55 protein-coding genes (2 of these 55 only partly in view) are annotated in these 57,032 nt (G+C 60.1%); 18 read left to right on the top strand and 37 right to left on the bottom strand.

The genetic code is table 11. The annotated features are described in order from the left end of the window. From bamA to rpsB, 9 genes are all read right to left on the bottom strand, one after another. Nucleotides 1-1,808, bottom strand: partial view of an outer membrane protein assembly factor BamA gene (gene bamA / locus ERD78_RS07370; RefSeq protein ID WP_129968636.1) — the 5' portion only. 532 nt of this gene lie to the left of the window's left edge; the window shows 1,808 of its 2,340 coding nt (coding positions 1-1,808); it begins with the start codon at nucleotides 1,806-1,808; its stop codon lies off the left edge, out of view. 49 nt (nucleotides 1,809-1,857) lie between these two features. After that, nucleotides 1,858-3,195 (bottom strand): RIP metalloprotease RseP, encoded by a 1,338-nt coding sequence (gene rseP, locus ERD78_RS07365; RefSeq protein ID WP_129968635.1) that lies wholly within the window; start codon nucleotides 3,193-3,195, stop codon nucleotides 1,858-1,860. 22 nt (nucleotides 3,196-3,217) lie between these two features. Beyond that, nucleotides 3,218-4,417 carry a 1-deoxy-D-xylulose-5-phosphate reductoisomerase gene (locus ERD78_RS07360; RefSeq protein WP_129968634.1) on the bottom strand — a complete coding sequence of 400 codons (1,200 nt, stop codon included), beginning with the start codon at nucleotides 4,415-4,417 and terminating at the stop codon, nucleotides 3,218-3,220. Further along, on the bottom strand, nucleotides 4,414-5,277 hold the full coding sequence (locus tag ERD78_RS07355) for a phosphatidate cytidylyltransferase (protein WP_129968633.1): 864 nt from the start codon (nucleotides 5,275-5,277) through the stop codon (nucleotides 4,414-4,416). The genes ERD78_RS07360 and ERD78_RS07355 overlap by 4 nt, the downstream gene beginning before the upstream one ends. Before the next feature lie 9 nt (nucleotides 5,278-5,286). Continuing rightward, nucleotides 5,287-6,048 (bottom strand): polyprenyl diphosphate synthase, encoded by a 762-nt coding sequence (uppS, locus tag ERD78_RS07350; protein ID WP_129968632.1) that lies wholly within the window; start codon nucleotides 6,046-6,048, stop codon nucleotides 5,287-5,289. 28 nt (nucleotides 6,049-6,076) lie between these two features. Next, on the bottom strand, nucleotides 6,077-6,637 hold the full coding sequence (gene frr, locus ERD78_RS07345) for a ribosome recycling factor (protein WP_129968631.1): 561 nt from the start codon (nucleotides 6,635-6,637) through the stop codon (nucleotides 6,077-6,079). A gap of 13 nt (nucleotides 6,638-6,650) precedes the next feature. Further along, the gene (pyrH, locus tag ERD78_RS07340) at nucleotides 6,651-7,367 is read right to left on the bottom strand and encodes a UMP kinase (protein WP_129968630.1); all 717 of its coding nucleotides are present in this window, start codon (nucleotides 7,365-7,367) and stop codon (nucleotides 6,651-6,653) included. A gap of 122 nt (nucleotides 7,368-7,489) precedes the next feature. Next, nucleotides 7,490-8,365 (bottom strand): translation elongation factor Ts, encoded by an 876-nt coding sequence (gene tsf / locus ERD78_RS07335; RefSeq protein ID WP_129968629.1) that lies wholly within the window; start codon nucleotides 8,363-8,365, stop codon nucleotides 7,490-7,492. A gap of 122 nt (nucleotides 8,366-8,487) precedes the next feature. After that, nucleotides 8,488-9,234 (bottom strand): 30S ribosomal protein S2, encoded by a 747-nt coding sequence (rpsB, locus tag ERD78_RS07330; protein WP_129968628.1) that lies wholly within the window; start codon nucleotides 9,232-9,234, stop codon nucleotides 8,488-8,490. Nucleotides 9,235-9,442: 208 nt separating this feature from the next. On the opposite strand from rpsB, the gene map reads away from it, so the two are divergent. From map to ERD78_RS07315, 3 genes are all read left to right on the top strand, one after another. Continuing rightward, entirely contained in the window at nucleotides 9,443-10,249 is an 807-nt protein-coding gene (gene map, locus ERD78_RS07325; protein WP_129968627.1) for a type I methionyl aminopeptidase, read from the top strand. A gap of 4 nt (nucleotides 10,250-10,253) precedes the next feature. Next, nucleotides 10,254-12,848, top strand: a complete 2,595-nt coding sequence (locus tag ERD78_RS07320; RefSeq protein WP_129968626.1) for a [protein-PII] uridylyltransferase — start codon at nucleotides 10,254-10,256, stop codon at nucleotides 12,846-12,848. Nucleotides 12,849-12,937: 89 nt separating this feature from the next. After that, nucleotides 12,938-13,441 (top strand): disulfide bond formation protein B, encoded by a 504-nt coding sequence (locus ERD78_RS07315; RefSeq protein ID WP_129969086.1) that lies wholly within the window; start codon nucleotides 12,938-12,940, stop codon nucleotides 13,439-13,441. 50 nt (nucleotides 13,442-13,491) lie between these two features. On the opposite strand, the gene purF is transcribed toward ERD78_RS07315, so the two are convergent. The 7 genes from purF to aceE form a co-directional block, all read right to left on the bottom strand. After that, entirely contained in the window at nucleotides 13,492-14,991 is a 1,500-nt protein-coding gene (purF, locus tag ERD78_RS07310; RefSeq protein ID WP_129968625.1) for an amidophosphoribosyltransferase, read from the bottom strand. A 36-nt stretch (nucleotides 14,992-15,027) separates the two neighbouring features. Beyond that, on the bottom strand, nucleotides 15,028-15,516 hold the full coding sequence (locus ERD78_RS07305; RefSeq protein WP_129968624.1) for a CvpA family protein: 489 nt from the start codon (nucleotides 15,514-15,516) through the stop codon (nucleotides 15,028-15,030). Beyond that, complete coding sequence (locus ERD78_RS07300) at nucleotides 15,513-16,427, bottom strand: SPOR domain-containing protein (protein WP_425331532.1); 915 nt, start codon at nucleotides 16,425-16,427, stop codon at nucleotides 15,513-15,515. The genes ERD78_RS07305 and ERD78_RS07300 overlap by 4 nt, the downstream gene beginning before the upstream one ends. Then, nucleotides 16,424-17,851, bottom strand: a complete 1,428-nt coding sequence (folC, locus tag ERD78_RS07295) for a bifunctional tetrahydrofolate synthase/dihydrofolate synthase (protein ID WP_129968623.1) — start codon at nucleotides 17,849-17,851, stop codon at nucleotides 16,424-16,426. Before folC ends, ERD78_RS07300 begins: the two co-directional genes overlap by 4 nt. A gap of 75 nt (nucleotides 17,852-17,926) precedes the next feature. Next, nucleotides 17,927-19,735 (bottom strand): dihydrolipoyl dehydrogenase, encoded by a 1,809-nt coding sequence (lpdA, locus tag ERD78_RS07290; protein WP_129968622.1) that lies wholly within the window; start codon nucleotides 19,733-19,735, stop codon nucleotides 17,927-17,929. A gap of 8 nt (nucleotides 19,736-19,743) precedes the next feature. Next, nucleotides 19,744-21,519 carry a dihydrolipoyllysine-residue acetyltransferase gene (gene aceF / locus ERD78_RS07285; RefSeq protein ID WP_129968621.1) on the bottom strand — a complete coding sequence of 592 codons (1,776 nt, stop codon included), beginning with the start codon at nucleotides 21,517-21,519 and terminating at the stop codon, nucleotides 19,744-19,746. Between the two features lie 12 nt (nucleotides 21,520-21,531). Beyond that, nucleotides 21,532-24,240: a pyruvate dehydrogenase (acetyl-transferring), homodimeric type gene (gene aceE / locus ERD78_RS07280; protein WP_129968620.1), complete on the bottom strand. Its 2,709-nt coding sequence runs from the start codon at nucleotides 24,238-24,240 to the stop codon at nucleotides 21,532-21,534. 256 nt (nucleotides 24,241-24,496) lie between these two features. On the opposite strand from aceE, the gene ERD78_RS07275 reads away from it, so the two are divergent. The 5 genes from ERD78_RS07275 (at nucleotide 24,497) to ERD78_RS07255 (ending at nucleotide 30,555) form a co-directional block, all read left to right on the top strand. Continuing rightward, on the top strand, nucleotides 24,497-26,254 hold the full coding sequence (locus ERD78_RS07275) for a PAS domain-containing sensor histidine kinase (RefSeq protein ID WP_129968619.1): 1,758 nt from the start codon (nucleotides 24,497-24,499) through the stop codon (nucleotides 26,252-26,254). Further along, nucleotides 26,251-26,877, top strand: a complete 627-nt coding sequence (locus tag ERD78_RS07270) for a response regulator transcription factor (protein WP_129968618.1) — start codon at nucleotides 26,251-26,253, stop codon at nucleotides 26,875-26,877. The genes ERD78_RS07275 and ERD78_RS07270 overlap by 4 nt, the downstream gene beginning before the upstream one ends. Then, entirely contained in the window at nucleotides 26,874-27,737 is an 864-nt protein-coding gene (gene folD, locus ERD78_RS07265; RefSeq protein ID WP_129968617.1) for a bifunctional methylenetetrahydrofolate dehydrogenase/methenyltetrahydrofolate cyclohydrolase FolD, read from the top strand. The genes ERD78_RS07270 and folD overlap by 4 nt, the downstream gene beginning before the upstream one ends. Before the next feature lie 80 nt (nucleotides 27,738-27,817). Continuing rightward, entirely contained in the window at nucleotides 27,818-29,890 is a 2,073-nt protein-coding gene (locus ERD78_RS07260; RefSeq protein WP_129968616.1) for a M3 family metallopeptidase, read from the top strand. A gap of 62 nt (nucleotides 29,891-29,952) precedes the next feature. Beyond that, a complete protein-coding gene (locus ERD78_RS07255) occupies nucleotides 29,953-30,555 on the top strand; it encodes an SCO family protein (protein ID WP_129968615.1) in 603 nt (200 codons plus the stop codon). A gap of 101 nt (nucleotides 30,556-30,656) precedes the next feature. Here ERD78_RS07255 and ERD78_RS07250 read toward each other — a convergent pair whose 3' ends face one another. The 6 genes from ERD78_RS07250 to ERD78_RS07225 all read right to left on the bottom strand — a co-directional run bounded on the left by ERD78_RS07250 (nucleotide 30,657) and on the right by ERD78_RS07225 (nucleotide 39,713). Further along, a complete protein-coding gene (locus ERD78_RS07250; protein ID WP_129968614.1) occupies nucleotides 30,657-32,096 on the bottom strand; it encodes a dihydrolipoyl dehydrogenase in 1,440 nt (479 codons plus the stop codon). Between the two features lie 47 nt (nucleotides 32,097-32,143). Further along, on the bottom strand, nucleotides 32,144-32,719 hold the full coding sequence (locus ERD78_RS07245) for a nitroreductase family protein (RefSeq protein WP_129968613.1): 576 nt from the start codon (nucleotides 32,717-32,719) through the stop codon (nucleotides 32,144-32,146). Nucleotides 32,720-32,721: 2 nt separating this feature from the next. Then, complete coding sequence (locus ERD78_RS07240; RefSeq protein WP_129968612.1) at nucleotides 32,722-33,441, bottom strand: pyridoxine 5'-phosphate synthase; 720 nt, start codon at nucleotides 33,439-33,441, stop codon at nucleotides 32,722-32,724. A 112-nt stretch (nucleotides 33,442-33,553) separates the two neighbouring features. Next, the gene (locus ERD78_RS07235; RefSeq protein WP_371734569.1) at nucleotides 33,554-35,113 is read right to left on the bottom strand and encodes an efflux transporter outer membrane subunit; all 1,560 of its coding nucleotides are present in this window, start codon (nucleotides 35,111-35,113) and stop codon (nucleotides 33,554-33,556) included. Beyond that, a complete protein-coding gene (locus tag ERD78_RS07230; RefSeq protein ID WP_129968611.1) occupies nucleotides 35,110-38,340 on the bottom strand; it encodes an efflux RND transporter permease subunit in 3,231 nt (1,076 codons plus the stop codon). The genes ERD78_RS07235 and ERD78_RS07230 overlap by 4 nt, the downstream gene beginning before the upstream one ends. A gap of 62 nt (nucleotides 38,341-38,402) precedes the next feature. Beyond that, nucleotides 38,403-39,713 carry an efflux RND transporter periplasmic adaptor subunit gene (locus ERD78_RS07225; protein ID WP_129968610.1) on the bottom strand — a complete coding sequence of 437 codons (1,311 nt, stop codon included), beginning with the start codon at nucleotides 39,711-39,713 and terminating at the stop codon, nucleotides 38,403-38,405. A 216-nt stretch (nucleotides 39,714-39,929) separates the two neighbouring features. Between ERD78_RS07225 and ERD78_RS07220 the strand changes: the two genes are divergently transcribed. Further along, a complete protein-coding gene (locus ERD78_RS07220) occupies nucleotides 39,930-40,262 on the top strand; it encodes a BON domain-containing protein (protein ID WP_167668875.1) in 333 nt (110 codons plus the stop codon). Nucleotides 40,263-40,334: 72 nt separating this feature from the next. Here the strand turns inward: ERD78_RS07220 and ERD78_RS07215 are convergent, their stop codons facing one another. The 12 genes from ERD78_RS07215 to ERD78_RS07170 form a co-directional block, all read right to left on the bottom strand. After that, nucleotides 40,335-40,913, bottom strand: coding sequence for a hypothetical protein (locus ERD78_RS07215; RefSeq protein WP_129968608.1), 579 nt, complete (start codon nucleotides 40,911-40,913; stop codon nucleotides 40,335-40,337). 69 nt (nucleotides 40,914-40,982) lie between these two features. Further along, entirely contained in the window at nucleotides 40,983-41,996 is a 1,014-nt protein-coding gene (locus ERD78_RS07210; RefSeq protein WP_167668874.1) for a putative bifunctional lysylphosphatidylglycerol flippase/synthetase, read from the bottom strand. Beyond that, on the bottom strand, nucleotides 41,986-43,374 hold the full coding sequence (clsB, locus tag ERD78_RS07205) for a cardiolipin synthase ClsB (RefSeq protein WP_129968606.1): 1,389 nt from the start codon (nucleotides 43,372-43,374) through the stop codon (nucleotides 41,986-41,988). The genes ERD78_RS07210 and clsB overlap by 11 nt, the downstream gene beginning before the upstream one ends. After that, nucleotides 43,371-44,153, bottom strand: coding sequence for an endonuclease/exonuclease/phosphatase family protein (locus tag ERD78_RS07200; protein ID WP_129968605.1), 783 nt, complete (start codon nucleotides 44,151-44,153; stop codon nucleotides 43,371-43,373). The genes clsB and ERD78_RS07200 overlap by 4 nt, the downstream gene beginning before the upstream one ends. A 69-nt stretch (nucleotides 44,154-44,222) precedes the next feature. Next, entirely contained in the window at nucleotides 44,223-45,017 is a 795-nt protein-coding gene (locus ERD78_RS07195; protein ID WP_129968604.1) for an ABC transporter ATP-binding protein, read from the bottom strand. A 1-nt stretch (nucleotide 45,018) separates the two neighbouring features. After that, nucleotides 45,019-45,915 (bottom strand): ABC transporter permease, encoded by an 897-nt coding sequence (locus ERD78_RS07190; RefSeq protein ID WP_129968603.1) that lies wholly within the window; start codon nucleotides 45,913-45,915, stop codon nucleotides 45,019-45,021. 89 nt (nucleotides 45,916-46,004) lie between these two features. Continuing rightward, nucleotides 46,005-46,973: an ABC transporter substrate-binding protein gene (locus ERD78_RS07185; protein ID WP_129968602.1), complete on the bottom strand. Its 969-nt coding sequence runs from the start codon at nucleotides 46,971-46,973 to the stop codon at nucleotides 46,005-46,007. A 134-nt stretch (nucleotides 46,974-47,107) separates the two neighbouring features. Next, nucleotides 47,108-47,854, bottom strand: coding sequence for a class I SAM-dependent methyltransferase (locus ERD78_RS07180; RefSeq protein ID WP_167668893.1), 747 nt, complete (start codon nucleotides 47,852-47,854; stop codon nucleotides 47,108-47,110). 70 nt (nucleotides 47,855-47,924) lie between these two features. Continuing rightward, on the bottom strand, nucleotides 47,925-49,106 hold the full coding sequence (locus ERD78_RS07175; RefSeq protein WP_129968601.1) for an acetyl-CoA C-acyltransferase family protein: 1,182 nt from the start codon (nucleotides 49,104-49,106) through the stop codon (nucleotides 47,925-47,927). 207 nt (nucleotides 49,107-49,313) lie between these two features. Further along, entirely contained in the window at nucleotides 49,314-49,454 is a 141-nt protein-coding gene (locus ERD78_RS19735; protein WP_167668873.1) for a hypothetical protein, read from the bottom strand. 216 nt (nucleotides 49,455-49,670) lie between these two features. Beyond that, on the bottom strand, nucleotides 49,671-49,799 hold the full coding sequence (locus ERD78_RS20110; RefSeq protein ID WP_257216502.1) for a hypothetical protein: 129 nt from the start codon (nucleotides 49,797-49,799) through the stop codon (nucleotides 49,671-49,673). Between the two features lie 120 nt (nucleotides 49,800-49,919). Continuing rightward, entirely contained in the window at nucleotides 49,920-50,132 is a 213-nt protein-coding gene (locus ERD78_RS07170) for a hypothetical protein (protein WP_129968600.1), read from the bottom strand. A 147-nt stretch (nucleotides 50,133-50,279) separates the two neighbouring features. Here ERD78_RS07170 and ERD78_RS07165 point away from each other — a divergent pair, with 147 nt between their 5' ends. The 7 genes from ERD78_RS07165 (at nucleotide 50,280) to ERD78_RS07130 (ending at nucleotide 54,835) form a co-directional block, all read left to right on the top strand. Then, on the top strand, nucleotides 50,280-50,528 hold the full coding sequence (locus ERD78_RS07165) for a hypothetical protein (protein ID WP_167668872.1): 249 nt from the start codon (nucleotides 50,280-50,282) through the stop codon (nucleotides 50,526-50,528). A 307-nt stretch (nucleotides 50,529-50,835) separates the two neighbouring features. Beyond that, nucleotides 50,836-51,219 (top strand): helix-turn-helix transcriptional regulator, encoded by a 384-nt coding sequence (locus tag ERD78_RS20215; RefSeq protein ID WP_129968598.1) that lies wholly within the window; start codon nucleotides 50,836-50,838, stop codon nucleotides 51,217-51,219. A 150-nt stretch (nucleotides 51,220-51,369) separates the two neighbouring features. Next, nucleotides 51,370-51,714: a hypothetical protein gene (locus tag ERD78_RS07150; protein WP_129968597.1), complete on the top strand. Its 345-nt coding sequence runs from the start codon at nucleotides 51,370-51,372 to the stop codon at nucleotides 51,712-51,714. Between the two features lie 10 nt (nucleotides 51,715-51,724). Next, entirely contained in the window at nucleotides 51,725-52,036 is a 312-nt protein-coding gene (locus ERD78_RS07145; protein ID WP_129968596.1) for a hypothetical protein, read from the top strand. A gap of 36 nt (nucleotides 52,037-52,072) precedes the next feature. After that, entirely contained in the window at nucleotides 52,073-52,408 is a 336-nt protein-coding gene (locus ERD78_RS20210; protein WP_129968595.1) for a Rap1a/Tai family immunity protein, read from the top strand. 677 nt (nucleotides 52,409-53,085) lie between these two features. After that, nucleotides 53,086-53,982 (top strand): hypothetical protein, encoded by an 897-nt coding sequence (locus ERD78_RS07135; protein WP_129968594.1) that lies wholly within the window; start codon nucleotides 53,086-53,088, stop codon nucleotides 53,980-53,982. Continuing rightward, entirely contained in the window at nucleotides 53,975-54,835 is an 861-nt protein-coding gene (locus ERD78_RS07130) for a hypothetical protein (protein ID WP_129968593.1), read from the top strand. The genes ERD78_RS07135 and ERD78_RS07130 overlap by 8 nt, the downstream gene beginning before the upstream one ends. 394 nt (nucleotides 54,836-55,229) lie before the next feature. Here the strand turns inward: ERD78_RS07130 and ERD78_RS07125 are convergent, their stop codons facing one another. Genes ERD78_RS07125 through ERD78_RS07115 form a run of 3 tightly spaced genes read right to left on the bottom strand, consistent with a single transcriptional unit; the run spans nucleotide 55,230 to nucleotide 56,046 of the window. Continuing rightward, nucleotides 55,230-55,454, bottom strand: coding sequence for a hypothetical protein (locus ERD78_RS07125; RefSeq protein WP_129968592.1), 225 nt, complete (start codon nucleotides 55,452-55,454; stop codon nucleotides 55,230-55,232). Between the two features lie 44 nt (nucleotides 55,455-55,498). Continuing rightward, on the bottom strand, nucleotides 55,499-55,792 hold the full coding sequence (locus tag ERD78_RS07120; protein WP_129968591.1) for a HigA family addiction module antitoxin: 294 nt from the start codon (nucleotides 55,790-55,792) through the stop codon (nucleotides 55,499-55,501). An 11-nt stretch (nucleotides 55,793-55,803) separates the two neighbouring features. Further along, on the bottom strand, nucleotides 55,804-56,046 hold the full coding sequence (locus ERD78_RS07115; RefSeq protein ID WP_129968590.1) for a type II toxin-antitoxin system RelE/ParE family toxin: 243 nt from the start codon (nucleotides 56,044-56,046) through the stop codon (nucleotides 55,804-55,806). Nucleotides 56,047-56,120: 74 nt separating this feature from the next. On the opposite strand from ERD78_RS07115, the gene ERD78_RS07110 reads away from it, so the two are divergent. Next, entirely contained in the window at nucleotides 56,121-56,357 is a 237-nt protein-coding gene (locus tag ERD78_RS07110) for a helix-turn-helix transcriptional regulator (RefSeq protein WP_129968589.1), read from the top strand. Between the two features lie 138 nt (nucleotides 56,358-56,495). After that, nucleotides 56,496-57,032: the 5' portion of an exodeoxyribonuclease III gene (gene xth, locus ERD78_RS07105; RefSeq protein ID WP_129968588.1), read on the top strand. The gene runs 255 nt beyond the window's last position; only the first 537 of its 792 coding nucleotides appear in the window; its start codon is at nucleotides 56,496-56,498; the stop codon falls past the right edge of the window.

Genomic DNA, 57,032 nt, shown 5'->3' with positions numbered 1-57,032 from the left:
GAGTAATCGGCCGACAGACGCGTATAACTGCCCTCGGTGGGTGCCAGCGCACTGTCGCGCGTATCCTTGGACCAGCCCAGGTTGAAGATCAGGGAGTTCGTGGATTCGCCGTACTGATCGACAAAGTCATGATAAGCCTGCGGCGTGTAGTTGGCGCTCAGGTCCGACAGCTTGTTGTGCTCGTAGCTGACGCCGGCGAAAATGCGATCATTCTCGGAGATGGGCACACCGAAATTGAAGCCACCGCCGTATGACGTGACGCGGTAGTCGCCGATGCCGCGGTCGCTGTCATAGGGTGTGGTGCGGCGATAATACAGCGACGTGGTCTTGCTGATGCCGTCCTTGGTCCAGTATGGGTCAGTATGCGACAGCACAAGCGCGCGGTTGTATTCGCTGGTGTTCACGTTCAGCGAAAGGGTGTTGCCGCTGCCAAAAATGTTGTCCTGGCTGATGCCGGCGGACAGAATCACGCCGTCCGTGGAGCCATAGCCCACCCCCAGGTTGATCAGGCCCGTGGGCTTTTCCTTGACATCGACGTTGATATCGATCTGGTCGGTCGAGCCTGGCACCGGCTCCGACGACACATTGACCTCGTTGAAGTAACCCAGGCGGTCGATGCGGTCACGAGAATTCTTGATAGCGTTGCCGTCGTACCATGCCGCTTCCTGCTGGCGCATTTCCCGCCGGATGACTTCGTCCCGCGTGCGCGTGTTGCCGCCGATCTGGATACGCCGCACATAAACGCGCTTGCCAGGGTCGACGTAGAAGGTCAAGTCGGTTTCGTGATTGTCGCGGTCCAGCACCGGGTTGGGATTGACGTTGGCGAAGGCATACCCCAGCGTACCCAGATATTCAGTGATCGCCTTGGCCGTTTCATTGGTCTTGGCCGCCGAGAATGTTTCCCCTGCCTTGACGGCAATCAGATCCCGGATGTTCTTGTCGAGCCCCAGCAGATTGCCGGCCAGCTTTACGCTGCGCACCTTGTAGGGCTCGCCCTCATGCACGGTGTAGGTGATAAAGATGTGTTCGCGGTCAGGAGAAATCGTGACTTGGGGCGCTTCGGCAGAGTATTCAAGATAGCCGCGATCCAGGTAGAAGGATCGCAGGCGCTCGACATCGCCCTCGAGCTTCTCGCGCGAATACTTGTCGGTTCCGGTGTACCACGTCATCATGCCGGACGTGGTCAAGTCCATTGCATCGCGCAGGTCGTCATCGGAAAAGGCCTTGTTCCCAACGACATCGATCTCACTGATGTGGGCGCGCTCGCCTTCGAATATCTCGAAGCTGACGCCAACCCGATTGCGGGGCAGCGGCGTGATGATGGGGTTGATCTCGACGCCGTACTTGCCCTTGGAAAGATATTGCTGTTCGATCTCGAAACGCGCGCGTTCCAGCATGGAGCGGTCGAACACCCTGCCCTCGCCGAAGCCAACCTGCTTGAGCGACTGCGTGATGCCCTTGACGTCGAACTCGCGCATGCCGTTGAAGCTGACCGACGCGATGGTGGGGCGTTCTTGGACTGTAACCACCAGCACATCGTTGGCGGTGTCGATGCGGACGTCGCTGAAGAAGCCGGTGGCATAAAGACGCTGGATAGCCTCGCTGGCTTCGGCTTCAGTGAACTCTTCGCCCACTTTCACGGGAAGGTAGCTGAACACGGTGCCGGCATCCACTCGCTGTATGCCATTTACCTTGATGTCACGCACCACAAATGGCGTGAATGCATGGGCCAGCGCTGGAAGACACAGCGCCACCAGCAAGGCGGGCAAACCGCGCCTGAGGAAAGGGGTTTTCCGGCTAAACGACATCCTGGACGGTCCTTGGACTAAATGGTGGAAGATTGTAAGTTAGAAAGCATCAACTGAAAAGGCGCGAAAAATCATTGAAAAACGCCAATCCCATCAGGGCCGCAAGCAGACCCAGCCCCACTCGCTGGCCGTTTTCGAACCAGCTTTCGGGCACGGGTTTACCGCGTACGGCTTCAAATAAGTAATACATAAGGTGGCCGCCATCAAGCATGGGGATGGGTAGCAAATTTAACACGCCTATGCTTACGCTGATCAGTGCCAGAAACCCTATGTAAGCGGCGAACCCCATGCGCGCAGTCTGCCCGGCATAGTCCGCGATGGTGACCGGGCCACTGACATTACGCAGCGACACGTCGCCCACGACCATGCGCCCCATCATCTTGAGCGAATACCAGACCGTATCCACAGTGCGGCTGACACCTCGTGTCACGCTCTCGAACAAACCGTAGCGTACCGTAACCATGGGAAAATCAGGCCCGAGCACGACGCCGATGCGTCCGATGTCACGTCCATCGCTCGCGGTTTCCCTTTGAGGCGTGATGCGCAGCGTAAGGGCCGTGCCGTCGCGCATGAGCGTCAGAGGCAGGGTCTGCCCGGGGTGGGCCTGGATTTCGCGCACCAGCGCATTGGCATCGGGCGTCTGCAAATTGCCCGCAGCCACGATGATGTCTCCCTTCCGAAGGCCAGACTGCGCGCCAGCGCCATCGGGCAAGACCTGGGTGATCAGCGGCCGCGGCGCAGCCAGCCTCAGGCCCGCCTGCACCATGGGATCGGCGTCTTCAGGCGATTGGGATGCGGCGGGTGGCACGACGAGCGTACGCTCGCGCTCGTTGCCAGCTGATGACTCGACATCGAGCGTGACTTGCCCACCGCTTGACAGCACGTCGAGCAGCTGCCAGCGCACCTGACTCCAGGACTGAACGGCGTGGCCGCCGACGCCTGTGATGCGGTCGCCTTCGGTGAGCCCCGCCTGCGCGGCGGCGGTGCCGGCCGGTGGCGAAGCCAGTATGGCCGCGGGTTCGCGCGTTCCCGCAAAATTCAACAGGCTGTAAAGAATAGCCGCCAAAAGGAGATTGGCCATGGGGCCGGCGAGGACGATGGCGCTGCGCTGCGCCAGCGGCTTGTTGTTGAAGGCAGATGCCGCCTGGGCGGCCGAAGCGTCCGCTGGCGCATCGTCGAGCATCTTCACATACCCGCCCAGCGGTATGGCGGACAAGGCCCATTCGGTGCCTTGCCTGTCAACGCGGCGCATAAGCACTTTGCCAAAACCGATGGAAAAGCGCAGGACGCGCACACCGCATCGGCGTGCAACCCAATAATGGCCCAACTCATGGAATGTGATCAGCACACCCAGGGCGACCGCGAAAGCAATAAGTGTATACAGCATGGCGCTCGAGAATAACGGCCGGTCAGGATCCGGATATGCAAAGCTCGCTGGCCAGGCCGCGGGCCTGCGCGTCGAGGTCCAGAACCTCGTCCAGTGTATCTGGCCTTGGCATGGCCTTTGCAGACATCCGCTCCAGGCAGGACTCTATGATACAGGCGATACGAGTATAGCCAATTTGATGCTTGAGAAACCGGTCTACAGCGACCTCGTTCGCGGCATTCAGCGCAACGCAGGCGGCCTGCCCGGCACGCAAGGCCTCGAAGGACAGACGCAGGCAGGGAAAGCGCTCCAGATCGGGCAGTTCGAAGTCCAGCCGGCCCATGGCGGCGAGATCGAACAACCCCACCCCGCTATCTATGCGCTCCGGAAAGCCCAGCGCGTAAGCGATGGGTGTGCGCATGTCCGGCTGTCCAAGCTGGGCCAGTACGGATCCGTCCTCGTACTCGACCATGGAATGCACCATACTCTGAGGATGCACCACCACCTGTATGCGCTCTTCAGGCATGGCAAAGAGCCAATGCGCTTCGATGACCTCCAGCCCCTTGTTGAGCATGGTTGCCGAGTCCACGGAAATCTTCCGGCCCATGCGCCAATTGGGATGCGCGCATGCCTGGTCGGGGGTTACATGGTCCAGCTGTTCGCGTGCCATGGCGCGAAAAGGCCCCCCCGACGCCGTCAGGAGCAGGCGCCGCACGCCTGGTGCGGGCTGGGTGGGCGCCTGTGCCCTGCCTCCGTGCGGCATGCACTGGAAAATGGCATTGTGCTCGCTGTCTATGGGAAGCAGTTCGGCGCCGCACTCTCGGACGGTGCGCATAAAGAGGCCACCCGCAGCCACCAGTGCTTCCTTGTTGGCCAGCAGCACACGCTTTCCGGCCCGCGCAGCCGCCAGCGCAGAAGGCAGGCCGGCAGCACCCACGATAGCCGCCATGACGGAAGTGACCTCCGGGTCGGCCGCAGTGTCGGCCAGCGCCTGGGCGCCGACACGGATTTCAGGCATCGCGCCACCCGGCCAGGCATTCAGGAATCGCTGGCGGGCGCCGTCGTCGGCCACTACGACGACCCGGGCGCTCGTGGCCGCCGCCTGCGCAGCAAGGCGCTCGATACGGCTGTGCGCGCTGAGCGCGTAGACCGCCAGCCGCTCAGGATGTCTGGCAATGACATCCAGCGTGTTTTGTCCTATGGAGCCGGTTGAGCCCAGCACACATACCTGTTGCATAATCATGACATGGAATGTCCGGTAATCAGCATGAATGCCACCGGTGCCACTGGCAACAATGCGTCGATGCGATCATAGACCCCACCATGCCCGGGCAGCAACTGGCTGGAGTCCTTGACACCCGCCCTGCGCTTGAGCAGGGATTCAAACAGATCGCCCACGATGGACAGCGCAGCGAGCAGGGCCGCAAGGCACGGCACGCTCCAGGCTGGCCAGTGCTGGGCGAGCTCATGGCCGAAACTGCCTGGCCACATCATGGTCAAGGATACCCAGAGCGTGGCGGCGGCAACACCGCCTATGGCACCCTCCCAGGTCTTGCCTGGGCTGACGCGCGGGGCAAGCTTGCGCCGTCCGAAGGCGCGGCCCGTGAAATACGCCGCAATGTCCGCGAACCAGATCAGCGCCAGCAACGTGACCAGAAACCATGCTCCGTGTATGCGAAACAGCTGCAGCAGGGCAGCCCATGCAGCCACCACTGCCAAGAGGCCGAAAAGACTGAGCAGGCGTCCATGCGCCGCATGCGTGGCCTGCCCCTGGACAACCAGGGTTGTAGCGCCCAGCACCCATGCAAGCGCCATGCAAGGGATGGCCCAGTCGTTGAGGGCAAGGAGAAGCGTCCAGGTCCAGGGGGACGCGGGCTGAGACAGCCATCCGGTCACAAAGCACAGCATGACGATGCCTGTGATGGCGGCGACGCCGGCAGGAAGATGGCTGCCGGTGCGCTGCGTGAGCCTGAGCCATTCCCAGAGCGCGCATGCGGCCATGAGCGTGAGCAATACAGCCAGCGGCCAAGGCGTCGGCGCAAGCAGCGCCGCCAGCAGGACAACCAGCAGGACGATTGCCGTCAGAACACGCTGCTTGAGCATCGGATCTCCTCAGTTCTTGTCGGCGAGTTGGGCGCTTGTGCGCCCAAAGCGCCGCTCTCTGTCCTTGTACCACGCAAAGGCGTCGTCAATGTCCCGGGGGCCGAAATCAGGCCAGTAGGCGGGAGAAAAATAAAGCTCGGTGTAGGCGAGCTGCCAGATAAGGAAATTGGAAATGCGCTGTTCACCGCCGGTGCGAATGAACAGATCGGGCTCGGGCGCGTAGGCCATGGACAGATAACCGGCCAGTGCGGCCTCGTCGATGCGCTCGGGATGCGCCGCATATTCGGGATGCTGGGCCAGAAGGCGTTGCGTGGCCTGGAGGATGTCCCATCGGCCGCCGTAATTTGCGGCAATGGTGAGATTGAGCGTACTGTTGTGTACCGTACTTTCCTCTGCGTCACGGATGAGTTCCTGTAGCCGCGGTTCGAAACGCCCGATGTCGCCCACAATGCGCAGGCGGACACCCTGCTCCTGGAGCTTTCCGACTTCCTTTTCGAGCGTCTGGATGAATAGACGCATAAGCAGGGATACTTCTTCCTGCGGCCTGCGCCAGTTTTCCGAACTAAAGGCAAACAGCGTGAGGAATTCGACGCCGCGACGGCCGCAGGACTCGACAACCCTGCGAACCGCCTGCACCCCGCGCATATGACCCGCGGTGCGCGGAAGAAAACGATCGGTGGCCCAGCGTCCATTGCCATCCATGATGATCGCCAAGTGGCGAGGCACGGAGGAATGCTCGGGAATATCGAGAGTCGAGGAACTGACTGGCATGGGCTCGGGAACAGGCGGCGCGCAGACGCTACACAGTCATGATTTCCGCTTCTTTCTGGGAAACCAGCTTGTCGACTTCGGCGACATGCCGATCAGTAAGCTTCTGGATGTCATCCTGCATGCGGCGCTCGTCGTCCTCGGAAATTTCTTTTTCCTTGACCATTTTCTTGAGCGCGTCATTGGCGTCGCGACGCAGATTGCGGATGGCAATCTTGGCATCCTCGCCCTCGGTCCGCACCACCTTGGTCAGGTCGCGGCGACGCTCTTCGGTGAGCGCAGGCATGGGAACACGGATATTCTCGCCCATGGCAATGGGATTGAGCCCCAGGTCCGAATCGCGGATGGCTTTTTCCACTGGGCCGGCCATGCTTTTTTCCCACACCTGCACGCTGATGGTGCGCGCGTCGATGAGATTGATATTGGCCACCTGGCTGACAGGCACGGGCGAGCCGTAATATTCGACCAGAACGTGGTCCAGCAGGCCCGCATGGGCGCGCCCGGTCCGGATTTTGGCCAGGCCTGATTTGAGCGACTCGATCGACTTGCCCATGCGGGTTTCAGCCGATTTTCTGACCTCGATGAGACTCATTGCTTTTCCTTTCTTAAACGTGCACCAGCGTGCCTTCGTCCTCGCCGGCCACCGCGCGCTTGAGCGCGCCAGGTTTGTTGATGGAAAATACCTTGATGGGCAGTTTCTGGTCTCGGCACAAGGCGAATGCGGTCGCATCCATGACCTCCAGCCTACGGACAATAGCCTCGTCGAAGCTGATGCGGGCATAACGCGTGGCGTCAGGATCCTTGTTCGGATCGGCGCTGTAGATGCCGTCCACCTTTGTGGCCTTCAGCACGATTTCAGCGCCGATCTCGGCGCCCCGCAGCGCGGCGGCGGTATCAGTGGTGAAGAACGGGTTGCCGGTGCCCGCCGCGAAGATGACAACCTTGCCTTCCTCGAGGTAGCGCAGCGCCTTGGGACGGATATAAGGCTCGACCACCTGGTCAAGATTGAGCGCGGACTGGACGCGTGCGTCGACGCCTCTGTTTTTCAGGGCATCCTGCAGTGCAAGCGCATTCATGACCGTGGCCATCATGCCCATGTAGTCGGCCGTCGCGCGATCCATGCCCTGCGCGCCCGGCGCAACGCCCCGGAAAATATTGCCGCCGCCTATGACGATGGCGAGCTCCACGCCGAGCGCCACGACCTCGGCAATTTCCTCAGTCATGCGCAGTATCGTGGAACGGTTGATCCCAAACGCATCTTCGCCCATCAGCGCTTCGCCGGACAATTTGAGCAGGACGCGCTTATAAGATCGAGAGGTCATCGGTAGTTCTTCCCAGAAAACAATCCAACGAAAGTGTAAGCCAGACTCGAACCTGCGTCATGACGCAGGCCCGGATTTTTTTCGAGACACGCCACGCCGGGCTATGTCCCGCACAGTCTGACTCAGCTCGCGCTGGCCGCTGCGGCGACTTCAGCCGCGAAGTCCTCGGACTTCTTCTCGATACCTTCGCCGACCACGTACAGGGCGAAGCGGGCAATGCCGGCGCCCTTTTCCTTGAGCATTTGCTCAACGGACTGCTTGTCGTTCTTGACGAAAGGCTGGGACAACAGCGTGACTTCCTTGAGGAACTTCTGAACGGAACCCTCGACCATCTTGGTGACGATCTCGGCCGGCTTGCCCGACTCGGCCGCCTTCTGTTCGGCAACCGAGCGTTCAGTTGCGATGTCTTCCGCGGGAACGCCGGCGGCATCGAGCGCCTTGGGCTTGGTGGCCGCAATATGCATGGCCAGATCCTTGCCGACATCCTCGGAGCCCGAGAAATCGACCAGAACACCGATGCGGCCGCCATGCACGTAGCTGGCCAGTTGGTTTTCGGTTTCGAAGCGCTGGAAGCGGCGCACGGACATGTTTTCACCGATCTTGCCCACCAAGGCAGAGCGGGTGGATTCCACGGTACCGTCGCCCATTGCCTGTTCATTCAGCGCGGCGACATCAGCGGGATTCTTTTCGGCCACGATCTGGGCCAACTGGTTCACAAAAGCGATGAAATCGTCGTTCTTGGCGACGAAATCGGTTTCGCAATTGACCTCGATGATGGCGCCGACCTGCTTGCCCGAGGCAATATGCAGACCGATCAGACCTTCAGCGGTGATGCGGGCGGCAGCCTTGCTGGCCTTGTTGCCCAGCTTGACTCGAAGAATTTCCTCGGCGCGAGCCATATCGCCCTCGGCTTCGGTGAGCGCCTTCTTGCACTCCATCATGGGCGCATCAGTCTTCTCGCGCAGTTCTTTAACCATGGATGCGGTGATTTGAGCCACAATTCTCTCCAATTATCTAAAACACGCCCCGGTCGGGCCGGGGCAGGTGCGAAGCGACGGCGCCGCGCCCCAGGCCAGCGGCGCACGTGCTCAGGAGCGCCCCTCCGGGCGCCGGGCGGAACTTACTCGCGCTCTTCCTCGACCTCGACGAACTCCTCGCCCTCGGTGATTTCCTCGACCAGGCCGTTCAGGTTCTGTTCGCGGCCTTCGAGTACCGCATCGGCAATGCCGCGGGCATAAAGAACGATGGCCTTGGCGGAATCATCGTTGCCGGGGATGACGTGTTCGACGCCATCGGGGGAATGGTTGGTATCAACTACGCCGACCACGGGAATGCCCAGGGTGCCGGCCTCGGCGACGGCGATCTTGTGATAGCCCACATCGATGACGAACAGCGCATCCGGCAGCGTGTTCATGTCCTTGATGCCGCCGATGGACTTGTTAAGCTTGGCCAGCTCGCGTTCGAACATGAGCGCTTCCTTCTTGCTCATGGACTCGGTGACGCCTTCGGCCTGCTGGGCTTCCATTTCCTTGAGGCGCTTGACCGAGGTCTTGACCGTCTTGAAATTGGTCATCATGCCGCCCAGCCAGCGGCTATCGACATAGGGCATACCGCAGCGGGCCGCTTCGGCGGCAATGGTTTCGCGCGCTGCGCGCTTGGTGCCGACGAACAGGATTGTGCCTCCGCGCGCAGCCAGTTGGCGAACGAACTTCTGGGCATCAATGAATTTGTCAACCGTACGCTCGAGGTTGACGATATGGATTTTGTTGCGCTGGCCGAAGATGTACTGGGCCATTTTGGGGTTCCAGAAACGGGTCTGGTGGCCAAAATGCACACCGGCTTCCAGCATTTCACGCATCAAAGACATGATATTCTCCAAGGGTTGGGTCTTGTGCCGGGACATGCATCCGCAAAGCGCCTGCGCCATGCGCACAAGTTAATCGGAACTCCGACAACCTGGCACAGGCAAGGCCTGAATTGGACACCCTCTGGTTGCCCGGCACGCGATTTACAAAGGGCAAAACTTCAGGAAAGCCTATAATTCTATCATTTTTTCAGGCAAATATTCATTCGTCATGAGCAGTCTCGTCACCGATCCCGCCGACCTGGCAAAAATGCGCGCCGCCTGCCGGGACGCAGCATCCATTCTTGATTACCTGACCCCCCATGTGCAGCCAGGCATTACCACCGGCGAACTGGACAGGCTATGCATGGAATACCTGACCAATGTGCTCGGTGTGAAGTCGGCCACCGTGGGCTATGCGCCACCGGGCTACACCCCCTTCCCCGCGTCCATCTGCACTTCCGTCAATCATGTCATCTGCCACGGCATTCCCGGCGACAAGGTGCTCAAGAACGGCGACATCATGAACATTGATGTCACCATCATCAAGGACGGCTGGTTTGGGGATACAAGCCGCATGTATTACATCGGCGAACCGTCCATTCTGGCTCGCCGCTTGGTCAACACCACATTCGACTGCATGTGGCTGGGCATCCAGCAGGTGCGTCCGGGCGCCACGCTTGGCGATGTCGGGCACGCCATCCAGAAGCATGCGGAGAAACAAGGATTTTCCGTGGTGCGCGAGTACTGCGGCCATGGCGTCGGACGCAAGTTCCACCAGGATCCGCAGGTTCTTCATTACGGCAAGCCCGGCACGGGCGTACGGCTCGAGCCCGGCATGATATTCACCATCGAGCCCATGCTGAACGCAGGCCGAAAGGAAATACGCACACTGGCCGATGGCTGGACTGTCGTTACCCGAGACCACAGCCTTTCCGCCCAGTGGGAGCACAGCATACTGGTTACTGACACTGGCTACGAAGTCCTGACGGTTTCAGAAGGCATGCAGGCGCCGCCCGATTTCATCCAGGCTGCCTGACATCATGCACCGCGCCGCCAGCATTGCGCCCGCACTGGACGCGTTGCGCGAACGGCACGCCGACCGCCGAAAGGCCGCCATTGCAGCCTTTCGCGAACACTTGCGCCCCGATACCCTGCTTACCTCCCTACGCCGCAATGCCGATCAGACGCTACGCGATCTGGTGAAACTGCACCCGCTTCCCGCGCACGCCACCCTGGCGGCGGTCGGTGGCTATGGACGCGGCGAGCTCTTCCCCTATTCCGACGTCGACGTGCTGGTGCTGTTGCGAGGCACGGCAAGCGAGGACGACTCAGCGCGTATCGCCGCCCTGATCGCGGCCATGTGGGACCTGGGCCTGGAGCCCGGACACAGCGTGCGCACCGTGGCCGATTGTCAGCAGGAGGCGGCAAGCGATATCACGGTCGAAACCGCGCTGCTCGAGGCGAGATGGCTGGCCGGCAGCAAGGATCTATTCAAGCACCTGCGCAGCACCATGCAGGAGCAACTGGATGTGCAGATGTTCTTCCAGGCGAAACGGGCTGAAATGCAGCAGCGTCATGCGCGCCATCAGGACACGCCTTACGCTCTGGAGCCCAACTGCAAGGAATCGCCCGGCGGGTTGCGCGATCTCCAGGTCCTGCTGTGGCTGGCTCAGGCAGCCGGCCTTGGTCGCAGCTGGCGCGAAATCGCGCGCAGCGATTGGCTCATGCCTTCGGAGTATCGATCCCTGCGGCGCGCCGAACAGGCATTCAAACGCCTGCGCATCGAGCTGCACCTGCTGGCCGGCCGCCGCGAGGACCGCGTGCTGTTTGACCTGCAGCCCGGCCTGGCCAGGATATACGGCTTCGAGCCCGCGCGTGGCCGCCGGCCCAGCGAAATACTGATGCAGCGCTATTACTGGGCGGCGCGAGTGGTAAGCCAGCTCAATGTCATCCTTATGCAAAGCATGGAGGAGCGCCTGTTTCCGCTGGGCGAGGACCAGACACGCCGTATCGACGACGATTTCTGCATCGTGCGCGGCCGGCTCGGCACCTATCGCGAGGATGCGTTCGAGCGCAATCCGGCGCTGTTGTTCCGCGCCTTTCTGGTCATGCAGGAACACCCGGAAATCGAGGGCACGACGGCGCGGACCCAACGGGCGATGTGGCATGCGCGGCACCGCATCGATGCGCAATTCCGGCGCAATCCGATCAACCGGCGACAATTTCTTCAGATTCTGCAGCAACCACGGGGGATCGTGCATGCGCTGCGCCGCATGACCATGCTGAACATTCTGCCCCGCTACCTGCCAGTGTTCCGGCGCATCGTGGGACAGATGCAGCACGACCTTTTCCATATCTACACGGTCGACCAGCATATCCTCATGGTCGTGCGCAATCTGCGCCGCTTCACCATGCCCGAGCACGCTCAGGAGTACCCGTTTGCCAGCCAATTGATGGCCAGTTTCGACAGCCCCTGGCTGTTGTATGTTGCGGCGCTGTTCCACGATATCGCGAAAGGGCGTGGTGGGGATCATTCCGAACTGGGCGCGCGCGAGGTGCGTCGGTTTTGCAATGACCATGGCATAGAACGGCGGGACAAGGAGCTGCTCGTGTTTCTGGTGCGTCAGCACCTGACCATGTCCATGGTTGCTCAAAAGCGGGACCTGAGCGATCCCGACGTGGTGCGCCATTTTGTTCAGGTGGTGGGCAACGAACGGCGCCTGACCGCGCTATATCTCCTGACCGTAGCGGATATCCGGGGCACAAGCCCCAAAGTCTGGAATGCCTGGAAAGGCAAGCTGCTCGAGGATTTATATCGCCTCACACTGGTCATGCTGGGCGGACCGCAGCCTGACCGGAGCACGGTGTTGGAGCAGCGCAAGCAGGCCGCCGCGACCGAAATTCGCAAAATGGGACTGCGCGACGAAAGCCGCGATGCTTTCTGGCGCGAGCTGGATGTGGCTTACTTTTTGCGGCACGATGCCAGCGAAATTGCCTGGCATACCCGCCATCTGTATTATCGTGTCGCCTCGGAAGAGCCGGTGGTGAAGGCGCGTGTCGTGGGCCTGAATGAAGCGTTGCAGATCATGGTTTACACGCGGGATCGCCGCGATCTATTCGTAACCATGTGCCGGTATTTCGAGCGTCGCGTGCTGAGCGTACTGGACGCTCGCGTACATACGACGCGGCACGGCTGGGCACTGGACAGCTTTATTGTGCTGCTGCCCGCGCATGACAAAGACTATCGTTCCAATGCATCGCTGGTCGAGCACGAACTGGCGCAGGCGCTGATCAGCGACGAGCAGTCCGGCGTGGATGTGAACGAGGCATCAATGCCCAGGCGCCCCGGATCGCGGCGGGCGCGCGTGTTCCCGATTGTTCCCAATGTCAGCCTGCAGCCCGACGAGCGCAGCGCATCCTGGCGGCTTTCCGTCACGGCCTCCGACCGCCCGGGATTGCTGCATGGCATGGCTCGCGTTTTCGCGCGCAACCGCATCGAACTCAAAATGGCCAAGATCATGACGCTAGGCGATCGGGTCGAGGACATCTTCATTGTGGAAGGCGATATCCTTGGCCACCCGCGCGAGCAGTTGCGCTTTGAACGTGACCTGCTCGCCATGCTGGATACCAGATGAACGCAACGCCCGTCTTGCGGTCCATACCTGTTTGTACGGCCTTGTGTGCCCGTACCGTCAAATCTTCCTGAACAGAGAATCTCATGAGCATGTTACGCCGTCCTACCGCCCTTCTCCATCTGGTCGCACTGCTGTGCGTAACGGCGGTGGGTATTGCGCTAGTATCCCAGCATGTCTTCGATATGATGCCTTGTGCATGGTGCGTGTTGCAGCGGCTTGTTTTCCTGGTGATTGCTGTTGTGTGCTGGCTGGGAATCTGGCTGTCGCGCGCCAGCCCCCTGGGACTGCGGCTGGCTGCCGTGCTGGCGGCGGCGCTGAGCGTGTGCGGCGTGGCGGCGGCCTGGTATCAATACACCGTGGCGTCGAATCTGTTTTCTTGCGATTTGACCTTCGCGGATCGTTTTATTGCCGGCTCGGGATTGGATGCCGCATTGCCCTGGCTCTTCGGCATTTACGCAACATGCGCGGATGCGCGGGTAGCATTGATGGGCGTGGAATATTCGCTTTGGGGAATGGGGTTGTTTGTGGCCACCGGCGTGCTTGGCGTGGTGGCGCTGCTGGTTTCCTTGCGCGAAACGCAGGGTGCGGCTTGAGTAAAAACAAGAGGGGGCGACCGGTCTGGCGCCGGCCGCTGCGGGAAAGATTAGTCGTCTTTCTCAGATGTTGACATCTCGCCTGCGGGTTGAGCGTGCCCTCGGGTCTGCTCCAGGCGCTGGAGGTAAGCCTCGTCGATGTCGCCCGTGACGTAATCACCCGTGAAGCATGATGATTCGAAGCCGCGGATAGCCGGATTGAGATCACGGATGGATTGCTCGAGATCCTCTATGTTCTGGTAAACGAGCCCATTGGCGCCGATTTCGCGGGCAATGTCGGCGGTATCCCTGCCTACTGCAATCAGCTCGCTGCGGGTGGGCATGTCGATACCGTAGACGTTGGGAAACCGCACGGGCGGCGCGGCGGAAGCGAAGAACACTTTATTCGCACCGGCGGCACGGGCCATATCGACAATTTCCCGGCTGGTGGTGCCGCGAACAATGGAATCGTCAACGAGCAGCACGTTCTTGCCTCTGAACTCCATGTCGATGGCACTGAGCTTCTGGCGCACGGATTTCTTGCGGACGGCTTGGCCAGGCATGATGAAGGTGCGGCCGACGTAGCGGTTCTTGATAAAGCCCTCCCGATAATCCAGGCCCAGATGCGATGCCAGCTGCATGGCAGACGGGCGCGACGAATCGGGGATGGGCATGACCACATCTATCTCCCCCAGACGCAATGCCTTGGCGACATTGTCGGCGAGGTATTCACCCATGCGCAGACGGGCATGATAAATGGAAACAGTGTCCATGACCGAGTCGGGGCGTGCAAAGTAAACATACTCAAAGACACAGGGCGTGAGCTCAGGCGCCTCAGCACACTGGCGGCTGGCAAGCTTACCGTCGATATCGATGAATATGGCCTCGCCGGGCTGAACGTCACGCACAAGGTTGTAACCGCATCCGGTCAGGGCGACAGATTCGGAGGCAACCATCCATTCCGTACCATCATCGGTTTCGCGCGACCCCAGACACAGTGGCCTGATGCCATGCGGATCCCGAAAGGCCACAATGCCGTAGCTGGCGATCTGGGCAATGACGGCATATGCGCCGCGAGCGCGCCGATGCACGGCGGCAACGGCCTTGAATATGGCATCTTCGTTCAGTGTTCCGCCGCTGGATGCCATCTGCAGCTCATGCGCGAAAACATTGAGCAGAACCTCCGAGTCGGAGTTCGTGTTGATGTGACGCCGATCGATCTTGAAGAGCGCTTCACGCAGTTCACGCCAATTGGTGAGATTGCCATTATGAACAAATGTGATGCCGAACGGCGCATTGACATAAAACGGCTGCGCTTCGTCGACACTGTCGCTGGAGCCGGCAGTGGGATAGCGCACCTGGCCAAGCCCGCTGTTGCCAGGCAAGGAGCGCATGTTGCGGGTTCGGAAGACGTCGCGCACCAGTCCATGCGCCTTGTACATATTGAAGAACTGCTCATGTGAGGTCGAGATGCCGGCGGCATCCTGCCCTCTGTGCTGCAGCAGCAACAGGCTGTCATAGATCAATTGGTTGACGGGGCTGGCGCCTGCAACCCCTACGATTCCACACATGCTGGATTCCTGTGAAGGTAAATGTAATCTGCCTGCTTAGTAAGGCAGCCACTCCGCCAGCGACGGCGGAAGAAGCTGCTTGATATGTTGTATGCCGCGCACCGCCGTCCCCGACAGCCTAGCCTGCTGCCACCACGGCTCCTTGGGCAGTTCGGTATAGCCCGCAAGGCCAACAAGCACAAGAACGAAAACCATGCCGCGAAGCAGGCCGAACAAGGCGCCCAGGCCGTGGTCGGCGGGCGTCAGGCCTGTTTTGGAGATTAGCGTGCCAAGTAGTACGTTGACGAGCCCTACGAGCAGCAGCACGACGATGAATACCAGCCCATAAGCCGCAGCGGCGCGCACCAACGGATTCACCAGCCACGCACCCATCCATTCGGCGGCGCGAGGCCCCCACCAGATAGCGGCCATGAATGCCACCACATAGGCCAGCAATGACAGCACCTCTTTGACCAGGCCGCGCAGCAATCCGAGAAATGCGGAAAGTGCCAGGATGCCCAGGACGAGATAGTCGAAAGTGGTCACTGACTTGATATGAAGCCGTTGTCATAGCCCAATGCCCGCAATCTGGCCTGCGCCGCTTGGGCCGCATCATGGGTGGGGAATGGCCCCACGCGCAGACGATATGTCGGCTTGCCGTGCGAGGTGGCTTTCTGCACGTAGGCATTGGTTACCCCAGCGCTGGCCAGTTTGTCGCGGCGCGACTGTGCATCAGCCTCGGTGGAATACGCGGCGATCTGCAGCACATAGTTGCCGCGCTCAGGCGCCGAGGCAGCGGGCTTGGGCGGAACCTTGCCCTGAAGTATGGCCAGCGCCCTGGATCCGTCGTCGGTACGTTGCGTATCGCCGGCTGCCGGCTTGGGCTCAGATTTGGGCTTGGGCTCGGGCTTGGATTCCGGCTTGGGCTTGGGCTCAGGCTTGGGTTCGGGTTTGGCGGCGGGCTCGGGGCTGGTTTCTGGCGCCTGTATTGCATCGTCGGTGCGCTCAGCGTCTTCCGTGGCGCCGGCATCCGCCGCTTGCCCGCTGGCATTGCTGTCCGGCTCAACCATGCCAGAATTGGCATCGGGTTGGGCTGGTGTGGGCACTTGGCCTTGATCAGCCGGTGTGTTGGCAGCCAGCGAGCCCGGATCGGTGGATGGCGGCTGAATGGACGGAACAACGACCGGCGTGGCAGGCTGTTCGGGCTCTGTGGGTGAATCGAACAGCATTGGCACAATGACCACCGCAGCCAGAACCAGTACCAGGGCGCCGATAAGGCGGCTACGGGCGCGGCTGCGCAATTCGTTGGCCTGTGCCTCGCTGGACAATGCGGAACGGGAGGCCGGACGGCGCTCCGGCCGGGAAGCAGACTCGTTGCGGGAGAACAGACCCATGAGCAGAAACCTATGCTGAATGCGGGCAGCGGCCAGGCAGCCCGGATGTGCCTGGAAAGTCAAGCATCTATACGGCCCAGCGCGTCAAGCACCGGGCCAACTGTGGCAAAAGAACCGAACACGAGAATTCTATCATTCCCGGAGGCATTGCCTTGCGCCGCAGTAAAGGCCTGTACCGGATTTACAAAACTTGACACAGTGGCCTGATCGGCGGACACCGCGGCGGGCGCATGGGCGCGCACCCCGGGGGATGAGGAAGCGGGCGGTGTTTCGTCTTGCACGGACGGGCTGCCTGCGCCTTGCTCCCGCTGGGCGCCATCCGCGGCAACGAGCGCCGACCGGGCCGCCAGAACACTGCGAACATGGCCGGCGAGCGCCTCGCCTGACGTGGCACGCGGGCCTTCGAGCGAGGCGCAATACCAGTGATCGACACGGCTGGCCAACTTGCCGATGACGCCGTCGATATCCTTGTCGGACAGCATACCGATCACGGCATGAGTACGCGCGAAATGCCCCATGTTATCCAGATTCTGGCCGAGCGCCGCCGCAGCGTGAGGGTTGTGAGCGACGTCGAGCACGACCACCGGCGTGCCGGGCAGTATCTGCAGCCGACCGGGCAGCGCCACCTGCGCCAGCCCTTCGCGCACAGACTGCTGCGGCACGGCGAGCTTGGGGCGCAAGGCTTCGAGCGCCGCCAGCGCGGCACTGGCATTGAGCAGCTGGTTGGCACCGCGCAATGCCGGATAGGCCAGCGCGTTGCGCCGTTGCGCTCTGCCGCCGTACGCCCATTGCTGCCTGTCGCCGGAGTAGTTGAAGTCCTTGCCGAACAACCACAGATCGGCGCCGATCTCGCCGGCATAGTCGATAATGCTGGAGGGCGGAACCGGATCCGCGCAGATGGCAGGCTTGCCCGGCCGGAAGATGTGTGCCTTCTCCCAGCCAATTTTTTCGCGTGTGTTGCCCAGGTACTGGGCATGGTCGATGTCTACACTGGTGACGATGGCGCAATCGGTGTCGATCAGATTGACGGCATCCAGGCGGCCGCCAAGGCCGACCTCGAGGATGGCGACATCCACCGCCTCCTGCTCGAAGAGCATGAGCGCAGCCAGGGTGGTGTATTCGAAATAGCTGAGGGTAACATCGCCCCGCCCTGCTTCGATACGCTGGAACTGCGCAATGATGGACGCATCGCCCGCGTTGACCCCGTTGACACGGATACGCTCGTTGAAGGAAATGAGATGTGGCGATGTGTACTGGCCCGTTTTGTATCCCGCCGCCTGAAGTATGGCTTCAAGCATGGCACAGGTGGAACCTTTGCCATTGGTGCCTCCCACGGTAATCTTCACGCAGGGCAAGGTGATGCCGATGCGGCGTGCCACAGTACGGATGCGATCCAGGCCAAGGTCTATGGAAACACGGTGCAGGGACTCAAGGTAGCTCAGCCAGTCCTGCAGGCTGGCGGCTTCACTTGGAACAGGAAGGGACATGGTGAATGCAGATGGAAATGGAAATGGGGCAGATGCCGATATTAGCACCTGCCACATATGGCGCCCGGTTGAGCTTTACTTGCGCCTTGCTGGGGGAATGTCGGTGCAGCTGCCTTCCGCCACCTCCGCCGCCATGCCTATGGACTCGCCCAAGGTGGGATGCGGATGTATGGTCTTGCCGATATCCACCGCATCCGCGCCCATTTCAATTGCCAGGACGACCTCGCTGATAAGATCTCCGGCGTGGGTGCCCACAATGCCGCCGCCGACGATGCGGTGTGTGTCCGCGTCGAACAGCAGTTTGGTAAAGCCTTCATCCCGGCCGTTTGCAATGGCACGCCCGGAAGCGGCCCAGGGAAACAGCCCCTTCTCGATCTTGATCCCGCGGTCACGCGCCTGCTCTTCGGTGAGCCCCACCCAGGCCACTTCCGGATCGGTGTAAGCCACCGACGGAATGACGCGCGCATCGAAGAAGCTTTTCTGCCCCGCAATGGCTTCTGCGGCAACGTGTCCTTCGTGCACAGCCTTGTGCGCGAGCATGGGCTGGCCCACGATATCGCCGATGGCGTAGATATGCGATACGTTGGTGCGCATCTGGGTGTCAACGTCGATAAAGCCGCGATCCGTCACCGCGATGCCAGCCTTGTCCGCGCCTATGCGCTTGCCGTTGGGAGCCCGCCCAACCGCTTGCAGCACCAGATCGTAGCGCTGAGGCCCTTCAGGCGCGCCCTCTCCCTCGAACTCGACCCAGATGCCGTCGTCTTTCGCCGCGGCGTTCACAGTGCGGGTATTGAGCATGACGCGGTCGAAGCGTCTTTTGTTCATCTTTTCCCATACTTTGACCAGGTCGCGGTCGGCACCCAGCATGAGGGCATTCTGCATCTCGACCACATCCAGGCGAGTTCCCAGAGCCGAGTAGACAGTGCCCATCTCCTGCCCTATGATGCCACCGCCGATGACCAGCATTTTTTCGGGAATGGATGCCAGCTGCAGTGCGCCTGTTGAGTCGACGACGCGCGAATCATCGGGCAGGAATGGCAGTTTCACCGACTGGCTGCCCGCCGCAATGATGGCCGATGCAAACCGGATGGTCTGCGTTGCGCCGTCGGCGGACTTGACAGTCAGGTGATGCGGGTCGGCAAACGCCCCCACACCGGTCACCACCTTGACCTTGCGAGCCTTCGCCATGCCCGCGAGGCCGCCGGTAAGCTTGCCTACCACGCCGTCCTTGTAAGCACGCAGGCCATCAAGATCGATGGCGGGTTTCTCGAAGCTGATGCCATGCTTGACCAATGACTGCGCCTCTTCCATGACTGCCGCCGTGTGCAGAAGCGCCTTGGATGGAATGCAGCCTACATTCAAGCATACGCCGCCCAGCGTGCTGTAGCGCTCGACAAGCACCACCGACAGCCCAAGGTCGGCGGCGCGGAACGCTGCGGAATAACCGCCAGGGCCTGCGCCCAGCACCAGGACATCGCACTGCGCGTCTGCGCTGCCCTCGAATGCCGCAGCGGCCGGAGCCTGCGCTGGCGTGGAATCGCCCGCGGCCGGTCGGTCCTTATCCGCCGCCTTCGACGGCTGCTTGTCGCGCTCCGCCGGCTGCTTGCTTGCATCGGGCTCGTCCCGTGCCGGCGCCGGCTGCTCCTCGGTGGCCTCCAGGCGCACCATGGGTGAACCTTCGGCAACCTTGTCGCCGACCTTGACCAGCACCTCCTTGACCACCCCGCCCTGTGCTGCGGGAATTTCCATGGAGGCCTTGTCGGACTCGACCGTGATCAGGCTTTGTTCCGCCTCGACCGTGTCGCCTTCGGCGACCAGTACCTCGATGACTTCCACCTCGGCAAAGTCGCCGATATCCGGTACATTCAGCTCCTTGATGCTCATGGCGGCTCCTATAGCGCGATACGGCGGAAGTCGGCCAGCAGGCCGCACAGGTAGGCGTTGAAGCGTGCCGCGGCGGCACCGTCGATGACGCGATGGTCATAGGACAGCGACAGCGGCACCATGAGCCTGGGAACAAAGGCCGAACCGTCCCAGACAGGTTCGAAGGACGAGCGGGACACCCCCAATATTGCCACTTCCGGCGCATTGATGATGGGTGTGAATGAGGTGCCCCCTATGCCGCCGAGCGACGAAATGGAGAAGCACCCGCCCTGCATCTGTCCAGGTGAGAGTTTGCCTTCGCGCGCAAGGCCCGCCAGTTCGGCCGTTTCCTGCGCCAGATCCAGCACGCCCTTCTTGTCGGCATCGCGTATAACAGGCACGACAAGGCCATTGGGCGTATCGGCGGCAAAACCGATATGGAAGTACTGTTTGAGGACCAGGTTGTCGCCATCGATGGAGGCGTTGAATTCGGGAAATTTCTTCAATGCCGCAACCACGGCCTTGATGATGAAGGCAAGCATGGTGACTTTGATGCCCGACTTCTTGTTTTCTTCGTTCAAGGTCTTGCGCAAGGCTTCGAGCTCGGTGATATCCGCGCGATCGTTATTGGTGACATGGGGAATCATCACCCAGTTGCGGTGCAGATTGGCTCCCGAGATTTTCTTGATACGGGACAAAGGCTTGGTTTCGATCTCGCCGAACTTGGTGAAATCCACTTTGGGCCAGCCCAGTACGCTGAGGCCGCCTGCGCCCGCTCCAGCCTGGGCCGTCGGCACGCTGCCTGAGTTGGACAATGATCGTTTGACGAACTGACGCACATCGTCCTGAGTGATTCGATTTTTCGCACCGGAGCCACGCACCAGCTTGAGATCCACACCCAGCTCGCGCGCAAACTTGCGCACTGAAGGTGAGGCATGCGGCAAATTGCGCAGCGGGACATCCGCCTGTGCAAACGACTCGGTGGGCGAATGCCGCTCGGGCGGTGTGGAGGCAAGGCCGCCCTCGCCATCTCCACCGGACAGCACGGCAGCGTGCTGCGGCGACGAGGGCCGGGATGATTCCTGCTCCTGAGCCGGCACGTCGTCTCGCGTGGCTTCTCCCGGGGTCGGGGCCGAGTCCGAGGATTCGGCGGCCTTGGCCGGCGCGGCATCGCCTGCGGCCTTCAGCTCGACGATATCGCTGCCTTGGCTGACTTTGTCGCCAAGTTTGACCTTGATGGCCGTGACCGTGCCTGCGTGAGATGACGGTACCTCCATGGAGGCCTTATCGGATTCGACCGTAATCAGGCTTTGGTCTACCTCGACGGTATCGCCCACCTTCACCAGAATTTCGATGACATCGACATCGGTGGCATCGCCGATATCGGGCACCGATACCGTGACGGCGCTGCCTTCGCCCGCCGTGCCTTCGGCGGGCTTGGCTGCCTGTCGGGCGGCCTTGTCGCCGTCCCGCGGTGCCTTGTCCACAGGCGCATTCTTGACCTCCGGCGCCGGCGCGGGCTCTTTCTCCGGCTGCTTGGCCTCACCCTTGCTCTCTGCGGGCGCGCTGGCTTCCAACTCCAGGATGACCGAGCCCTGGCGAACCTTATCGCCCACCTTCACTTTCAGGGATTTGATGACGCCGCCCTGCGATGCCGGAATTTCCATGGAGGCCTTGTCCGACTCGACTGTGATCAGGCTTTGCTCCGCCTCGACCGTATCGCCTTCGGCGACCAGCACCTCGATAACCTCGACTTCGTCGAAATCACCGATATCCGGCACCTGAATCTCAGTGGTGTTGCTCATGTCCCTTCCCCCTTATGCATACTGCGGATTGGCTTTTTCAGGATTAATGCCATATTGCTTGATGGCCTGCGCCACCTTGGCAAGCGGCATCTTGCCTTCGTCCGCAAGGCTGCGCAGCGCAGCCAGCACCACGAAATGGCGGTCGATCTCAAAATGCTCGCGCAGCTTGGCGCGATAGTCGGAACGACCGAACCCGTCGGTTCCAAGGACATGCAGGTTGCGGCCCTTGGGCATGAAGGGACGGATCTGGTCGCCGTAGGACTTTATGTAGTCGGTGGAAATGATGACTGGCCCGGGATTGTCCTGCAGTTGCTGGGTGACATACGGCACGCGCGGCGTCTTGGCCTCAGGATGAAGCATGTTGTAGCGCTCGCAATCGAGCCCATCACGGCGCAATTCGGTGAAGCTGGTGGCGCTCCAGACGTCGGAGGCAACGCCCCAGTCGTTCTGCAGCAGCGTCTGGGCGGCCAGGACCTCGCGCAGAATGGTGCCTGAACCCATAAGCTGGACCCGCGGCTGCTTGGCATCGCCGGCCGACTTGAACTTGTACATGCCCCGAATGATGCCTTCCTCGTCGCCCGCCTTCAGGCCAGGCTGAGCGTAGTTCTCGTTCATCACCGTGATGTAGTAGAAGACATTTTCCTGGTTCTGGACCATGCGCTCCAGGCCATTGTGAACGATGACGGCGAGTTCATGGGCGAATGCGGGATCGTAGGACACGCAATTCGGGATGACGCCCGACAGTATGTGGCTGTGGCCGTCCTCGTGCTGCAGGCCTTCGCCGTTGAGCGTGGTGCGCCCGGCGGTGCCGCCCAGCAGGAAGCCGCGGCACTGCATGTCGCCGGCCGCCCAGGCCAGATCGCCCACGCGCTGGAAACCGAACATGGAGTAATAGATAAAGAACGGAATCATGATGCGGTTGTTGCTTGAGTACGAGGTGGCTGCGGCCATCCACGAACTGAACGCGCCCGCCTCGTTGATGCCTTCCTGCAGCAACTGGCCATTTTCCGTTTCACGGTAGTACATCACCTGGTCTTTGTCGACCGGTACATACTTCTGCCCTTCCGGCGCGTAGATGCCGATCTGGCGGAACAGACCCTCCATCCCGAAAGTGCGGGACTCGTCGGACAATATGGGCACGACGCGGGAGCTGAGCGTCTTGTCGCGCAGAATCTGGTTGAGCACGCGCACAAAAGCCTGGGTGGTGGAGATCTCACGGCCTTCCGCGGTCGGATCAAGGACGGCCTTGAAGACGTCGAGGCCCGGCACCGGCAGGTGCTCATCGGCCTTCTGGCGCCGGCGCGGCAGGTAGCCGCCCAGCGCTGCACGCCGATCATGCAGGTATTTCATCTCGGGCGAGTCGTCAGACGGCTTGAAATACGGCAGATCCTCAAGCTTGTCGTCCGGCACGGGGATATTGAAACGGTCGCGGAACTCTCGCACCGAGTCCATATCCAGCTTCTTCTGCTGGTGGGTGGGGTTTTTCGCCTGGCCGACCTGGCCCATGCCATAGCCCTTGATGGTCTTGGCCAGGATGACGGTGGGCTGGCCCTCGTGGTCGGACGCAGCCTTGAATGCCGCATAGACCTTGTAGGGATCATGGCCTCCGCGATTCAAGCGCCAGACATCATCGTCGCTCATACGGCTGACCATTTCGAGCAGCTTGGGGTGCTTGCCGAAGAAGTGCTCGCGCACAAACTTGCCGTCATGCGCCTTGTAGGCCTGGTATTCGCCGTCTACCGACTCTTCCATGATGCGGCGCAAAATGCCTTCCTTGTCGCGCGCCAGCAGCGGATCCCAGTAGCCACCCCAGATCAGCTTGATCACGTTCCATCCGCTGCCTCGGAAATCGCCTTCCAGTTCCTGGATGATCTTGCCATTGCCGCGCACCGGGCCATCCAGGCGCTGCAGATTGCAGTTGATGACAAAGATGAGGTTGTCGAGCTTCTCGCGGGAAGCCAGGCTGATGGCGCCCAGGGATTCGGGCTCGTCCATTTCGCCGTCTCCGCAGAACACCCAGACTTTGCGCTTGCTGGTATCGGCAATGCCGCGCGCATGCAGGTATTTCAGGAAACGCGCCTGGTAAATGGCCATGAGCGGCCCGAGGCCCATGGAAACGGTCGGAAACTGCCAGAAGTCTGGCATGAGCTTGGGATGGGGATACGAAGGCAGGCCCTTGCCATCGACCTCCTGGCGGAAATGATCCAGTTGCTCCTCGGTGAGTCGCCCTTCAAGGTAGGCGCGGCCATACATGCCGGGCGAGGAATGCCCCTGGAAATAAACGAGATCGCCACCGTGGTCCTCGGTTTCCGCATGCCAGAAATGATTCTGGCCGCAGCCTATCATGGTCGCCAGCGAGGCGAAGGACGCAATATGGCCGCCAAGGCCGCCGCCATCCGGCGGGCTGTGGCGATTGGCCTTGACGACCATTGCCATGGCGTTCCAGCGCACATAAGACCGGATGCGCTCCTCGAGTACGATATTGCCCGGATGCGGTGGCTCCAGCCCCGGTGGAATCGTGTTCACATAGGCGGTGTTAGGCGAGAATGGAATATGCGCGCCGGAACGCCGCGCCAGGTCGATGAGCCGCTCGAGCAGGAAATGAGCCCGCTCGGGCCCCTCCCGATCCAGTACGGCCTCCAGGGCCTCTAGCCATTCCTGGGTTTCCAGGTCTTCGTCATTGGAGGCGGCTGTCGCGACAGCCTGATCTAGAGAGGACATCGAGTGAACTCCTGTTCAAATGATGGGGGCCGGCGCAGACGCCAGCACATAGCTTGCCCGAGGCAATTACGTGGACCGCGCGCCATGCCGACGCCAGTCCCCATGAATACATATGCCCATTCTAGGAAAGAGCTGCCATATGTTCAAGGAAAATTTCATTTTATGATATAGGTTTTTATAATATGAAAAATTACAGGCGTTGTTACGGTCTAAAATGCGCAATAGCCTATTTTGCGCACTCGATCCGCACTTTTCCATGCCAGCCGATTCCAGAAAGTCGCTGATACCGACCACCTTCTACGACCAGGCACGTCACACACGGCGGGGCTTCTACTGGCTGACGCCTGTCATTGTGCTGGTGCTGTACCTGTGCGTGATGGGCGTATTCGTGTGGTTGCAACATCTGCACAATAACAGCGTCATGTTCGTGACGATAGACCAGGAAACACGCCAGCAGCGGCTCATCATGGTGGTGGTGGCGCTTTCGGCGCTGATCGTGCTTAGCCTGCTGGCATTATGGCGCTATACCCGCTTTCGCACCCGCGCCGAAGCCGCGCTCATCGCTGAAACCGGCTTCAGACGCGCCATGGAAAACTCCATGTCAACCGGCATGCGCGTCTTCGACATGCATGGACGCATCGCCTACGTCAATCCCGCATTCTGCCGCATGATAGGCTGGAACGAGGCCGATCTCATAGGACGGACCACACCGTTTCCCTACTGGGTGCCTGGCAGGCACGCGCAGCACCAGGAAACGCTGGACGTGCTGCTTTCAGGCCGCACGCCCAGCAGCGGCCTGGAGGTGGAAGCCCAGCGCCGCGACGGCTCGCGCTTTACCGCGCGCATGTACGTGTCTCCGCTGCGCGACCCCAACGGGCAGCAGATAGGCTGGATGACCTCCATGACCGACATTACCGAGCCCAAGCGCATACGCGAGGCGCTGACCGCTGCTCACGAACGTTTCATGACGGTGCTTGAGGGCCTGGACGATGCCATTTCGGTTGCCGCCGACACCACCGACGGATTGGAGCTGCTGTTTGCCAATCGCACTTATCGACGCTTTTTCGGCGCGCAGTCCAATGGGCACGCCGAACTGCTGGGCGGACGTCTGGGCCGTTTCACGGACGAGACCGTGGAGATTTTCTCGGATTCCGCGCAGCGCTGGTTCGAGGTGCATCACCGCATCCTGGCCTGGACCGACGGGCGCCGGGTACGGCTGCAGGTTGCCCGCGACATCACCGAAAGGCGCCAACACGAGGAAGCCTCGCGCGTGCAGCAGGAGAAGATCCAGCTGACCAGCCGCCTGACCACCATGGGGGAAATGGCATCGTCACTGGCGCATGAGCTGAATCAGCCACTGACCGCCATCAGCAACTACAGCATGGGCGCCGTGGCCATGCTGAAGGCTGGCAATCCCGATCCCGAGCGCCTGCTGTCCGCCCTCGAGAAAGCGGCGCTGCAGGCCGAGCGCGCGGGCAAAATCATTATCCGCATCCGTGAGTTCGTCAAGCGCAGCGAGCCTCGCCGCCAGCGGGTGCACGTCATGCGCATCGTAGAAAATGCGGTCGGCTTCGCGGACATCGATGCGCGCAAGCGGCAGGTGGAAATCGCGCTGCATGTGCCCGAAGCCATTCCCGATGTCATGGCCGATCCCATTCTCATCGAGCAGGTACTATTGAACCTGCTCAAGAATGGCGTGGAAGCCATGGAAAAAAGCGAATACCGTACTTTGCACCTCGTCATCACCGACCAGAGCCCGCTGGTAGAGATTGCGGTTATAGATCGCGGTCACGGCCTGAAGGATCCCGAACGTCTCTTCGAACCCTTCTATAGCACCAAATCCGAAGGACTCGGCATGGGCCTGAATATCTGCCGTACTATTATCGAGTCCCATCATGGCCGGCTATGGGCCGCCAAGAACCCCGAAGGGGGTACTATTTTTCGTTTCACCCTGCCCTGCGCCGCGCCTCAAGCGCCCAGCTCGACAGAAGACACACAGGAGTTGCATGCATGACTACACTTCAAGCGCCCAACACCATATTCATCGTGGACGACGATGAAGCAGTGCGCGATTCCCTGCGTTGGCTGCTCGAGGCCAATGGGTACCGGGTGCGCAGCTTCAGCGGGGCCGAGGAATTCCTCAATGCCTACGAGCCCGAACAGGTGGGCGTGCTGATCGCCGATGTCCGCATGCCTGGCATGAGCGGCCTGGAGCTTCAGGAAGAGCTCATCGCGCGCAAGGCGCCGCTTCCCATCGTTTTCATCACCGGCCACGGCGACGTTCCGATGGCGGTCTCCACCATGAAGAAAGGCGCGGTGGACTTTCTTGAAAAACCATTCAACGAGACCGACCTGCGCAACATCGTGGCACGTATGCTCGAACAGGCCGCCGAGCGTGTCAGCCAGGCCCAGGCCCAGCGCAATCAGCAGGCAGTGCTTGGCCGGCTCACGGCGCGCGAGCAACAGGTCCTGGAGCGCATCGTTGCCGGACGCCTGAACAAGCAGATCGCAGGCGATCTCAACATCAGCATCAAGACTGTGGAGGCGCACCGCGCCAACATCATGGAGAAACTGGAAGTGACCACCGTCGCCGATCTCATGAAGATAGCCCTGGCGCGTGCCGAAGGTGCCGCATGAGCGCTCGCATCATCGATGGAAAGGCCTTGGCGGAAACCATCAAGGCCGACGTTGCGGGACGTGTCCAAAGCCTGAAGAAGACTGGCATCGTCCCGGGTCTTGCCGTGGTGCTCGTGGGTGATGATCCCGCTTCCCAGGTCTACGTGCGCAACAAGGCGGCCGCTTGCGAAAAGGCGGGACTGCATTCGCGCGTCATCCGCCTCGCGGCCGACATCACAGAGGCATCGCTTCTGGACCATGTGCGGACGCTGAACGACGATGATGCTGTGCACGGCATACTGGTGCAGTTGCCGCTGCCGTCGCACATGAATGCCGCGCGCGTCATTGAGACCATCGCAGCGGCCAAGGATGTAGATGGCTTTCATGTCAGCAATGCCGGGCTGCTCATGACCGGCCAGCCGCTATTCAGACCCTGCACGCCCTACGGCATCATGAAGATGCTCGAATCCGAAGACGTGGATCTATGGGGCGCCGAGGCTGTCGTGGTGGGCGCCAGCAATATCGTCGGCAAGCCCATGGCCATGCTGATGCTTGCCAAGGGCGCGACTGTCACGCTGTGCAACTCCAAAACCCGCGATCTGGGCGCGCACACACGCCGGGCCGATGTGCTGGTTGTTGCCACCGGCAAGCCGGGTATCGTCAAGGGCGACATGATCAAGCCAGGCGCCGTGGTCATCGACGTCGGCATCAACCGCAACGCCCAGGGCAAGCTGGAAGGCGATGTTGATTTCGAATCGGCATGCCTAGTGGCCGGCGCCATCACGCCTGTGCCCGGCGGCGTAGGCCCCATGACCATCGCCATGCTGCTGGTAAACACGCTGGAAGCCGCCGAACGCAGCGCCACCCTTCAGCCAGCCTGACCCCGGGAACGAAAGCCGCCGGCGCCTGTCCATGCAAGGATATGCGCCAGTGGCGCGCCGTCCTGTATTGAACAAGCCTCATGTCACAAAATCCTCTACTCGCTCCCATTGGCCAGCTCGTGGACTACGGCGCCATACGCCCCACGCACATCGAGCCCGCCCTTGTCACCCTTATCGCACAGGCCCGCGCAGCCGTCGAATACGCCGCCGATCCGGCGCTACCTGCCGACTGGCACAGCATCATCGATCCAGTCGAAGACGCCTGTGAACGCCTGTGGCGCGCCTGGTCCGTCGCAGGACACCTGAACGCAGTCGTCAACACGCCCGAACTGCGTGCCGCCTACAACGCATGCCTGCCCCTGGTTACCGACTTCTCCACATGGATGGGCCTGCATGAGGGCCTGTATGCACAATATCGCCGCCTGCGCGACAGCGCCGCTTTCGATGCGCTCAGCCCTGTGCGCCAGCGCATCATAGAACTGGCACTGCGCGACTTCCGGCTGAGCGGCGTCGAGCTGCGGGGCGAGGCGCGCGAGCGCTATGCCGCCATCTGCGAGCGGCAGGCCCAGGCGTCTCAGAAGTTCTCCGAGAACGTTCTTGACGCGGTCGACGGATGGTCGCTATTTGTCACCGAGGCGCAGCAACTCGAAGGCATTCCGAAGGATGTGCTTGCCGCCGCGCGCGCCGCTGCCGACGCCGAAGGCAAGCCTGGCTGGAAGCTGACGCTCAAGATGCCTTGCTACCTGCCTGTCATGCAACACGCGCGCAACCGCTCGTTGCGCCAGGACATGTATCGCGCCTATGCCACCATAGCATCGGAACAAGGCCCCGCCGAGCTCGACAATTCCGCAGTCATCGAACAGCTGCTTGCGCTGCGCGCCGAAGAGGCCGCCCTGCTCGGTTTTGACAGCTATGCCGCGCTACGTCTGGAAACACGCATGGCAAACGATGCGGAGCAGGTGCTCGGCTTTCTGCGCCAGCTTGCCGCCCAGGCGAAACCATTCGCCGTGCGCGACCTTGATGCGCTGCGGGATTATGCCCACGATACCCTTGATATGCCGGCGCTTGAGCCCTGGGACATAGCCTTCGTTTCCGAGCGCATGCGCGAAGAGCGCTACGCTTATTCGGAAGATGCGCTGCGCCAGTACTTCACCGAACCCCAGGTGCTGGAGGGGTTGTTCGGCGTCATATGGCGGCTGTTCGGGGTCCGGATGCGCCGCAGCAATGCGCCGACATGGCATGCAAATGCGCAGGCGCTCGAGGTAACCACGCCAGAGGGCAATATACTGGGCTACCTGTACATCGACTTATATGCCCGCGATGGCAAGCAGGGCGGCGCCTGGGTGGATAGCGAACGCAATCGACGCGCCACGACCGGCAGCCTGCAATTGCCCGTTGCCTACCTGACCTGCAACTTCGCCTCCCCACAGCAAGGCAAGCCCGCGCTGCTCACCCACGACGATGTTATTACGCTTTTTCACGAAAGCGGCCATGCCCTGCACGCCCTGCTCTCTCAGGTTGACGAGCCCGGGGCCGCCGCATTTTCAGCCGTCGAGTGGGATGCCATTGAGCTGCCCTCACAGTTCATGGAAAACTTCTGCTGGGAGTGGTCCGTCGTACGCACCTTGTCGTCGCATGCGGATACTGGCGAGCCGCTGCCGCGCGCGCTTTTCGACAAGCTGCTTGCGGCACGCAACTTTCAGAGCGGCATGCAGATGCTGCGCCAGGTGGAATTCTCTCTGTTCGACATGCTTATCCACCGCCAGAATTCCGGATTGTCCATCGGCCAGGTGCTCGATACGCTCAACCAGGTCAGAAAAGAGGTCGCTGTGTTATTTCCGCCTTCCTGGCATCGTTTTCCGCATAATTTCTCTCATCTGTTCGCAGGCGGATACGGCGTCGGCTATTACAGCTACAAATGGGCAGAAGTGCTATCCGCGGATGCCTATGCCGCGTTCGAGGAAGCGGCGGCGCAGCGCGATGGCGAACGCGACACACTGGACCCGGCCACCGGACGCCGCTTTCTGGAAGAAATCCTTGCCGTGGGAGGGGCGAGGCCGGCAGCGGCCTCCTTCGAGGCCTTCCGGGGCCGCGCGCCCTCCATGCAGGCCCTGTTGCGCCACAGCGGGCTGGCGGCCAGCGAAGACCTATAATCGAAAGCGGGTCAGGCTGCGGCAAGCGCCCCGATCCCACCGAACATTCGCTGGATTTTCTCATGGCCACTCTGTATCGCATTCTGCTGCCCCTAATGACCGCGTTTCTGCTGTCATATGCCGGTATCGCCGGCGCGGCAGGCTCGCTTCACAAGATTCGAGGCTTTCTCCCCGACCTGCAGTTCACGCTGCAGGCCGCCGGCGGCAAGACATTGACGCAGGACGACTTCCGGGGAGACACCGTGCTGATGTTTTTCGGCTATGCCAGCTGTCCCGATGTATGCCCAACCACCATGGCTCAGCTCAGCCAAGTCATGCAGGTGCTGGGCAATGATGCGCGCAAAGTGCGCATCCTGTTCGTGAGCGTGGATCCGCATCGCGACACGCCCGATATACTGCAGGCCTACGTTGATGCCTTCGACAGCCATGCCATCGGACTTACCGGCACCGAAAGCCAGATTGCCGATCTGGCGCGCCGATACCGCGTGGCCTACCGCATAGAAAAACCCAAAGGCGACGACCCGGATAATTACGAAGTGGCACATAGCCGCGGCGTGTATTTTTTCGATGCCGAGGGTCATGCGCGCTATCTCGCGCCCGATACGGAATCCGTGCAGGTACTGGCAGATGCGGCACGCACTTTGGTGCATGAGCAAGACGGCTGACCATGCTGTGCACGCGAGCGGGCCCCAGATTCGCCCTACGCGATACCGCTTTCTGTCGGGAAGAAACAGGCCCTTGGCGCAACATAATACCTTGGCAACGGCTATTCGCTGTTCACGGCCTGTTCGCATTCGCGCACGTAATCCAGTTCGGCCTCCATCTGTTTCTTTGCCGCCATGCGCAGGGCGGTACGCACTCCCTCTTCAATGACGGGATGGTAGAACGGCATGTCCAGCATCTGTTGAACCGTCAATTCTTGCTGCAGCGACCAGGCCAGCAAGTGCGCGACGTGCTCCATGGCAGGCCCAGCCATTTCCGCCCCGAGGAAGCGGCCGCTTCCTCGGTCGGCATACACGCGCAGCAGGCCCTGGTTCTTGCGGATGATGCGCGCACGCCCCTGATTGGCGAAATCGACCTCGCCACACACCACGGCCTGCGGCGCCAATGCGTCGTACCGCTTGCCCACCCGCGCAAGCTGCGGATCGGTGAACACGATGGATAGCGGCGCGCGCCGCCGCGCTTTCACGATATCGGGGTATGCCGCTGCATTGTTGCCTGCAATATGCCCATCGTCGGCAGCCTCATGGAGAAGCGGCGAGGCGCCGTTGACGTCCCCCGCGATGAAGACAGGCAGACCACACAGCTGCAGCGTGGCTGCATCGTAGGCCGGCATGCCGCGCTCATCCAGCCGCGCCGTTGTTTTCTCTAGCCCCAGGCCAGCCACATTCGGCCGGCGGCCGGTCGCTGCCAGCACATAGTCGTACCGCTCCGTTTTCTCCTCGCCCTGGCTGTCGCGATACTGCACCTCGATCGCCTCATCGGCCAGCCGTGCGCCGGTAACTTGTGCCCCCAACTGCAGATCGAGTTCGCCAGCAAAGGCTGCGCGCGCATTGGCCAGCACCGCAGGATCCCGAAGTCCGCCCACGCCTTCGCTGCGATTGAGCAGCGTGACGCGCACACCCAGCCTGGCCAGGGCTTGGCCCAACTCCAATCCGATGATTCCTGTGCCCACGACCAGTACGCGCGCCGGCAGATCCGTCCACGCAAAAACATCGTCGTTGACAATTACGCGCTCTCCCAGCCCTTTGAAGGGATCGGGTATATTTGGAGCGGATCCGGTGGCAATGACAATGCGACCAGCGTGGACTTCCGTATGGCCGTCGACCTGAAGCACATTATCGGAAACAAAACAAGCATGACCGCTGAGCTTGTCATCTTCTGGCATGCCGTGCACGCTGTCGAGAACAAAGCCCACGAACCGGTCCCGCTCGCTCCGAACACGCGCCATGACCTGCACGCCATCCACGCGTAGCCGGCCATCGATATGTACACCGAAGCCGCCAGCCTGGCTTGCGGCATGAGCGGCATCCGCGGCGGCGATCAAAAGCTTGGAAGGCATGCATCCGACGCGCGCGCAGGTCGTGCCATAGGGGCCGCCTTCGATGAGCAACGCCCTGATGCCCGCCCTTTTCACTGCGCGATAGGCGGACAGGCCCGCCGTGCCGGCGCCGATGATGGCGACATCTGTCTCGAGCTGTTTCATGCCTGCTTCTCCCTTCCCCGATGGCGGGCAAAATGCCTGCCTGGACGCTAGTCGTCTGTCCACTCCTTGACGAACTGGTGATAATCGGGTCGCTCAGGCGCCTTCACCGGCGCTGCGGGCGTACCCACGGCGATATAGCCCATGAAACGGTAATCCAGGCTGTCGTAGCCCAGAATTTCCGACACCTCGTCCACGTAAGTACCCAGACCGGTGCTCCAGAAAGCGGCATAGCCCAGCATATGCGCGGCATTCAGGATGTTCGTGACCGCGGCGCCCGTGGCAAGCATGCGTTCGTGCTCCGGTATCTTGGCGTTGCTGTGATCCAGTCTGCACGCAACGGCAATCAGCAGCGGCACTTGGGAAAGCCAGCGCCGGTTGGCCGCCAATTTCTCGGGTGGCACCTGCACGCCCGCAGCCGCCATGGTCTCGAACACCTTTTCGCCCAGCTTCTCGATGGCGGATCCGCGTATCAGGGAGAAGCGCCAGGGCCTCAGTTGGCCGTGATCCGGTGCACACATGGCCGCCTGCAGGATGCGCGCCAGCTCAGGCCCCGAAGGCCCTGGTTCCTGAACAAACTTGACCGAGCGGCGAGACAACAGGAAATCAATAGCTTCAGCAGACATCTTCATCCTTTGTGCAGCAGGGCTTTCATGTCGCGCACGGCTTTTTCGATGCCATCGAAAACGGCCCGCGCCACAATTGCATGCCCGATGTTGAGTTCAGCGATACCCGGCAAGGCGACGATGGGCGCCACGTTGTCGTAATGCAGGCCGTGTCCTGCATTGACGCGCAGGCCGTGCCCTAGCCCCCGGGCAATGGCGGCACGCAAACGAACCAGCTCGGCATCGCGAGCGGCCTCATCCCGAGCATCGGCATAAGCCCCGGTATGCAGCTCGACAACCGTGGCACCCGCACTCGCTGCGGCGTCGACCTGGGCCTGTTCGGGATCGATGAAAAGAGAAACACGTATGCCGGCTCCGCGCAGTTGCGATACGGCCTGCTTGACCTGTTCGAATTTGCCCTGGACATCCAGGCCGCCTTCCGTAGTGAGTTCTTCCCGTTTTTCAGGTACCAGGCATACATCGTCGGGCCGGATGCGACAAGCTATATCCAGCATCTCCGGCGTGATTGCACATTCAAGGTTCATGCGTGTGCGCAATGCTTTTCGCATGGCTGCAACATCGGCGTCCTGAATATGCCGTCGATCTTCACGCAGGTGCAGCGTGATCAGATCCGCCCCCGCATCTTCGGCGCGCACGGCTGCCTCGACGGGATCCGGGTAAAGCGTATGGCGCTGCTCGCGCAAGGTGGCGACGTGGTCTATGTTGACGCCCAGTTCTATCATGCGTGACCTCGGGATAGGTTTCCTGTTCAGGGTTTCCCCTATTATCCCTTTTTATGCCATGCCGTGCGCGCGTCGAGGCGACACACGCCGCCCCGACGCGGATGCCGTTCCGCTAAGGCGGCGTTGGATTGCTGCCTTGCGCTTCGCCGCGTATTGCATCCACCGGTTCGACTTGCGGGTGAGCGGATGCCTCCAGCCAACCACCGCCCAGCGCCTTGTACAGTTCGACACGGTTCAGCAGAGAATCCATGCCGGTCTGCAGGAACTGCTGCTGCGTCGCATAGAGCGTGACTTGCGCATTCTGCACCTGTAGAAAACTGTCTATGCCTGTTTCGTACCGAAGCTCCGCCAGCCGGAGCGATTCCATGGATGATTTCTCGAGCGCACGCAGCGCATCCAGCTGCTCAGCATAGGTTGCTTCTCCGGCAAGGGCGTCAGCCACTTCCCGGAATGCGGTCTGAATGGTCTTCTCGTATTCGGCTACGGCAATATTCTTGCGCACCTTGGCCAGATCTAGGTTCGATTGCAGGCCGCCGCCGGCAAAAATAGGCGTCTGGAGCTGGGGAGAGAATTGCCAGTATCGTTGTGATCCACTGAACAATCCTCCAAGCTCCACGCTCGCGAAGCCAAGCAGGCCGGTAATGGAAATGTTCGGGAAAAAAGCCGCCCGGGCAGCGCCGATATTCGCATTGGCTGCGCGCAGAACATTTTCGGCGCCCATGATATCCGGACGACGTTCCAGCAGGTCGGACGGCAGTCCAACAGGTATGGCGGCAAGCACCTGATCATGGCTGAATGGTGCAGGTTCGGGCAGATTGGCGGGTGGCTGCGTTCCCAGCAGAAGACGCAGCGCATTCTGCGCCTGGGCCTTGCTGCGCCGTAGTGCCTGTTGATCCGAGCGTACGGTTTCAAGCTGGCCGCGCGCCTGATTCAAGTCCAGCGCCGACGCCACACCGCCGTCGTAGCGCGCCTGCACGAGCTGCATGGTTGCCTCGCGCGCGCGCAGCGTACTATCGCTCAAGGTCAGCAACTGCTCGGCCGTGCGCAGCCGGAAATAGGCTTCGGCCACTTGCGCCACCAGATTGATGTGCACAGTGCGGCGCGCCTGGGCCGTCGAGAGGTATTGTTCGAACGCGGCCTGGCTCAGGTTGCGTAGCCGGCCGAAGAAATCGATCTCGAAGGAGGTCATGCCTATGCCCGCGGTATAGGTGCGGGACACGCTTTGCGAATCGGCGCCGCCCATCCGAAGGTTTTCGGGATAGCGGGTGGCCTGCTCACTTGCGGCGGCGCCTATGGTCGGAAAAAGATCGCTGCGCGCTATGCCGTATTGCGCGCGCGCTTCCTCGACTCGCTGGACTGCAATACGCATGTCGCGGTTGTTGGCTAAGGCAAGCCGTATCATGGCCTGCAGGCGTGGATCGGTGAAAAACTCGCTCCAACCCAGATTGGCGCTATAGGCGATCTGGGGCGCCACGGCATGGGCGCTGCGCGGGCCGGTATTGGACACTGCATCGCTGTCGGGGTATTGGCCCGGGACCGGCGCTGCCGGACGGTGATAATCGGGTGCAAACGAGCAGCCCGCAAGTGCCAGCGCCAGCAGTGCGGGCGCCAGGGCACGCCGCGCAGCCATGGCCTTTGCGGGCGCTTTCAGGCTAGTTTGTCGGTCTGTCATTCTTTTTCCCCACTGTTGTGACCGGGCTTGGCTTGGGTGTCCGCATCTTTTGCTGCTGCGGCCCCTTCTGCGGCGTGGGATGCATCGTGTGCGGCCGGCGCCGGCATACCGTGATCGCCAAACACCTTGGGACGGGTCTTGAACAGCGTGAGCACCACAACGAAGAATACCGGCACAAACAGCACGGCCAGCGGCGTTGCTGCCAACATGCCACCCAACACGCCCAAGCCGACGGCATTCTGGCTGGCCGCACCGGCGCCTGTGGCGATAGCCAGCGGCACCACGCCAAGAATAAAGGCAAACGAGGTCATGAGAATGGGCCTGAAGCGCAGACGCGCCGCCTGCACCGTTGCGTCGAGAATGCTTCCTCCCTGCGCATAGAGATCCTTGGCAAACTCCACGATCAAGATGGCGTTCTTCGCCGCAAGACCGATGACCGTCACCATGCCGACCTGGAAGTACACGTCATTGGACATGCCCATGAGCGAGATCAAGGCAACAGCGCCCAGCATGCCCAAAGGCACTGCAAGCATGACCGAGAGCGGAATGGCCCAGCTTTCATACAATGCGGCCAGCACCATGAACACCACCAGGATGGACAGGCCCATGAGAATCAGCGACTGGCTGCCCGCCTGGATCTCCTGATAGGACAGGCCGGTCCACTCGTAGCCTATGCCGGCGGGTAGCTGTCCGACCAGCCGTTCCATCTCCTGCATGGCCTCGCCTGAGGAATAGCCCGGCGCCGCCGAGCCGCCTATGCGTATTGTTTCATAGCTGTTGTAGCGAACGACCTGCACCGGTCCTGTATCCCAATCCAGCGACACGAAGGAGGACAGGGGAACCATCTTGCCGTCATTGTTGCGTGCATTGAGCTTGAGGATGTCCTCGGGCGTCATGCGATCCTCGGCCTCGGCCTGAACCCATATGTTCTGCACCCAGCCCTGATTGGTGAAATTGCCCAGGTAGGCCGAACCCAGCGAAGAGGAAATGAGCTGGGCCGCTTCGGAAAAGTTTACGCCCAGCGCGGCAGCCTTGTTGCGATCGATGGTCAGCTTGAGCTGCTTGCCGCCAGCTAACCCAGTGATGCGTGTATCCGCCAGCACCGGACTCTTGGCGGCCAATTGCAGCAGTTGGCCCGCAGCGGCCTGCAGCGCATCGTGTCCCAGGCCACCCCGGTCTTCCAGGCGCAGATCGAAGCCGGAGGCATTGCCCAGCGAGGAGATGGCCGGCGGTACGACGGAAAACACCATGGCATCGGGAATGCCGAACAGCAGATTCCCGATAGCCTTGTTCGCCAGTGCCTGGGCCGAGTTCTCCTCGCCCTTTCGTTCGGAAAAATCCTTCAGCGGAACAAAGGCAATGGCGGCATTCAGGCCATTACCGTTGAAGCTGAAGCCTTGGACCGCCACGATGTCCTGGACCTGTGGCTGGTCCATGAAGAATTTTTCGACCTGCTTGATCACATCAACCGTGCGGTTGGCCGACGAACCCGCCGGCAGCTCGATATTGGCGATGATGTAGCCTTGGTCTTCCTCGGGCAGGAACGACGTGGGCAGCCGGAAATACAACACGCCCAGCACCACAACCAGCAACAGGTACACGAACATCAGGCGGCCGCCGCGGTGCAGGCTGCGGCCAACCCAGCCCTGATATTTGTTGGTGGTGCGTTCGAAACCCCGGTTGAACCAGCCGAAAAACCCTTTCTTCGTGGCATGATGGCCTTTCGGGATGGGCTTGAGCAGCGTGGCGCACAGCGCCGGCGTGAATGACAGCGCCAGGAAGCCGGAGAACATGATGGAAACCGCCATGGCCACCGCAAACTGCCGGTAGATGATGCCCACGGAACCCGACATGAAGGCCAGCGGCAGGAATACTGAAGTCAGTACCAGCGTAATGCCCACAATGGCGCCGCTTATCTGCGGCATGGCCTTGCGTGTGGCCTCCTTGGGCGGCAGGCCCTCCTCCACCATGATGCGCTCGACGTTCTCGACCACCACAATGGCATCGTCCACCAGAATCCCGATGGCCAGCACCATGGCAAACATGGTCAGCACATTGATGGAGAAGCCCAGCGCAAGCATGACGGCAAATGCCCCCATCATGGCCACCGGCACCACCAAAGCCGGAATCAGCGTATAGCGCACGTTCTGGAGGAACACGAACATGACCACGAACACAAGCACCATAGCCTCGAACAGCGTGTGAACCACCTGCTCGATCGATATCTCCACATAGGGCGACGTATCGTAGGGTATGGAATAGGTGATGTTGTCCGGGAAGAACTTGGACAACTCCTCCATCTTCGCCTTGATACCTTCTGCTGTCGACAGCGCATTGGCGCCGGGCGCGAGCGCAATGGCGAATGCCGCGGTGGGCTTGCCGTTGAGCCGGGCGCCAAATTGATAGTTGTCCGATCCGACCTCTATGCGCGCCACATCCTTGAGCTTGACCGCGGAGCCGTCGACATTGGCCCGCAGCACGATATTGCCGAACTCCTCCACCGTGGATAGCTGACCATTGACGACAATGGGTGCCGATACACGATTCGAATCCGGATTGGGCGGGGCGCCAAGGATACCGCCTGACACGAGCACGTTCTGGCTCGATATGGCATTGTTGACCTCAGAAGGGCTGAGGTTGTAGCCCCTGAGCTTGTCGGGATCTATCCAGATGCGCATTGCGCGCTGCGCCGCGAACAGCTGGAAGTTGCCGACACCCGGCACCCGCGATATGGGGTTCTGGATATTGCGCGTGATGTAGTCCGCGAGGGCAGTCTGGTCAAGCGTGCCGTCGGTGGACGATACGGCCACGACCAGCAGAAAGCCTGTATTCGCCTGCGTGACGCTCAAGCCCTGCTGCGTGACAGCCTGCGGCAACTTGGACGTGATGTTTGAAATACGATTCTGCACATCAACCTGGGCCAGATCGGGGTCTGTGCCGGGCGCGAAGGTCACGTCGATTTGCGCCATGCCGTATGAATCACTGACCGATTCGTAGTACAGCAGGCCCTTGGCGCCGTTGAGCTCGTTCTCGATCACCGATGCGACCGTGGTTGCGACGTCTTCCGCGGTGGCACCGGGATAGGTGGCCTGGATGCTGATCGTGGTGGGCGCGACTTCGGGGTATTGCGACACCGGCATGTTGGGGATGGCCAGCAAGCCCGCCAGCGTGATGCCCAAGGCAACGACCCAGGCAAAAATTGGACGATCAATAAAAAACTGTGGCATGTGTGCTCACTTCTTTATGCATGAAAGCCGCGGGCCTCTTGAGCCCGCGTGGCATGGCAGGGTCAGCCCTTTTTGTCCGCGTCGGCGGGCGCATCGCCCGCCGGCGCAGGCGACGCCTGCTTGCCGTTCTCGGGTTTCGCGCCTTGCTGCGCGTCCGGTTTGCCCGCTTCACCCGGTTTGCCCGGTGCGCCGGGTTTGCCCTGCTCATCTTTTTTACCCGGTTCCCAAGGTACGGCTTGCACGGCCGCTCCCGGACCTATCTTCTGGAAGCCTTCCACGATCACCTGGTCTCCCGGGTTGAGACCCTTGAAGATAATGGAACCCTCGGGAACGCGGGAGCCCACCTCCACAGCCACCGACGCCACCTTGCCTTCCTTGACCACCATCAATGTGTTCAGGCCGTCTGCGGTCCGCTGTATGGCTTGCTGAGGCACGATCAGCGCCTTTTCATCCACGCCTTGCAGCAGGCGCACACGCACATACATGCCAGGCAGCAGAATATGCTCAGGGTTGTCGAACTTTGCGCGCAAGGTAACCTGGCCGGTGGTGGGGTCGACGCTGACTCCCGAAAACAGAAGCTTGCCGTCGTGCTTGTAGACGCTGCCATCGTCCAGCACCACCTGAGCCAGCGCGGCCCCATCGTCCGACTGCGTCAGCTCGCCGTTGGCCTGCGCCTTGCGCAGCCGCATGAGCTGCGCGGTGGAACGCGTGACATCCACATAGACGGCATCCAGTTGCTGGACAACAGCCATTTCGGTTGCGGAAGACGCGCTGACCAGAGCGCCCTCGGTGACCAACGATTCGCCAATGCGGCCATCAATTGGCGAAGTGACCTTTGTGTATCCCAGATTGATTTCCGCAGCCTGAAGATTGGCCTTGGCCGCAGCCACCGCCGCCTCGCCCTGGTTTGCCGCTGCCAGCGCATTGTCATACTCCTGCCGGCTCACGGCATTGGCCTTGACCAGCTTGGCATAGCGCTCGGCCAGCAGCTTGGCGCTGCGCACGTCGGCCTGTGCCTGCTTCAACTGCGCCGCCGCCTGATCGCGCGCCGCAATATAAGGTGCAGGGTCGATGGTAAACAGCAGTTGGCCTTCCTTGACGTCGCTGCCCTGCTCGAAGTTGATTTCCTCGACAATGCCTGTCACACGGGCGCGGATCTGCGCATCCTTCACGGCGTCCACGCGGCCGGGAAGATCGATGAATACCTTGGTTGGCTTGGGCTGAACGGTGATGACGCTGACGGGGACTTTGGGAGCGCCTTGTTTCCCCTGTTCTTTATCGCCGCAACTGGCCAGCAGAAACAGTGAAGATAAAAATGTGAGAAAAATTACAGCGCGTACTTGCTGCCGCGACGGCAGACGAAGGTTCGGCATTATGGCTCCTGTACAGCACGGCCCCTTTCCGTGTCCAGGGCGGCGCTGCGTTGCTTCTGGTTGTTGGGCAAAGCGTGAGTATAAAGGGAAAACCCGTAATAGATCACATTCCAAGCCATTTCAACGTATTTCAAGCCATGTTGCGGCATACTGTTTGCTGAGAAATGACAGTCCCCTGCGTTGCGCAGGGCCGTGATATTGATGGAAGGAGGTATTATGTTCCAGTCCCGTATATCCCGCTGCCTGGCAGTGGCCGCACTTGCCGCCGGCTTGGCCGCTTGTGCGCACGACACCAGCATGCAAAGTTCAACCGCGGCCTCGACGGCGGCCTATACCGATGATGCGACCATCAACACAAATGTGCAGACGGCAATCATGGGCGTGCCTGGCGTTGATGCCGACAATCTCCAGGTAAGCACGCAGGACGGTGTCGTGAAGCTGCGCGGTCGCGTGGATGACCAGATGGCGGCGCAAAATGCTGTCCAGGCAGCGCGCCAGGTACAAGGCGTCAAGACGGTTGATTACGATATCGATATCGGCAACCAGTAAAAGCACGATGCCGCCAGCCGATACATCAATCGGCTCGCCCCGGCGACTGGCGCGCAAGCGGCTGGTTGCCGGTTAAACGCCTTTTTCGAGATCGGGGCTGGCCAGCGGATCGAAGTCGCGCCAAGTTCCGTTCTCCCAGCGCCCTTGCGCGCGCTCCACTTCCTGGCCACCGGCATCGCGCAATATGCGCGCAATACGTGTTGCGTCGGCCGCTTCTACATGAACAGCCAGCAGTACGCCCGAAGGCCGTCCCTCCGAAGCCTTGGCAATCTCACGCTCACGCAGGCTGCGGTCGGGCCGCTTGCGTCCTATCATGCGCATGGCACCCGCCAGCGAGCCGACATAGGCGCCCACCCCAGCGCCACCGATAATGCCTATGGTCGACGAGCCGAATGCATATCCCACGACGGCGCCCACACAGGCGCCAATGATGCCTATCAGCGCAGCGCCGCCCAGCGCGCCCACTGAGCCGCCTTCGGATGCCGGGTCGAACACCTGGTCGCCGCCCAGCGGATAGCGGTCATGACTGCCGGCCGGATTGACAAAGAAAGTATGAAGATCCCCCGCCGCGATCCCTCCATCCATAAGCTGGGCTGCGGCTGCCTGGGCCGTATCGAAGGTATCGAAGCGAGCAGCTATGATGAGAGCCATTCCCCTCTCCTTTTCCGCACATCGTGACGATAGCGCAGCAAGCAACGTGCCCGCGTGCCAAGCAGCGTATCAGCGGGATGTGGCGCTTCGCGCCTCAAGCGACAGGTATCCCAGGCCCGCCACGAATAGCGGCAGGAGGTAATACAGTGCCCGAAAGATGAGCACGCCCGCAAGCGCTGCGCTTTGGTCCATGCCGTCGGCTGCCAGCCAGGCCACGGCAATGGCTTCGAGCACGCCTACGCCGCCTGGCACACGAATGATCAGCCCTGCCACGGCACTCAACAATACTGTCGCCAGAACCAGCCCATAGGATGACTGCGTGCTCAACACGACATACAGCACGGCACCCATCAGCGCCCAATTCAGCATGGCCACGGTGACCTGAATCAGGGCGAGCCACCACGGCGGCAGCGCCACCTGGTGACCGGCCAGCGTCCAACTCCGATGTCGAGAAAATATGCACAGCAATAGATAGGCCGCTCCGGCTGCCAGCATTATGGCTCCCGCCGCGTGCAGCGCTCCCGCGCTCAGCCCCCATTCCGACAACGGCTGCAGGTCGCCAAATGTGAATACCGTTCCGGCAATGAGCACATAGCCAGTCCAGTTGGTAATCACCGACATGCCGAATACATGACCCGCATCGGCCGCACTTACACCTTGTCGCGTGTAGAGACGCAGGCGCAGCCCCAGCCCGCCCACCAAAGAGCCCAGGCCCAACGTGAAGGCGTAACAGATGGCGGCGGTCAGCATGGTACGCCACACGGCCAGCCCATGGCGTGTCATCCACCGACCAATCAGATCGAAACAGGCATAAGCGGCATAGCCGGCCAGCGTCAGCGACGCGCCCAGGCACAATCGCCAGACAGACACCGATCCCATGGCCGAGAACACCTCGTCCCACTTCACCTGTATCGCAGCCACAACAACCAGAACGGCAACCAGGCCGAGGAAAAGCAGTCCCACCGTCCGCTGGATGCCAGACCAGTGCGCCTTCAGCCACGATGCGCCGCGGCTGGACATGACGCGGTCCACGATGCCGGACACGGAGGAGGCGGAGGAAGATCGGGAACGCTCAGTATCCACGGCTTTCCCCGACGTGCCGACCATCGCCTTCATCGGCGGCGCCGCACGCACCGCTTCCGGCATCCTGCACGCCGTCGCGCCCACCTTCGTCCGATGCCGCGCCAACCTGGCGAGCCGGCTCCAAGCCGCGGATCGACGCATGCGACATGCGCTCCGTACCGTCCTCGCCCACCGGGTCCGCGTGCGGCAATTCAGAAAGCGGCGCCATGGATTGCAATTGCGGCTTGCGCGCGGGCAGCCAGCCCGCCCAGGCGGGAAAACGCCGCAAAAAATGAAAGACGAACACACCCAGCATCACGCGCTGTATTTTGCGGCGCGGTTGCGTATCCCGCCGCATTCGCTGGCAGTGATTCGCGATCAGCCAGTCCAGGCGCTCCTCCAGCACCTGGCTGAAGGCCGTGTCCTGAATCATCACATTGGCCTCCAGGTTCAACGCCAGGCTGAGAGGATCAAGATTACTTGATCCGACCGTGGACCACGCGCCGTCCACCACGGCCACCTTGCCGTGCAAGGGACGTTCGCAATACTCGTAGATCTCGACGCCGGCGGACAGCAGATAGTCGTACAGCATGGTGGCCACGAAGCGTGCCGCGGGCATGTCAGGTTCGCCCTGCAGGATGAGCCGTACATGCACGCCTCGGCGAGCCGCGCCACGCAATTCCCGCAACAAGCGGTATCCTGGGAAAAAATAGGCGTTGGCTATGGTGATGCGTGACTTGGCCGCCCGCATGCCAAGCCTGTAATGCACTTCTATGTCATCTTTGTGGCGGTCATTGTCGCGGACCACCAGCGCTGCGGCCGTGCCGCCAGGCGCCGCCCTGTTGCGCTCACGCCGCCGCAGGCGTCCCCAGCGCAGGCGCGGCGGATTCACCGGCGCCAGCACCTGCGCCATGAAGCGCACGATTTCGTCAACCAGCGGCCCACGTATGGACACGGCATAATCCTGTTTCGCCGTGGGGCCGAAGTCGGCCAGATGGTCCGCGCTGAAATTGATGCCACCCACGAAGGCCAACGTGTTATCGACGATGACGATCTTGCGGTGCAGGCGGCGAAACAGATTGGTGCGCATACCCAGGCGCCGCGGGCGCGGATCGAATATGTGGAAACCCACGCCCTCGGATGTCATCGCCTCGATGAAGGCTGCCGGCAGGTCGGCAGTGCCGTAGCCATCGACAACAATATCCACACGGACGCCGCGCCGCGCTGCCGCGATGACTTCCCGCTGCAGCGCCTGGCCCACCTTGTCATCGAAGATAATAAAGGTCTCAAGCACCACGGATTGCCGTGCCTGGCCAATCGCCTCGAACACGGCGGGGAAAAAGGCTTCACCGTTCTCCAGCAATGTGATCGTGTTGCCTGTTGTCCATTTGGCGCTCATAGTGCAAGCTCCACGGCCAGCGGTGCATGATCGGAAAGGTGGGACCATGGCCTGGCTGACAGCGCCACGGCATCGTAATGGCGCACATTCCTGACATAAATGCGATCCAGGCGCAGCAGAGGAACGCGTGCGGGAAAAGTGCGTGCGACCTTACCCCGGCAAACGCGGAATACCTCATGCAGGCCGCAGTGCCGCACCAGGCTATGCTGGGCCACCTGGCGCCAGTCATTGAAGTCGCCGGCGATGATCAGGGGTGCGTCCTGCGGTACGCGCTCGTCGATATGGCAGCATAGCGCACTGACCTGCTGGCGGCGGTGCCGCTCACGCAAGCCCATGTGCACACAGATAAGATGGACGGGATTGTCATGGCCCGGAGGCTGCACAACACAGTGCAGCATGCCGCGCTTTTCGTGGGTACCAACCGAGATGTCGATATTTTCGTAATGGGCAATGGGAAATTTCGACAGCACCGCATTGCCGTGATGGCCATGCGGATACACCGCATTGCGGCCATAGGCGAACTGGGGCCAGATCGAATCCGCCAGAAATTCGTACTGGCTGGTGGCGGGCCACCGGGCAAGTTTTTCAGCGTGGCGATGATGCGCGCCAAGGACCTCCTGCAAGAAAACAATGTCCGCCTCCGTGGCGCGGATGGCATCCCGCAGTTCATGCAGGATGAAACGCCGGTTGAAGGTCGTGAAGCCCTTGTGCGTATTAACGGTAAGTATCTTGAGTCGGAGCGGTGTTTCCTCTGCGGCCATGAATTCGGATTGCGTCATATTGTGGTTGTCCGCAATGCATCAGCAATTATCGTACCCGCAAAAAAGCCTTCACGTCGCGGCATCTCCCTAACCCAGCAACAGCGCGTCGTCAGCCAGCTTCTCGCCCCGCACGCGCTCGAACATGCGCAAGAGGTCGGGCACATCCAATCCGCGGCGTTCCTGTCCCGATACATCGAGCACGACCTTGCCTTGGTGCAGCATCACCGTGCGCTCGCCTACATCAAGCGCCTGGCGCATGCTGTGCGTGACCATCATGGTGGTCAGCTTGCTCTCCTCGACGATGCGCGCCGTGAGCTCAAGCACAAACTGAGCCGTGCGCGGATCCAGTGCGGCCGTGTGCTCATCCAGCAACAAAATGCGCGATGGTTGCAGCGCGGCCATCAAAAGGCTGACCGCCTGGCGCTGTCCACCGGAAAGCAGGCCGATGCGATCGGTCAGCCGGTTCTCCAGCCCGAGCCCCAGCACCGCCACGCGCTCCCGGAATTCATCGCGCATGGCCGGCTGCACCGCCCGCGCGAAACCGCGTCGCTTGCCCCGGCCATGGGCCAGTGCAAGGTTTTCCTCTATGGTGAGATCCTCGCATGTGCCGGCCATGGGATCCTGGAATACACGGGCAACTCGTCTTGCGCGCAGCCACACGGGCAGGCGTGTGACGTCCTCGTTGTCGATGGCGATCGTGCCTGCATCGACGGAAATATCGCCCGACACAGCATTCAGGAAAGTGGACTTGCCTGCGCCATTCGAGCCGATGACGGTGACAAACTGGCCAGTCGGAATATCCAGCGACAGGCCGCGCAGTGCCCGAGTCTCGATGGGCGTGCCGGCATTGAAGGTAATCTGCAAATTCTTTGCGCTCAACATGTCAGCTTCTCCCCACAGTGCCACGCCGCAGACGCTGTTTGAGCAGCGGTATGACCAGGGCGATCGTGACCAGCACGGCTGTCACCAGATTCAGGTCCTGTGCCTTCAATCCGATGAAATCGGCATTCAGCGCCAGCGCAATAAAGAAGCGGTAAAGAACAGCGCCCACAATAACGGCGAGTGTCGTGATGACCAGGCGGCGCGAAGGCATGATGCTTTCGCCTACGATCACGGCCGCCAGGCCGATGACGATGGTGCCTATGCCCATGGAAATGTCGGCGCCGCCCTGAGACTGCGCAAACAGCGCGCCGGCCAGGGCGCACAGCGCATTGGAAATGCCCATACCCGCAAGAATGCGATTGCCCGTGGCCACGCCCTGCGAACGGGCCATGCGCGGATTGGAGCCGGTGGCCCGCATGGCAAGCCCCGTCTGGGTCGAGAAATACCAGTCCAGAATCAGCTTGACGATGATGACCAGCGCCAGCAGGATAAGCGGACGCGCGATATAGTCGCTAAGACCTTCAGGCTGCAATATCGTGAAAACAGTGGGCTCGGTGATCAGCGGTACGTTGGGCCGGCCCATGATGCGCAAATTGATGGAGTACAACGCAATCATCATCAGGATGCTGGCCAACAGATCCATGATCTTCAGGCGGACATGCAGCCAGCCGGTGATCATGCCCGCAATCGCACCGGCCAGCGTTGCAACAAGCGTGGACGTAAACGGATCCATGCCAGCGCTGATCAGCGTTGCAGCGGTGGCGCCGCCGAGTGGAAAGCTGCCATCGACAGTCAGGTCTGGAAAACGGAGGATGCGGAAGGAAATGAGCACGCCCAGGGCGACCAGGCCAAAAATCAGGCCGATCTCCAGCGCACCCCATAGAGAATAGATAGACATGGTGCGGTGTGTGCAATAGGAACGGAAGCAGGCGGGCTGCGCGGACAACCCACCTGCTTCAGGGACTGGCGCCGGCTACGCTGCTCGGCTCACTCGACGACCTGGGTCGCGGACTTGACGACCGCCTCAGCCAGGGTCACACCCTGTTTTTTCGCTGCGCCGGGGTTGACGAACAATTCGAGCTTATCGCTGGTTTCAGAAGGAATGTCGCCCGGTTTTTCACCCTTGAGGATACGCACGACCATGCGGCCGGTCTGCAGGCCCACATCATGATAGTTGATGCCCAACGCTGCAATGGCGCCACGTTTCACGCTGTCGGTGTCGGAGGCAACCAGCGGGATTTTTGCATCGTTGCCCACCTTGACCAACGCCTCGTAGGCCGATACGACGTTGTTGTCGGTATTCGTGTAGATGACATCCACCTTGCCCACCAGGCTGCGCGCGGCAGCACCGACATCGACTGTGCGTGCCGCCGTGGCCTCGACCAGTGTCATATCGGACTTGGGCAGCAATTCGCGCATGCGCTTGACCACCACCACGGAATTGGCCTCGCCCGGGTTGTAGACCATGCCCACACGCTTGGCGTCTGGCACGACCTTCTTGATAAGCTCGATCTGCTTTTCCAGTGACAGCGCGTCGGACACGCCAGTGACATTGGTGCCGGAGGCTTCGAGCGAGGGAACGAGTTGCGCCGCCACCGGGTCGGTGACAGCCGAATAGACGACAGGAATGGTTTTCGTCGCGGCTACCACGGCCTGGGCCGAAGGCGTGGCGATGGCCACGATGACATCAGGCTTGTCCCCGACATACTTGCGCGCGATTTGGGCGGCAATGGCCGTATTGCCCTGCGCCGTCTGGAATTGCCAATTCAGGCCTTTTTCCTCGGTGTAGCCTGCCTTCTTCAGGGCTTCCTTGACACCGTCCTTGACCGAATCCAGTGCGGGGTGCTCGACGATGGACGTGACGGCAACCGACTGCGCCGCGGCCGGAACCTGGGCAAGCGCCGCCACCATGGCCGCCGCGCCTGCGAACAGGCTGGCCGATTTGCTGAACCTCATGAAAGACTCCTTGATGAATTGAATATGCGGAGCGCGTCGGCTCCGCCAATGGCCGTAAGTCTAACCTGAACCCAGCCGCGCCTGCCTCATGGATATCCCTGCAAGCCTACTGCGCGCGCGGTCTTCACGGCGCGCTATACAGACAGGGACATAATGCGGCCCCGCTGCGCCAACAAGGCGCGAGCCCAGCGCACAGCCGGCAGGCGGTACCGGGCCTCGACATCCTGCGCCCTCAGGAGCAGTTGTGCCACCGTCACATCAAGCGCCGGCCCCTTGAATGCCAGCACAACCCGGTTTCCTTCATCGATTTCGGGCAGCTGCAGAACCCGGTTGCCGAAAGCGGTGCGGATATTGGCCACATTGCGCGGAAAACTCGCATGATTGCCAAACAGATTGACCGTCATGACGCCCACATCGGACAGAGCGCGATGACAGTCCTGGTAGAACTGCACGCTGTCGCGCACCGGCCCCTGCGCCAGTCCGTCATAGAGGTCGACCATCAGAGCCTTGCAGCGCCCGGCATTCCGGCCGTCCGCCACCCATTCGGCCGCATCGCAGTGCTCAACGCGGGAGCGGGCAGGTGCCGGAAGACGAAAATACATGCGGCAGGCGGCCGTCACCGCGGGATTCCACTCCACCGTGACTGTCAATGCCTGCGTATATTTCAGGACGAAGCGGGTCAAGGCGCCGGCGCCAAGACCAAGAATGCCAACCTCCTCCTTGCGCGTCGGCTCGAGAAACAGCAGCCACGCCATCATCTGCTGCGTATAGGCCAGAACGAGCTCGGCCGGCGCCCTGAGGCGCATGGCCCCCTGGACCCACTCGGTGCCGAAATGCAAATAGCGTACGCCACCTTCCTCGGACAGCGTAGGTTCGTCCACTGGCTCGGCCGCGGTACGCCAGGCGCCTGACCGTTGTCCCGCGCTTCCGGCCCGGCGCGTCTTGGCGGCTTCAGGCACGCTCGAAGATGGCGGCAATGCCTTGCCCACCGCCTATGCACATGGTGACCAACGCATAACGACCCTGAATGCGCTGGAGTTCATGCAGGGCCTTGACGGTAATGATGGCGCCCGTCGCACCCACCGGGTGACCAAGACTGATACCGCTGCCGTTTGGATTGACGCGGCTCGGATCGAAGCCGAGCTCTTTGCTCACCGCGCAGGCCTGCGCGGCAAAGGCTTCGTTGGCCTCGATGACGTCCATCTGCCCGACCTCCAGCCCCGCCTTCTGCAGGGCCAGGCGCGATGCCGGGACGGGGCCTATGCCCATGTACTTGGGATCGACCCCGGCGTGGGCATAGGACACCAGCCGTGCCATCGGCTTGATGCCGCGCGCTTTCGCCGCATCCGCGGTCATAAGCAGCACCGCGCCTGCACCATCGTTGATCCCCGAGGCGTTGCCCGCCGTCACTGTACCCTCTTCTTTCTTGAATACAGGCTTGAGCTTTTGGAAATTCTCCGCTGAAGCGCCCATGCGCACATGCTCGTCGGTGTCGAAGACCACTTCGCCCTTGCGAGTCTGCCGGACCACCGGCACGATCTGATCCTTGAAGTAACCCTTTGTGATCGCATTTTCGGCGCGCTGATGCGAAGTCAGCGCCAAGGCATCCTGCTCCTCGCGACTGACACCGTATTTGCTGGCCACGTTTTCGGCGGTAATGCCCATGTGCACCTTATCGAATGGATCCGACAGCGCACCCAGCATCATGTCCAGCATGGTACTGTCGCCCATGCGCGCGCCCCAGCGGTGCGCGGGCGCGATGTACGGCGCGCGGCTCATGCTTTCAGCGCCGGCGCCGATGGCGATCTCCGCATCGCCCAGGCGCAGCGCCTGAGCCGCCGACACAATGGCCTGAAGGCCCGAACCGCACAGCCGGTTCACATTGAACGCCGGCGTGGAATGCGGCATGCCCGCATTGAGCGTGGCCACGCGCGAGAGATACATATCGCGCGGTTCGGTATTGATGACGTGCCCGAACACGACGTGCCCTACGTCGGCCGCGGCCACATTGCCGCGCTCCAGCACGGCCTTCAGCACCAGCTCGCCCAATTCGCAGGGCGGGACATCCTTGAGGCCCCCTCCGAAATCCCCTATGGCGGTACGGCAAGCGCCCGCAACGACAATATCTTGCATGCTGTCAGTCTCCTGTCCGATATGCGTGAGGCACGCATCGTGAAATGGTCTGCCAGGCCGAATAGCCTGGATTGCAGGCATTTATATTAACGCGTTCAGGCAAAAAAATGCGGCGGTGCAACACCGCCGCATTTTCATTGCCAAACTTGCTCAAAGAAACGCCGCGCTGCATAGCAGCAGGCTCCATGAGCGGGCTTTCTGGAACTTTCAGTCCTGCCGCTTCTCCTGCTTGGCGGCCTGTTTGGCTTCTTCGCGCTGCTCTGCTTCCTTGCGCGCGGTATCGGGTGCAACCCAGTTCAAAGGTTCGATAACAAATGGCTGCTTCTTGGCAGTCGACTGGCTTGCCATATGGATCTCCTTGATGCATTACAGGGGCACACCGTGCGCCCCGTACGTTCTAAAGAGTAACATATTTTCAATAAAAATACAACATTTTGCAGTCAACTTCTATTAATTTCAGTTAATTTGCATTCGAAAAGCGCAAATGGCCGAGCACACCCATTGGACGACGGCGGCCGCGCCGCCTCGGGATCGCCCATATTCCGGGGCCAGCGCTGCTGGTAGCTAGGTGGGTAGCAGCGGTATGAGCTTGTCGGCTTCGGCCTGTGAGATAACGCCGTCCTCGACGGTGTCAGCCGTCACAGCGGCAATCTTGCGTATGCCGGTGCTGATTTCCAGGAATTTGCGCTGCAAGGCATCAGCCTCATTGCTCCAGCCGGTCGCCGGTGCCGGCGGGACGTGATCGACCTGCAGGCCTTCCTGTGCGCATAAGGCTTGGAGCCAGTCCTTGGCATACCCCGCTGCGCCTTCTACCTACTCCATCCATTCGGCGAGCAGGCGTGCCATTTCTACGTCCATCGACTCTCCGATCAGCCCACGCAACTTGCGGCGCAAGCTCTCGGGATGAATGGCGATGCCGCGGCGCTGCGAAAGAAAGATCGCTGCAGCATTTACGCCGCCCTTGGTGCGCCGGACGCAGTTATAGAGAACATCCCGCCAATCAGTGTTGGTGTATAGACATGTCATGGCAATGAATCTCCAGGCTTTTCAGCGTGTCGCACTTGTGCCGGCTGCCGTACAGTGGCTGCATGGATAAATGGAATGGAGGCGGTCAGCCCAAAACCCTTAGAATCAGGGAACCGACCCGCTGAAACTTTGGATAGAGGACCGACCATGGACGAAAAAATACCGATATTCCCAGTAACCGCCTGGACCGTGGGGCCCGTACCGCGTCTGGGCTTTGCTGTGATGAAGTTCGATTTCATTGCCAGCCCCAAGCAGAAAATCGAAGAAGCGAGCGAGGGTCCCAACTTCGCCCTGACCGCCACCCAGTTGCGCGATCTGATACAGCAGATGCGAGAAGCGCTCGATGTGCTGGAAAGCACCGACGACTCGGCAACGGACGAGAATCGGGATCCATGAGATCAGGCATGCTCGGCCTCTTTCTTTATCAGGGATGGCAACCTCAAGAACCCCCATCGCACGGATGGGCAAAGGCGTTCGCATGTGACCCCTGTCAAGCGCTCGATTCCGGGAGCGTGTTTAGCGGGCACCTCCTACCCTCTTTTTTCCACTGATTGAAGGCTCCACGACTAACCCCAAGCTCACGGGCGAGCGCTGCTTCCGATCCAAATATGTGGGCCGCCTCTTCCAGAGGATGAACGGGTATTTGCGTATTCATGCCAAACGTCTAGATTTTCTGAACATCAAAGTCTAGATTATATAAACCATGTATGTAAAGATTTTCTCTACACTTAGGCGTATGGAAATGCGCGAATGGATCCGAGCTGCCCGAATGCACGCAAAGCTCACCCAAAGTCAGTTGGGCGAACGCTTAGGCGTGAGCAAGGGAAACGTGTCTGCGTGGGAGAATGGCCACCATGAAGCTAGCGTTGAACAAGTTAATCGGATTGCCGAGATAACTGGTTACGTTGAGCGGCTCACTGTACCTGCCAGTTTGCCATCGAGTGCTGGGACGGAAATGTGGGCCCAATGGCCCTTCCCCCAGGTTGATCAGAACAAAGTAAGGCAACTCGACAAAGAGTCCGCCATTTCGTTGCAGGCCGCCATTCTCATCGCCGCTGCCCAAGTTGGCCTAGACATCAGGAAGTAGCAGCCAAATGTCCTATGCATGCCGAATTCATCTCTCAGGCCATGATCATCCTGGGGATAGTGTGCTTGGTGGTTTTGTTGGGAGTACTTCTCTGGGATGAATGGAGAAGGAGGAGTAGGCTGAAAGCTTTTTTGTGCGCAAGGTAACTGCATGAGAAAAACAAAACTAAATTTTGTCGCGTCAGCTCTGATGAGTATCTTGCTGAGTGGGCAGGCTACAGCGACCAAGATTCCATACAGCCTTCAGGCCGCCGAGCATGATAAAGAGTTTCAAGCAGCACTAGAAAAACTATCGCGAAAGGATTGCAAGCTTGTGATTCAGTACATGCGCAGAATCGATTTAGCCACCGTGATTCCAACCGTCGAGGCGCCGCCATCAGACGTTGATCTTTCCGAGGCAATTGCTTCCCAAAAGGCCGTAAATGAAGAGAAAGAGAAGGCCAAGAAGTCTGCCGACGACGTTCTGGCACAACTAAAGGAGGCTGTAGTTTTCTAATGTGGCCGCCATGAAAAATACCGATCCAGACTACGATGATGATTCAGTGTTTGTGACCATCTCTGTGACCAATAGAACCGATAAAGTAATCTCCGGCATCAAGGTAGTAGTAACCGCCGCGGATGTATTTGGGGACAACTTGGACCGATACGGGCCGAAAAGTGAAAAGGACTTGGCGCCAGGAGAAACAATCCGTCTTAGTGGGCATTACCGTAGTTCGCGATTCCTTCGCGCAAATCCAGAAAAAGTCACCGTTTCGGCTCAGGCTACCCAGATTGTTTTTAAAGACGGTAGCCAGCTGAAGAACCCCAGGTACCAATAGCATGCCCTACGGGCAGCGTTAATAGGAGGCCATAGGATGCGAAAGATACCGCCACTTGTTATTGTTGCTGCCTGTTTGTTTCCCTCAGCAAGCTGGGCCAGAACTGGGAATGAACTGCTTTCGACGTGCCAGGATGAATATTCACATATGTTCTGCATGGGCTACGTTGTCGGCTCACTGGAGACTTGGTACACCAGCAATACCGCCAGGTTCTGCATTCCAGAAAATGTCACCCAAGGACAACTTACAGATATCACTATCAAATACCTGAAGAACAATCCAGAGTCGCGGAATCTCGAGGCTTCCCTATTCGTTGCATCGGCCATCAGCGAGGCGTTTCCCTGCCAGCAAACCCAAAGGGGGCCCAAATGAACTGGTACGCGAACTTCGATGGGGCTGTGACCATTTCGGGCATGTGGCTGCTGGGGAAATGGCTGGCCTGCTTTCCAGGGAACTACGATGTGGAATCGTGGCGCTGGTGATCATTGCTGTTCTGGAAGAGGCTAATAAGCCCCACCAGCGATAGGGTTGGGGGTGGGAATTTAGTTTGATGTGGTTGTGTAAGGTCGCATACCGCTGGCACAAAAGAAAGAGACAAAGCATGAAAACCGTTCGTCTACTGATCGCATCGCTGCTCTTTAGCGTCGCGACCTACCCTTTGTACGCCTGTGCCCATGGAGGCGGATGCCGCAAAAGCTCGCCACCGGGCAAGTGCTGCCACATGGATAAGAAAAAGGGGGAGGTGCATTGCCACTGATGTGGGCGCAACCTGCCGGGATTGTTGCATGGAGCGCACTGCTACTAGGACGGCGGGAAGAAGAGTTATGAGCGGAAGTGAGAGCTGCGGGTTATTTAGTCGTTGCACATGCACGAAGATAATTTGACCCATCTGATCCTCCTGATTGGCTTGCTGCTGCTCGTTGTGCGCGCAGCGCTATGGATATGGGATGCCTGGCAGAAGAAGAGATGGAAGGATGGGAAGCGGCGAGGGGCTCCATCCTCTATGGGGTTATTTAGTTTGATGTGGTTTTGTGATGGAGGTAGGTTGAATGGCTGAGATTTTGGTCGATCAAAACGCGCCCATTTTCGAGCTGATGTCAGAGCCAACTATTGTCGTTGGAGATCACATCAACACTGTTTGGCGGGGCCTCGCATGCCCGTATGGGACGAACGAGGCCGGCGCAGCACTGATTATAAAAGCACTACTAACCCCGTTAGCGCTGGCGACAGAGCTCGCCTGCGCCATAGCAGGAAGGTACCTTGGATTGCCTGTTCCAGCCCCGAGTATTGTTCTGTGTGACCCCGAGCTTCTCACCCAAATTCCGCCAGGCGTATTACAAGGCTCACTTAGGACTGCCGATGGTCAACTTATTTATTACGGAAGCCAACTGATCTTTGAGCATCCAATACGTCCCACATCCACATTGAACCCAAAGGTGATTGAAAGGATTTGGGCGAAAGTGTGCGCAAATGAAGTGGCACCTTCCGGAGCGGCCTGGGACGAATTGGTGGCCAACCCAGATCGCCATCATGAGAATCTCACCTACGATGGTGAGCGGTGGTGGTTGTACGATCACGACAAAGCTTTGGCATCCCTCGCCGACCTGTATGCGCGCATAACGGAAACGGAAAGCCGTGTTGCTATTGTTGCTCACCAAGCGCCACGCAATCAGATCGCTTCTGAGATGGAACGGAGACGATGTGACATGGCCCAAGTAGGACAACGTTCAAAAACCATGTCTCGCAGCGCAAAAGGCTTCGATTTGCTGGTCTCCAGCGTCGAGAAATGGCAAAATTCCGACGTTAGAGTAAACAGCGTACTCGTACTTGCCACTGACGTATTACGATCCATTGGTTTTCGATTGCCAGCTATTGAACTCCTAGTGGAGCAGCGGATCAACACGAAGCAAAACCTATCGTTGCTGTGGAGCGAACCGGATGCCTGAGCAAACTGCAATCATCAAAGCTCGTTATGCTCCTGTGTACTGGGAGCCAATGCCCTTTGTCGGCGAGCGTTTTATTTCTATTGTAGTTGTGCAACCGATCAACGCTGACTCCATAATTGAGCCAACTGCTAGGGTTGTCCTGTCGCTGGATAGGCTCAAAGTGATGTTTGGTCGATCCGCAAAGCATATTTTTGGCATTATGAATGAAACAGCAGATCTGCTCGCGCATATGCTGGCAAGTGGTGCTAATCTTGAGACGCTTGAAATGCCGTTTAGCGGATTTAATCTTGGTGAGACTCGGTTAGCTAGAGGCCGAACAGTAGAGCAGATGCTGGATGGTGCGGTACGGTCAATTTCATCGCTAGGCGCCGCAGATGCTTTGTATCAACCAACTTCAATATCACTACGCCGTCAAAACCAGGCTACCGCCATCTTTTTGCAAAGAGTGCGAAAGAGGTTCGCGGATGGCGACCGTGACTTAAAAGATAGGTTTAGGCGACAGCTTTACACAAGAGAGGCAAAGTTAGTAATCACCTTGGATTACTCACACGAAAGATGGCTAGTTCAAATGGCAAGCCTTCCCCATATCCGGCAACAAGCGACCTTGTTACGTCGTGAGGCAGAAAGCAAACTGTTCGGACTACAAGCTGTGAAACGTGAATTTGAAGGAAATGCTGAGCCAATTTTATTGGTCAACGCTGGGGTCTTAGACCATCCTGCAGATAATGAAGCTAATAATCTAGCGCAGGAAACACAAGAACATTACAGAAACTGCGCGTCATTAGTTGGCGCACGCTTGATTGAGGCTCGCACAACCTCAGAAGGAGTTCGAGCACTTGAGTCTCTGCGCTAACGAAAAATAAAAATTACGCGCACCAGTTTACCGTGTAGCCAAGTGCGCCAGGCACCCCACCAACCCGGCTCCATACTCGCCGCTGCGATCAACAGAATAAGAAACGGTACGCCGCCACGATGACATATGGGGAACGTAATCTCCACGCGACAGGCACCTGGTTAGTGTCGCGATATAACGCTTCAACTCGACTTCAGCCCGCTCTCCTTTGGCCGGATTGGCCAATCAGCGACCTTTCGCCAAGGTTCTCCGTGCACAAAAAAATGCCCTCGAGCCGAATGGTTCAAGGGCAGTTGGCTGTTGCCAGCCGTACTTGTGACTTAATCCTAACAGCCGATACTGTTCGTATCCATGGGCAGTATCCCTGATTTACAGGCTACCTTCATTCCTAATGTTAGGATTTACCGCGCATCCTGCGCGCCAACAACCCTTCCTGATACATTATCGCCCCTACCTCAGATAGTATGGCGATGTCGTCTTCCGACAGCCATTCTTTGGCGCCCTCAAGCCATCCAGCGAGAAGGACGATGCCTTCGTCCAGATCCGCTTTTTGTGCGCTGGCATCCAGCACTTTTGCCCGGTCCTCGAATAGCTGGATCATAGGATGTAGATCTGCCATGTCGCCCTCCTGTGAGGGGACATGATAGCCCTCCTCCTCAAAATCTACGCATGTTCCAAAGGTCGAATCTTCTCCACCACATCGGCCAGCGCATCCTTCGCCTTGGCTTGGTCGTAGCTCAATTGCAATCCCGTCCAGAACTCGTCAGACATGCCGAAATAGCGAGATAGGCGCAATCCCGTGTCAGCCGTCACAGCACGCTTGCCCGCGACGATCTCGCCAATACGCCGCTGCGGTACACCGATCTCCTTGGCGAGACGGTACTGCGTGATACCCATTGGCTTTAGGAACTCTTCCAGCAGGATCTCTCCTGGCGTGGGATACGGTACGGTACGCATATCCTTATCTCCTAGTGATAATCCACAATTTCGACTTGCTCCGCGTCATGGCCTGTCCATACAAAGCATATGCGCCATTGATCATCAATGCGGATGCTCCACTGCCCTTTCCTATCGCCCTTCAGCATTTCAAGTCTGTTGTTGGGCGGAACGCGTAAATCATCTAGCCGCGCCGCCCGATTCAACATGGCCAGCTTGCGCATAGCCACCGTCTCGATGTTGGCGTATCGCGCAACGCGCTGTCCACCATACATCGCTTCAGTGTCTTTGTCGGGAGCCAGCTCGCGAAAACATAGTTATCAGCAGGATAAAACCTGGAGAGCGCGGCATGGCTAAAAGTGAGACGACAGACAGCTGGAAGCATTGTTATTCACCCTCACCCAATACTGGCGCTTATATATATAGAGTAAATGTCGCAGCAGCAAAATTGGGCGTATCACGTGCGACTATCTATCGGCTTGTGAAAGCTCATGAGCTGGATTTGGTTAAGATCGGGCGTCGATCAAGTGGAATTACTGCTGCCAGTATCCAGGCGCTGCTTGAGCGCAACCTTGCAAGTGGCTGATATGATGGTTGCGGTTTAACAACGCATCAGCAAGCTACCCAGCACGACATTTCTGGGTAGCTAAGTGGGTAGCTAGACGTAAATTACGCCCACAACAACCCATCCAACCTGCTGAAAATAAACACTTTTTAAATTTACATGAAGATAGCCACCTGGAACGTAAACTCACTGAAGGTGCGATTGCCTCAAGTGCTCGACTGGCTGCGCGACAATCCCGTCGACGCGCTATGCCTGCAGGAACTCAAGCTCGACGATGACAAATTCCCTTTGCAGGCTTTTGTCGATGCAGGCTATCAGGCGCAGTGGGCTGGCCAGAAAACCTACAACGGCGTCGCCATCGTGGCGCGGCAGGACTGCCTTGACATCCAGCGTAATATACCGGCCTTGGACGATCACCAGCGCCGCATCATCGCCGCCACGCTCAAATGCCCCGCGGGCGACGTGCGCATCGTCAGCGCCTATTGTCCGAACGGGCAGGCTGTCGGTAGCGAGAAATACGCCTACAAGCTGTCCTGGTATGCCGCATTGCGCGACTGGCTGAGCGACGAACTTGCACGCTTCCCGCGGCTTGCCGTGCTGGGCGACTACAACGTGGCGCCCGAAGACCGGGATGTGCATGATCCGGCCAAATGGGAGGGCGAGGTCCTCGTTTCGCAACCCGAGCGTGATGCCTTT

It is taken from the genome of Allopusillimonas soli, from assembly GCF_004153445.1.
In the GTDB taxonomy this organism is placed as follows: Bacteria; Pseudomonadota; Gammaproteobacteria; order Burkholderiales; family Burkholderiaceae_B; genus Allopusillimonas; species Allopusillimonas soli.
Note: the sequence above shows the minus strand (reverse complement) of the source record. Positions and strands in the feature narration are given on the sequence as shown.

Bases quoted from the DNA above. Each gene is read 5' to 3' on its own strand.
- ERD78_RS07135 (WP_129968594.1), top strand. From the start codon at position 53,086: ATGGCTGAGATTTTGGTCGATCAAAACGCGCCCATTTTCGAGCTGATG.
- ERD78_RS07175 (WP_129968601.1), bottom strand. From the start codon at position 49,106: ATGCAAGATATTGTCGTTGCGGGCGCTTGCCGTACCGCCATAGGGGAT.
- ERD78_RS07360 (WP_129968634.1), bottom strand. From the start codon at position 4,417: ATGATTATGCAACAGGTATGTGTGCTGGGCTCAACCGGCTCCATAGGA.
- ERD78_RS07185 (WP_129968602.1), bottom strand. From the start codon at position 46,973: ATGAGGTTCAGCAAATCGGCCAGCCTGTTCGCAGGCGCGGCGGCCATG.
- lpdA (WP_129968622.1), bottom strand. From the start codon at position 19,735: ATGAGCATCAAGGAGCTGAATGTACCGGATATCGGCGACTTTGCCGAG.
- ERD78_RS07130 (WP_129968593.1), top strand. From the start codon at position 53,975: ATGCCTGAGCAAACTGCAATCATCAAAGCTCGTTATGCTCCTGTGTAC.
- ERD78_RS07225 (WP_129968610.1), bottom strand. From the start codon at position 39,713: ATGCCGAACCTTCGTCTGCCGTCGCGGCAGCAAGTACGCGCTGTAATT.
- ERD78_RS07315 (WP_129969086.1), top strand. From the start codon at position 12,938: ATGTTACGCCGTCCTACCGCCCTTCTCCATCTGGTCGCACTGCTGTGC.
- ERD78_RS07255 (WP_129968615.1), top strand. From the start codon at position 29,953: ATGGCCACTCTGTATCGCATTCTGCTGCCCCTAATGACCGCGTTTCTG.
- ERD78_RS07260 (WP_129968616.1), top strand. From the start codon at position 27,818: ATGTCACAAAATCCTCTACTCGCTCCCATTGGCCAGCTCGTGGACTAC.
- ERD78_RS07195 (WP_129968604.1), bottom strand. From the start codon at position 45,017: ATGTTGAGCGCAAAGAATTTGCAGATTACCTTCAATGCCGGCACGCCC.
- ERD78_RS07165 (WP_167668872.1), top strand. From the start codon at position 50,280: ATGGACGAAAAAATACCGATATTCCCAGTAACCGCCTGGACCGTGGGG.
- ERD78_RS07240 (WP_129968612.1), bottom strand. From the start codon at position 33,441: ATGATAGAACTGGGCGTCAACATAGACCACGTCGCCACCTTGCGCGAG.
- map (WP_129968627.1), top strand. From the start codon at position 9,443: ATGAGCAGTCTCGTCACCGATCCCGCCGACCTGGCAAAAATGCGCGCC.
- aceF (WP_129968621.1), bottom strand. From the start codon at position 21,519: ATGAGCAACACCACTGAGATTCAGGTGCCGGATATCGGTGATTTCGAC.
- ERD78_RS07115 (WP_129968590.1), bottom strand. From the start codon at position 56,046: ATGTATGGTGGACAGCGCGTTGCGCGATACGCCAACATCGAGACGGTG.
- pyrH (WP_129968630.1), bottom strand. From the start codon at position 7,367: ATGACCTCTCGATCTTATAAGCGCGTCCTGCTCAAATTGTCCGGCGAA.
- clsB (WP_129968606.1), bottom strand. From the start codon at position 43,374: ATGAGCGCCAAATGGACAACAGGCAACACGATCACATTGCTGGAGAAC.
- ERD78_RS07125 (WP_129968592.1), bottom strand. From the start codon at position 55,454: ATGGCAGATCTACATCCTATGATCCAGCTATTCGAGGACCGGGCAAAA.
- folD (WP_129968617.1), top strand. From the start codon at position 26,874: ATGAGCGCTCGCATCATCGATGGAAAGGCCTTGGCGGAAACCATCAAG.
- ERD78_RS07250 (WP_129968614.1), bottom strand. From the start codon at position 32,096: ATGAAACAGCTCGAGACAGATGTCGCCATCATCGGCGCCGGCACGGCG.
- ERD78_RS20215 (WP_129968598.1), top strand. From the start codon at position 50,836: ATGTATGTAAAGATTTTCTCTACACTTAGGCGTATGGAAATGCGCGAA.
- rseP (WP_129968635.1), bottom strand. From the start codon at position 3,195: ATGCTGTATACACTTATTGCTTTCGCGGTCGCCCTGGGTGTGCTGATC.
- ERD78_RS07110 (WP_129968589.1), top strand. From the start codon at position 56,121: ATGGCTAAAAGTGAGACGACAGACAGCTGGAAGCATTGTTATTCACCC.
- ERD78_RS07275 (WP_129968619.1), top strand. From the start codon at position 24,497: ATGCCAGCCGATTCCAGAAAGTCGCTGATACCGACCACCTTCTACGAC.
- ERD78_RS07230 (WP_129968611.1), bottom strand. From the start codon at position 38,340: ATGCCACAGTTTTTTATTGATCGTCCAATTTTTGCCTGGGTCGTTGCC.
- purF (WP_129968625.1), bottom strand. From the start codon at position 14,991: ATGTGTGGAATCGTAGGGGTTGCAGGCGCCAGCCCCGTCAACCAATTG.
- ERD78_RS07220 (WP_167668875.1), top strand. From the start codon at position 39,930: ATGTTCCAGTCCCGTATATCCCGCTGCCTGGCAGTGGCCGCACTTGCC.
- ERD78_RS07150 (WP_129968597.1), top strand. From the start codon at position 51,370: ATGAGAAAAACAAAACTAAATTTTGTCGCGTCAGCTCTGATGAGTATC.
- ERD78_RS07170 (WP_129968600.1), bottom strand. From the start codon at position 50,132: ATGACATGTCTATACACCAACACTGATTGGCGGGATGTTCTCTATAAC.
- uppS (WP_129968632.1), bottom strand. From the start codon at position 6,048: ATGCCAGTCAGTTCCTCGACTCTCGATATTCCCGAGCATTCCTCCGTG.
- rpsB (WP_129968628.1), bottom strand. From the start codon at position 9,234: ATGTCTTTGATGCGTGAAATGCTGGAAGCCGGTGTGCATTTTGGCCAC.
- ERD78_RS07120 (WP_129968591.1), bottom strand. From the start codon at position 55,792: ATGCGTACCGTACCGTATCCCACGCCAGGAGAGATCCTGCTGGAAGAG.
- ERD78_RS07190 (WP_129968603.1), bottom strand. From the start codon at position 45,915: ATGTCTATCTATTCTCTATGGGGTGCGCTGGAGATCGGCCTGATTTTT.
- ERD78_RS07245 (WP_129968613.1), bottom strand. From the start codon at position 32,719: ATGTCTGCTGAAGCTATTGATTTCCTGTTGTCTCGCCGCTCGGTCAAG.
- ERD78_RS07215 (WP_129968608.1), bottom strand. From the start codon at position 40,913: ATGGCTCTCATCATAGCTGCTCGCTTCGATACCTTCGATACGGCCCAG.
- ERD78_RS07320 (WP_129968626.1), top strand. From the start codon at position 10,254: ATGCACCGCGCCGCCAGCATTGCGCCCGCACTGGACGCGTTGCGCGAA.
- ERD78_RS07145 (WP_129968596.1), top strand. From the start codon at position 51,725: ATGAAAAATACCGATCCAGACTACGATGATGATTCAGTGTTTGTGACC.
- ERD78_RS07200 (WP_129968605.1), bottom strand. From the start codon at position 44,153: ATGACGCAATCCGAATTCATGGCCGCAGAGGAAACACCGCTCCGACTC.
- aceE (WP_129968620.1), bottom strand. From the start codon at position 24,240: ATGTCCTCTCTAGATCAGGCTGTCGCGACAGCCGCCTCCAATGACGAA.
- folC (WP_129968623.1), bottom strand. From the start codon at position 17,851: ATGTCCCTTCCTGTTCCAAGTGAAGCCGCCAGCCTGCAGGACTGGCTG.
- ERD78_RS07355 (WP_129968633.1), bottom strand. From the start codon at position 5,277: ATGCTCAAGCAGCGTGTTCTGACGGCAATCGTCCTGCTGGTTGTCCTG.
- ERD78_RS19735 (WP_167668873.1), bottom strand. From the start codon at position 49,454: ATGGCAAGCCAGTCGACTGCCAAGAAGCAGCCATTTGTTATCGAACCT.
- ERD78_RS20210 (WP_129968595.1), top strand. From the start codon at position 52,073: ATGCGAAAGATACCGCCACTTGTTATTGTTGCTGCCTGTTTGTTTCCC.
- ERD78_RS07270 (WP_129968618.1), top strand. From the start codon at position 26,251: ATGACTACACTTCAAGCGCCCAACACCATATTCATCGTGGACGACGAT.
- ERD78_RS07235 (WP_371734569.1), bottom strand. From the start codon at position 35,113: ATGACAGACCGACAAACTAGCCTGAAAGCGCCCGCAAAGGCCATGGCT.
- frr (WP_129968631.1), bottom strand. From the start codon at position 6,637: ATGAGTCTCATCGAGGTCAGAAAATCGGCTGAAACCCGCATGGGCAAG.